56 protein-coding genes and 1 riboswitch (1 of these 57 running past the window's edge) are annotated in these 57,671 nt (G+C 39.7%); of the genes, 7 read left to right on the forward strand and 49 right to left on the reverse strand.

Annotated elements, in window-relative coordinates; all coding sequences use genetic code 11:
* The 16 genes from ald to ACGLXV_RS23545 all read right to left on the reverse strand — a co-directional run.
* Positions 1-845 (reverse strand): alanine dehydrogenase (gene ald / locus ACGLXV_RS23470; protein ID WP_391560520.1); only part of this gene is annotated, 845 nt, incomplete at its 3' end.
* Between the two features lie 48 nt (positions 846-893).
* Positions 894-2,252: an aspartate aminotransferase family protein gene (locus ACGLXV_RS23475; RefSeq protein ID WP_391560521.1), complete on the reverse strand. Its 1,359-nt coding sequence runs from the start codon at positions 2,250-2,252 to the stop codon at positions 894-896.
* A 31-nt stretch (positions 2,253-2,283) separates the two neighbouring features.
* The gene (locus ACGLXV_RS23480; protein ID WP_391560522.1) at positions 2,284-3,750 is read right to left on the reverse strand and encodes a CoA-acylating methylmalonate-semialdehyde dehydrogenase; all 1,467 of its coding nucleotides are present in this window, start codon (positions 3,748-3,750) and stop codon (positions 2,284-2,286) included.
* 106 nt (positions 3,751-3,856) lie between these two features.
* On the reverse strand, positions 3,857-5,506 hold the full coding sequence (locus tag ACGLXV_RS23485) for a PucR family transcriptional regulator (RefSeq protein WP_391560523.1): 1,650 nt from the start codon (positions 5,504-5,506) through the stop codon (positions 3,857-3,859).
* Positions 5,507-5,580: 74 nt separating this feature from the next.
* Positions 5,581-5,802 carry a hypothetical protein gene (locus ACGLXV_RS23490; RefSeq protein WP_119708452.1) on the reverse strand — a complete coding sequence of 74 codons (222 nt, stop codon included), beginning with the start codon at positions 5,800-5,802 and terminating at the stop codon, positions 5,581-5,583.
* Between the two features lie 14 nt (positions 5,803-5,816).
* Positions 5,817-7,289, reverse strand: a complete 1,473-nt coding sequence (locus tag ACGLXV_RS23495; protein ID WP_119708451.1) for an NCS1 family transporter — start codon at positions 7,287-7,289, stop codon at positions 5,817-5,819.
* A 91-nt stretch (positions 7,290-7,380) separates the two neighbouring features.
* Positions 7,381-8,796 carry a dihydropyrimidinase gene (hydA, locus tag ACGLXV_RS23500; RefSeq protein ID WP_391560524.1) on the reverse strand — a complete coding sequence of 472 codons (1,416 nt, stop codon included), beginning with the start codon at positions 8,794-8,796 and terminating at the stop codon, positions 7,381-7,383.
* A 22-nt stretch (positions 8,797-8,818) separates the two neighbouring features.
* Entirely contained in the window at positions 8,819-10,105 is a 1,287-nt protein-coding gene (gene preA / locus ACGLXV_RS23505) for an NAD-dependent dihydropyrimidine dehydrogenase subunit PreA (protein ID WP_391560525.1), read from the reverse strand.
* Positions 10,106-10,137: 32 nt separating this feature from the next.
* On the reverse strand, positions 10,138-11,511 hold the full coding sequence (locus ACGLXV_RS23510; protein ID WP_391560526.1) for an NAD(P)-dependent oxidoreductase: 1,374 nt from the start codon (positions 11,509-11,511) through the stop codon (positions 10,138-10,140).
* A 44-nt stretch (positions 11,512-11,555) separates the two neighbouring features.
* Positions 11,556-12,440: a nitrilase-related carbon-nitrogen hydrolase gene (locus tag ACGLXV_RS23515; RefSeq protein WP_391560527.1), complete on the reverse strand. Its 885-nt coding sequence runs from the start codon at positions 12,438-12,440 to the stop codon at positions 11,556-11,558.
* A gap of 588 nt (positions 12,441-13,028) precedes the next feature.
* Positions 13,029-13,859 (reverse strand): STAS domain-containing protein, encoded by an 831-nt coding sequence (locus ACGLXV_RS23520; RefSeq protein ID WP_391560528.1) that lies wholly within the window; start codon positions 13,857-13,859, stop codon positions 13,029-13,031.
* A 55-nt stretch (positions 13,860-13,914) separates the two neighbouring features.
* Complete coding sequence (selB, locus tag ACGLXV_RS23525; protein ID WP_391560529.1) at positions 13,915-15,795, reverse strand: selenocysteine-specific translation elongation factor; 1,881 nt, start codon at positions 15,793-15,795, stop codon at positions 13,915-13,917.
* Between the two features lie 170 nt (positions 15,796-15,965).
* Positions 15,966-19,103 carry an AAA family ATPase gene (locus ACGLXV_RS23530; protein WP_391560530.1) on the reverse strand — a complete coding sequence of 1,046 codons (3,138 nt, stop codon included), beginning with the start codon at positions 19,101-19,103 and terminating at the stop codon, positions 15,966-15,968.
* 1 nt (position 19,104) lies between these two features.
* Positions 19,105-20,244, reverse strand: coding sequence for an exonuclease SbcCD subunit D (locus tag ACGLXV_RS23535; protein WP_391560531.1), 1,140 nt, complete (start codon positions 20,242-20,244; stop codon positions 19,105-19,107).
* A 149-nt stretch (positions 20,245-20,393) separates the two neighbouring features.
* Complete coding sequence (locus ACGLXV_RS23540) at positions 20,394-20,594, reverse strand: cold-shock protein (RefSeq protein WP_119708443.1); 201 nt, start codon at positions 20,592-20,594, stop codon at positions 20,394-20,396.
* 219 nt (positions 20,595-20,813) lie between these two features.
* Positions 20,814-20,957 (reverse strand): YvrJ family protein, encoded by a 144-nt coding sequence (locus tag ACGLXV_RS23545; RefSeq protein WP_119708442.1) that lies wholly within the window; start codon positions 20,955-20,957, stop codon positions 20,814-20,816.
* A gap of 197 nt (positions 20,958-21,154) precedes the next feature.
* Between ACGLXV_RS23545 and ACGLXV_RS23550 the strand changes: the two genes are divergently transcribed.
* Positions 21,155-21,409: a phage holin family protein gene (locus tag ACGLXV_RS23550; protein ID WP_391560532.1), complete on the forward strand. Its 255-nt coding sequence runs from the start codon at positions 21,155-21,157 to the stop codon at positions 21,407-21,409.
* A 283-nt stretch (positions 21,410-21,692) separates the two neighbouring features.
* On the opposite strand, the gene ACGLXV_RS23555 is transcribed toward ACGLXV_RS23550, so the two are convergent.
* Entirely contained in the window at positions 21,693-22,352 is a 660-nt protein-coding gene (locus ACGLXV_RS23555; protein WP_391560533.1) for a hypothetical protein, read from the reverse strand.
* A gap of 165 nt (positions 22,353-22,517) precedes the next feature.
* Here ACGLXV_RS23555 and ACGLXV_RS23560 point away from each other — a divergent pair, with 165 nt between their 5' ends.
* The gene (locus ACGLXV_RS23560; RefSeq protein ID WP_391560534.1) at positions 22,518-24,182 is read left to right on the forward strand and encodes a hypothetical protein; all 1,665 of its coding nucleotides are present in this window, start codon (positions 22,518-22,520) and stop codon (positions 24,180-24,182) included.
* 70 nt (positions 24,183-24,252) lie between these two features.
* On the opposite strand, the gene pepF is transcribed toward ACGLXV_RS23560, so the two are convergent.
* The 11 genes from pepF to ACGLXV_RS23615 form a co-directional block, all read right to left on the reverse strand.
* Positions 24,253-26,040, reverse strand: coding sequence for an oligoendopeptidase F (pepF, locus tag ACGLXV_RS23565; protein WP_391560535.1), 1,788 nt, complete (start codon positions 26,038-26,040; stop codon positions 24,253-24,255).
* 120 nt (positions 26,041-26,160) lie between these two features.
* Positions 26,161-26,355, reverse strand: a complete 195-nt coding sequence (locus ACGLXV_RS23570) for an IDEAL domain-containing protein (RefSeq protein WP_119708437.1) — start codon at positions 26,353-26,355, stop codon at positions 26,161-26,163.
* A gap of 116 nt (positions 26,356-26,471) precedes the next feature.
* Complete coding sequence (locus ACGLXV_RS23575) at positions 26,472-27,122, reverse strand: PspA/IM30 family protein (RefSeq protein WP_391560536.1); 651 nt, start codon at positions 27,120-27,122, stop codon at positions 26,472-26,474.
* A 20-nt stretch (positions 27,123-27,142) separates the two neighbouring features.
* Positions 27,143-27,529: a hypothetical protein gene (locus ACGLXV_RS23580; protein WP_391560537.1), complete on the reverse strand. Its 387-nt coding sequence runs from the start codon at positions 27,527-27,529 to the stop codon at positions 27,143-27,145.
* A gap of 247 nt (positions 27,530-27,776) precedes the next feature.
* Positions 27,777-28,652 (reverse strand): GNAT family N-acetyltransferase, encoded by an 876-nt coding sequence (locus ACGLXV_RS23585; RefSeq protein WP_391560538.1) that lies wholly within the window; start codon positions 28,650-28,652, stop codon positions 27,777-27,779.
* Between the two features lie 72 nt (positions 28,653-28,724).
* Positions 28,725-30,239, reverse strand: a complete 1,515-nt coding sequence (locus ACGLXV_RS23590) for a carboxypeptidase M32 (RefSeq protein ID WP_391560539.1) — start codon at positions 30,237-30,239, stop codon at positions 28,725-28,727.
* A gap of 150 nt (positions 30,240-30,389) precedes the next feature.
* The gene (locus ACGLXV_RS23595) at positions 30,390-31,001 is read right to left on the reverse strand and encodes a TetR/AcrR family transcriptional regulator (RefSeq protein ID WP_119708432.1); all 612 of its coding nucleotides are present in this window, start codon (positions 30,999-31,001) and stop codon (positions 30,390-30,392) included.
* Between the two features lie 11 nt (positions 31,002-31,012).
* The gene (locus tag ACGLXV_RS23600; RefSeq protein ID WP_391560540.1) at positions 31,013-31,621 is read right to left on the reverse strand and encodes a TetR/AcrR family transcriptional regulator; all 609 of its coding nucleotides are present in this window, start codon (positions 31,619-31,621) and stop codon (positions 31,013-31,015) included.
* A gap of 279 nt (positions 31,622-31,900) precedes the next feature.
* Positions 31,901-32,707, reverse strand: coding sequence for a Cof-type HAD-IIB family hydrolase (locus tag ACGLXV_RS23605; RefSeq protein ID WP_391560541.1), 807 nt, complete (start codon positions 32,705-32,707; stop codon positions 31,901-31,903).
* A 101-nt stretch (positions 32,708-32,808) separates the two neighbouring features.
* Positions 32,809-33,939 (reverse strand): hypothetical protein, encoded by a 1,131-nt coding sequence (locus tag ACGLXV_RS23610; RefSeq protein WP_391560542.1) that lies wholly within the window; start codon positions 33,937-33,939, stop codon positions 32,809-32,811.
* Positions 33,932-34,495 carry a sigma-70 family RNA polymerase sigma factor gene (locus tag ACGLXV_RS23615; protein ID WP_391560543.1) on the reverse strand — a complete coding sequence of 188 codons (564 nt, stop codon included), beginning with the start codon at positions 34,493-34,495 and terminating at the stop codon, positions 33,932-33,934. The genes ACGLXV_RS23610 and ACGLXV_RS23615 overlap by 8 nt, the downstream gene beginning before the upstream one ends.
* Positions 34,496-34,734: 239 nt before the next feature.
* On the opposite strand from ACGLXV_RS23615, the gene ACGLXV_RS23620 reads away from it, so the two are divergent.
* A complete protein-coding gene (locus ACGLXV_RS23620) occupies positions 34,735-35,634 on the forward strand; it encodes a Gfo/Idh/MocA family protein (protein ID WP_391560596.1) in 900 nt (299 codons plus the stop codon).
* 23 nt (positions 35,635-35,657) lie between these two features.
* Here the strand turns inward: ACGLXV_RS23620 and ACGLXV_RS23625 are convergent, their stop codons facing one another.
* The 7 genes from ACGLXV_RS23625 to ACGLXV_RS23655 all read right to left on the reverse strand — a co-directional run bounded on the left by ACGLXV_RS23625 (position 35,658) and on the right by ACGLXV_RS23655 (position 40,276).
* Positions 35,658-36,059: a PepSY domain-containing protein gene (locus ACGLXV_RS23625; protein WP_391560544.1), complete on the reverse strand. Its 402-nt coding sequence runs from the start codon at positions 36,057-36,059 to the stop codon at positions 35,658-35,660.
* Positions 36,060-36,160: 101 nt separating this feature from the next.
* Entirely contained in the window at positions 36,161-36,721 is a 561-nt protein-coding gene (locus tag ACGLXV_RS23630) for a PepSY domain-containing protein (protein ID WP_391560545.1), read from the reverse strand.
* A gap of 53 nt (positions 36,722-36,774) precedes the next feature.
* Positions 36,775-38,139, reverse strand: a complete 1,365-nt coding sequence (locus tag ACGLXV_RS23635) for a sensor histidine kinase (protein WP_391560546.1) — start codon at positions 38,137-38,139, stop codon at positions 36,775-36,777.
* Positions 38,136-38,834 (reverse strand): response regulator transcription factor, encoded by a 699-nt coding sequence (locus ACGLXV_RS23640; RefSeq protein WP_391560547.1) that lies wholly within the window; start codon positions 38,832-38,834, stop codon positions 38,136-38,138. The genes ACGLXV_RS23635 and ACGLXV_RS23640 overlap by 4 nt, the downstream gene beginning before the upstream one ends.
* 162 nt (positions 38,835-38,996) lie before the next feature.
* On the reverse strand, positions 38,997-39,530 hold the full coding sequence (locus tag ACGLXV_RS23645) for a GrpB family protein (protein WP_391560548.1): 534 nt from the start codon (positions 39,528-39,530) through the stop codon (positions 38,997-38,999).
* A 19-nt stretch (positions 39,531-39,549) separates the two neighbouring features.
* A complete protein-coding gene (locus tag ACGLXV_RS23650; RefSeq protein WP_391560549.1) occupies positions 39,550-39,993 on the reverse strand; it encodes a hypothetical protein in 444 nt (147 codons plus the stop codon).
* Between the two features lie 61 nt (positions 39,994-40,054).
* The gene (locus tag ACGLXV_RS23655; protein ID WP_240390565.1) at positions 40,055-40,276 is read right to left on the reverse strand and encodes a hypothetical protein; all 222 of its coding nucleotides are present in this window, start codon (positions 40,274-40,276) and stop codon (positions 40,055-40,057) included.
* Positions 40,277-40,494: 218 nt separating this feature from the next.
* Between ACGLXV_RS23655 and ACGLXV_RS23660 the strand changes: the two genes are divergently transcribed.
* Both ACGLXV_RS23660 and ACGLXV_RS23665 read left to right on the forward strand, forming a co-directional pair.
* Positions 40,495-41,028 carry a helix-turn-helix domain-containing protein gene (locus tag ACGLXV_RS23660; protein ID WP_119708421.1) on the forward strand — a complete coding sequence of 178 codons (534 nt, stop codon included), beginning with the start codon at positions 40,495-40,497 and terminating at the stop codon, positions 41,026-41,028.
* Between the two features lie 12 nt (positions 41,029-41,040).
* On the forward strand, positions 41,041-42,012 hold the full coding sequence (locus tag ACGLXV_RS23665; protein WP_391560550.1) for an alpha/beta hydrolase: 972 nt from the start codon (positions 41,041-41,043) through the stop codon (positions 42,010-42,012).
* Positions 42,013-42,054: 42 nt separating this feature from the next.
* Here ACGLXV_RS23665 and ACGLXV_RS23670 read toward each other — a convergent pair whose 3' ends face one another.
* The 3 genes from ACGLXV_RS23670 to ACGLXV_RS23680 form a co-directional block, all read right to left on the reverse strand.
* Positions 42,055-43,032 carry a DUF3231 family protein gene (locus tag ACGLXV_RS23670; RefSeq protein WP_391560597.1) on the reverse strand — a complete coding sequence of 326 codons (978 nt, stop codon included), beginning with the start codon at positions 43,030-43,032 and terminating at the stop codon, positions 42,055-42,057.
* Positions 43,033-43,116: 84 nt separating this feature from the next.
* On the reverse strand, positions 43,117-44,583 hold the full coding sequence (locus ACGLXV_RS23675) for a phytoene desaturase family protein (RefSeq protein WP_391560551.1): 1,467 nt from the start codon (positions 44,581-44,583) through the stop codon (positions 43,117-43,119).
* Positions 44,584-44,704: 121 nt separating this feature from the next.
* A complete protein-coding gene (locus ACGLXV_RS23680; RefSeq protein ID WP_391560552.1) occupies positions 44,705-45,211 on the reverse strand; it encodes a GNAT family N-acetyltransferase in 507 nt (168 codons plus the stop codon).
* 127 nt (positions 45,212-45,338) lie between these two features.
* Here ACGLXV_RS23680 and ACGLXV_RS23685 point away from each other — a divergent pair, with 127 nt between their 5' ends.
* Positions 45,339-47,438, forward strand: coding sequence for a peptidoglycan-binding protein (locus tag ACGLXV_RS23685; RefSeq protein WP_391560553.1), 2,100 nt, complete (start codon positions 45,339-45,341; stop codon positions 47,436-47,438).
* A 12-nt stretch (positions 47,439-47,450) separates the two neighbouring features.
* The gene (locus tag ACGLXV_RS23690) at positions 47,451-47,906 is read left to right on the forward strand and encodes a hypothetical protein (RefSeq protein WP_391560554.1); all 456 of its coding nucleotides are present in this window, start codon (positions 47,451-47,453) and stop codon (positions 47,904-47,906) included.
* Between the two features lie 52 nt (positions 47,907-47,958).
* Here ACGLXV_RS23690 and ACGLXV_RS23695 read toward each other — a convergent pair whose 3' ends face one another.
* The 11 genes from ACGLXV_RS23695 to ACGLXV_RS23745 are packed head-to-tail and all read right to left on the reverse strand — an operon-like array spanning position 47,959 to position 57,518.
* The gene (locus tag ACGLXV_RS23695; protein WP_391560555.1) at positions 47,959-48,975 is read right to left on the reverse strand and encodes a thiazole biosynthesis adenylyltransferase ThiF; all 1,017 of its coding nucleotides are present in this window, start codon (positions 48,973-48,975) and stop codon (positions 47,959-47,961) included.
* A 4-nt stretch (positions 48,976-48,979) separates the two neighbouring features.
* Positions 48,980-49,183, reverse strand: coding sequence for a sulfur carrier protein ThiS (gene thiS / locus ACGLXV_RS23700; protein ID WP_391560556.1), 204 nt, complete (start codon positions 49,181-49,183; stop codon positions 48,980-48,982).
* Positions 49,180-49,794, reverse strand: a complete 615-nt coding sequence (locus tag ACGLXV_RS23705) for a thiamine phosphate synthase (protein ID WP_391560557.1) — start codon at positions 49,792-49,794, stop codon at positions 49,180-49,182. The genes thiS and ACGLXV_RS23705 overlap by 4 nt, the downstream gene beginning before the upstream one ends.
* 7 nt (positions 49,795-49,801) lie before the next feature.
* Positions 49,802-50,578: an SDR family oxidoreductase gene (locus ACGLXV_RS23710; protein WP_391560558.1), complete on the reverse strand. Its 777-nt coding sequence runs from the start codon at positions 50,576-50,578 to the stop codon at positions 49,802-49,804.
* An 11-nt stretch (positions 50,579-50,589) separates the two neighbouring features.
* Entirely contained in the window at positions 50,590-51,591 is a 1,002-nt protein-coding gene (locus tag ACGLXV_RS23715; protein WP_391560559.1) for an ABC transporter substrate-binding protein, read from the reverse strand.
* Positions 51,588-52,355: an ABC transporter permease gene (locus ACGLXV_RS23720; RefSeq protein WP_119708411.1), complete on the reverse strand. Its 768-nt coding sequence runs from the start codon at positions 52,353-52,355 to the stop codon at positions 51,588-51,590. Before ACGLXV_RS23720 ends, ACGLXV_RS23715 begins: the two co-directional genes overlap by 4 nt.
* Complete coding sequence (locus tag ACGLXV_RS23725; RefSeq protein ID WP_391560560.1) at positions 52,352-53,104, reverse strand: ABC transporter ATP-binding protein; 753 nt, start codon at positions 53,102-53,104, stop codon at positions 52,352-52,354. Before ACGLXV_RS23725 ends, ACGLXV_RS23720 begins: the two co-directional genes overlap by 4 nt.
* Positions 53,105-53,117: 13 nt before the next feature.
* Complete coding sequence (locus tag ACGLXV_RS23730) at positions 53,118-54,551, reverse strand: acyl-CoA reductase (RefSeq protein ID WP_391560561.1); 1,434 nt, start codon at positions 54,549-54,551, stop codon at positions 53,118-53,120.
* Positions 54,542-55,609, reverse strand: coding sequence for a LuxE/PaaK family acyltransferase (locus ACGLXV_RS23735; protein ID WP_391560562.1), 1,068 nt, complete (start codon positions 55,607-55,609; stop codon positions 54,542-54,544). The genes ACGLXV_RS23730 and ACGLXV_RS23735 overlap by 10 nt, the downstream gene beginning before the upstream one ends.
* Positions 55,610-55,622: 13 nt before the next feature.
* Positions 55,623-56,738, reverse strand: a complete 1,116-nt coding sequence (thiH, locus tag ACGLXV_RS23740; protein WP_391560563.1) for a 2-iminoacetate synthase ThiH — start codon at positions 56,736-56,738, stop codon at positions 55,623-55,625.
* Positions 56,739-56,747: 9 nt separating this feature from the next.
* Positions 56,748-57,518: a thiazole synthase gene (locus ACGLXV_RS23745; protein ID WP_391560564.1), complete on the reverse strand. Its 771-nt coding sequence runs from the start codon at positions 57,516-57,518 to the stop codon at positions 56,748-56,750.
* A gap of 101 nt (positions 57,519-57,619) precedes the next feature.
* A riboswitch (TPP riboswitch) is annotated at positions 57,620-57,671 on the reverse strand (it continues 45 nt past the right edge of the window).

The following is a 57,671-nucleotide window of genomic DNA, read 5'->3' on the forward strand; positions in this document are numbered from 1 at the left end:
GTGGTCACATGTGTAGCCGTTTCAAAGATTCCTCCTTGGTCAATGGCGACATCAACAATGACAGAGCCTTCTTCCATAAGTCGAACCATTTCTTCTGTTACTAGTTTAGGAGCTTTCATACCAGGAAGAAGAACGGCACCAATGACTAAGTCCGAATCCGCGGCCGCTTGGCCAATCGTATATGGATTCGACATAAGTGTCGTAATAGACGATCCAAAGATATCGTCTAATTCTCTTAATCTTGCTGCACTAACATCTAGGATCGATACCTTCGCACCTAGACCAATAGCAATTTTAGCTGCATTTGTTCCAACAACCCCTCCACCGATGATCGTGACTTTGCCACGATTTACACCAGGTACACCACCGAGCAGGATCCCTTTTCCACCTTTGCCTTTTTCTAAGTAGGAGGCCCCAATTTGAGCAGCCATTCTTCCTGCTACCTCGCTCATTGGTGTTAATAATGGCAAGCTGCGATCGGACAGTTGAACGGTTTCGTAGGAGATGGCTACTACCTTTTTCTGAATGAGAGCTTCTGTTAAAGTGAAATTGGCAGCTAAGTGCAAATAGGTGAAAAGAATTAATCCTTCATAAAAATAAGCATATTCACTTGGAATGGGTTCTTTTACTTTGATAACCATTTCGCATGCCCAAGCTTCAGCGGCTGTTTCAACGATACATGCTCCCGCTTCTATATACTCTTCATCAATGAACCCTGAAGCCAATCCGGCTCCCTTTTCTACGAAAACATGATGACCTTTTGTGCTTAATTGTAGGACGCCAGCAGGTGTAAGAGCAACGCGGTTCTCTTGGCTTTTGATCTCTTTTGGTACTCCGATTTTCATAGCATTCTTCCTTTCTGGTTACTTTGGAAAACGCACGATGCTCTAAGTTTATTTGACGAGCTCCTCTAGTTCAGTAGTGACAGTTGTAAACAAGAAGTCGAGATCTTCCTCTTTAATGGATAATGGGGGAGATATGGTAAGAACGTTATTAAATCCAGCTACGGTTGCCCCGTTCTTACCAATTATGAGTCCTTTTTTCTTACAGCCAGCAATCACTTGGTTTACTAAATCCACATCTAATGGTTCCTTAGTGGCTTTATCCTTTACGAGTTCAATTCCTATTAGTAAGCCTTTTCCACGAACATCCCCTACGAACGGATGGTTACGTAAGCTTATATTCAATCTCTCCTTTAGTTGATCACCTAAATTCTTGGAACGATCAAACAGTTTCTCCGTCTCCATGATCTCTAGGTTTTTTAATGCCAGAGCACAAGCAGCCGGATTGCCACCGAATGTATTGACATGGCGGAAGTAATCGTATTCTTCACTGCCTTTAAAAGCTTCATAGATTTCCTTTTTGACAGCTGTTGCCGATAATGGAAGATAGGCGCTTGTGATCCCTTTTGCCATCGTAACAATATCAGGCTTCACTCCGTAATTCATGAAGCCGAATGCTTTCCCTGTACGACCAAATCCGCAAATCACTTCATCAACAATTAATAGAGCGCCGTGTTTTTCACAAGCTTCCTTAACACCCTTCATATAGTTATCAGGCGGAATGAGGATGCCTCCACCGGTAATGATCGGTTCCATGATGACTCCAGCAATCGTTTCACTGAGCTCCCATGTCATCACTCGCTCGATATCTTTGACAGAGTCGAGCTCTGATGCTGGACTGCCCAATTGATCGTTTGAGCGATAAGAGTCAGGTGGCGCTACATGAACGAATCCTGGAGCTAGTGGTTCATATTTAAACTTTCGCTGTGCCTGCCCGGTTGCAGCAAGAGACCCCATCGTGTTACCATGGTAGGCTCGATAACGAGAGATGAATTTATATCGTGAGTGGTTCCCTTTTTGCTGATGATATTGTCTAGCGATTTTAAAGGCTGTTTCATTCGCTTCTGAACCGCTATTCGAAAAAAAGATCACGTATTCGTCGCCCAAAAGTTCATTAAGCTTTTCAGCTAATTGAATCGCAGGTGTATGGCTTTGGGTGAGTGGGAAATAAGCCATTTTCTTTAGCTGATCATATGCAGCATCGGCGAGCTCTGTCCGACCATATCCTACATTGACACACCAAAGACCAGCCATTCCATCCAAAAAGCGATTTCCATCATGATCTGTTACCCAAGAGCCTTCTGCTTTTTCAGCAATCATCGTACCGTTTGGATTGTACGGTTTCATGGAGTGCCATACAAAGTCTTTATCTTTTGTTAGAAAATCTTCTCCTTGCTTCATTTGAGCCATAGCAAATTCCCCTTTCTCACCCTGTTATGTTTTAATAGTCGAAACGGGATGTAATCATTTTCTTTCTTGTAAAGAAATTGACGCCATCCTTTCCATTTACATGTAGATCTCCATAAAAGGAGTCCTTCCAGCCGGAAAATGGGAAAAAGGCCATAGTTGCAGGTACACCAACATTGATCCCAAGCATGCCAGCATCTGCTTCTTCTCGGAATTGACGAATAGCAGCTGCGTCCTTTGTGTAAATGGTTGCTCCATTTCCATAACGGGACTTGCGAATAAATGATAAAGCTTCATTCAGGTCCTTTGCCCGTAATAGGCTTAAAACTGGGGCAAATATTTCATCCTTTGCTATTTTCATATCAGGAGTAACATGGTCGAAAATAGTTGGTCCAAGAAAACTGCCTTCCTTATGCTGTTCCATCTCTGGTCGACCGTCGCGAACGAGAGTGGCCCCTTCTTTTACGCCGATATCAATGTACTGTAAGACCTTCTCGCGGTGAGAATCACGGATAACAGGTGTTAGTAATACCTCTTCATCAAGACCATTTCCTATTAGTAATTCGTCTGCCTTTTCCCTAAGTGCAGCTACAAACTCTTCTCCATCACCAACAACAACGACTGCACTACATGCCATACATCTTTGGCCTGCACTTCCATAAGCAGAGCTAATAATATGAGAAACGGCTTTTTCAAGATTGGCATCAGGCATGACGACATGATGATTTTTAGCACCGGATAATGCCTGCACTCTTTTACCTTGTGCTGCTGAACGCTCGTATACATACTTTGCAACCGGCTGTGAACCAACGAAGGAAATAGCCTTTACATCTTCATGTTCGATCAGCCCATTCACTACATCATGTGCTCCATGAACAATATTAAGCACTCCTTTAGGAGCTCCGGCTTGAGTAAATAATTCAACTAGTTCACTTGCTAAAAGAGGTGTTCGTTCCGACGGTTTTAGTACAAAGGTATTTCCACAGGCAATCGCAAGTGGGAACATCCAAAGTGGAACCATCATTGGGAAATTAAATGGTGTAATTCCACCCACTACCCCTAACGGATAACGATACATTTCGGAATCAATATCTTCAGCAATATTGGATAACGTTTCACCCATCATTAATGTAGGAGCTCCCGCGGCAAACTCGACACATTCAATTCCTCGTTGTACCTCTCCATATGCTTCCTTATACGCTTTGCCATTTTCTTTTACGACTAACTGAGCTAGTTTTTCATGATTTTCTGTTAATAAATAATGATATTTATATAGAATCCTTGCTCTCTTTGGAACGGGAGTATTTTTCCACGTTTGAAAAGCAATGTTTGCTGCTTTTACTGCTTGGTCAACGTCCTCTTTAGAAGAAAGGGGAACGGTTGCGATCACCTCTGAGGTTGCAGGATTTAGCACTTCCAATGAATCTGAACTACAAGCCTCTACCCATTCCCCATTAATATAGTTTTTGAGTTTTACCGTATGCTTTTTGATTACTGTCATTCGTGCATCCCCCTTTTAAATGATTAGTTATCTTCTAGTATTATTATCAAGGATATGCTGCCTTTGTGGCATTAGACGTTTTGTCAAAAAATGCTTGTGTTAAACTTTACATTTTGCCTTCATTGGAGAATAACTGGGGCACTCCTTTCTCCTTCTTCAACTGGGAAGAAAGAAGGAATTCGTGAGACAGAATCATGAACTCAATCGCAAGCCTTTTTTCATGATGTAAAAAGTCCTCACCAAGTAGCTTTTCTAATTTTTCAATACGATGGTAGAGCGTTTGGCGAACGATAAATAATCGCTTAGCTGTTTCCTGCTTGGACCCGTTACAGGCTAGATACGTTTTTAACGTTTCTAATAACTTGCCATTGTACATATCGTCATAGGTTAGAACGGGCTCGAGATACTCCATGACAATTTCTTGTAGATTAATATGTTTATTTAATAAGGAAATAAGGCGGAAAATATGCAGATCATCGTAAAAATGACTTTGAGAAGGTACGGTTAAGCGGTCTTGGATGCGGATCGTTTCTAAGGAGGTTAAATAGCTTTCATGAACATGGGATAATTGTGTAACAAATTTTCCTACTCCGAGTACAAAGGGACTTGTTTGGTTGGCCATTTTTATATCCGATTTTTCTAAACGTTGAATCCCTTCCTTCATCCGGGCCTTCCATGTTGATGTGTTTCGTTCGTTAACGAAGATAAAAGTAATTGTATGCTTTTTTTCAATTGAAAAGAGTGTAAATCCTTGAGGTTCAAAAAAAGCACGAACGTATAAATTAAAATAGGTAATATCAAGCATGGAAAAGTCTGAGATTGCTTCTAACTTAAATTGACAAACAAATGCTCCTTTCGGTTTAATCTTTGGGAAATGATAGGCCAAATAGTCATGAATAGCATCTTCACTATGCTCCCCATCGAGCCAACCTGTGAGCCATTCAGATTCCTCAATCCTCTTTTTCTCTTCTACGTATAGTTGTCTTAAAAGGAGTTGCGCCAGTGCAGTTGCTGTTCGATCGAGTATTAAGTGATCAAATTCTGTAAGAGTGCGGTTTTCCGCAATTAGATATAATTCTGCATATGTATCTCCTAATATATTAATCGGAACTTTTGTCATTGTTTGAGGGGCGAGGTCGGTACCTTGATTTCGCTCACTATGAATCATGTGTATAAATTTCTTTTTTTCACTTGCTTTTACATCCGGTGGAAATTGTATTTCTTGATTGTTAAAGACGATCATCACTTGAATCTGTAAGTATTCCTTTGTAAACTGCAGGATTTCCTTTGTATGGCCAAACGTAAGTAGTTTTTTGTTTAGTTCCTGTGTGTAGCTTTCGAGCTCAGATATCATTTGATATTGTCGATTGATTAAGAGGGCATGAATATCTTGAGTGATTTCCACGAAGGGTACTTCATTGTGAAAAATGAGTAATGGAAATTGGTGCAGGTTGCAAAGCTCAATAACTTCATTAGGTATATGCGTGGTGTATGTACCAAGCTCAATGCATAATCCAGAAGCGTGTACTTCAATTAATTGCTCCACTACGGATAAGAATAACTCGTTATTGTCATGTAATAAGGCACAAGTGGATAAAATAAATTCCCCTCCACGCAAAAGGTTGCGAATATTGGTTACTTCTACAATATGTACCCACTTTACTGGACGAATAAGTCCCTCTTCCCCTGCAAGAATTTCAATATCTTCAAAATGATTTCTTTGTAACAAATCTCCTACAGTAATATACGATTTCAAGGAACAGCCCCCTTCCAATTCAACTGGTAAAAACGTGAGTCACGCAGACGGTGTCTGTGTGACTCGCGTTTGTGTTAAGCTCCTTTTTGCTGTTTTATGATCATCACTGAGAAATACTTACGCCCTTCGGCTGTAGCGACATGTAAGGTGACGGTTTCTTTTTCTTCAGATTGTTCGTTTACAAAGTCAACAAAGGATCCGCTTAATGTTTCGGTGACACTTTTTATCGTAAATCCTTTTTGAATGAAAAAATCAATCTTATCTCTTTCTTGAAGATATTGATGGTATTCAGACATGAGGTGTCCCCCTTTTATACTTGTGTGTTAATCGGCTCTGTTACAAGAACAGATTCTTCTCCTGTTTCTATATCCCAATCACGTCCAACGGTAATACCAAGGTATTTTTCGTCGCTAGGATCCACGAGTTCAGCTTGCTCATATTTATTAAACCACCAATACTTGGCTAAGAAATAGTAAATAATGGCCCCTACCAAGAATCCAACAATAAAGGAATAGGTTGATAAATAGTATGCGGCTGCGCCACCAATAATCCATGAAATCATTCCAGCAAGATTGACCCCATTCATGTATTTGAACTGACCATCTGCTTCGTACAGGTCTGCTACGTTAACTCGTCTTTTGCGAATCACATAATAATCGGTAAATAATATGCCAACGATGGCTGATAAAACCCCACCAATCACGAGTAGAGCAGGAACAATCACTCCAAATAAGCTCCATGGCTGAACGACAATCCCAATCACACCTGCGATAATTACTCCAACCCAGAACGGAACTTTTGGACCGCCAACATTCGAGAAAATCGTAGCTGCTGGAATAACATTTGCTGATGTATTGGTTGACCATTGTGCTAAAACGATCATAAGGAGAAGAATACCTAGAATAAAGCCAGTAGCTGCTTCTTGTAGAGCGACGACCGGGTCATAATTTAAAACGGCAATATAGGACACTGCGCCGATAATGACCATAAACGTGTTTGTAATCGGCATGGCTATGATATTTCCAAAAATTTGAGCTTTATTTCGTTTAAACCAATTTCTTTCGTTTTTAGGAGCTTTGATAAAACGGGATAAAGAAGGCATATCCGCGGCAAGAGTAGCCCAAAAGCCCATATTTGCCATAACAACAACCATAAATGCGGTTAATGCAGCACCACCTGTCACCGGACTTTCCACCCAAGTCCAAACGTCTCTACCTTGCTCAATAGCTTTGTCAGATAGGGATGAATACATCCATGCAGAGATAATAATGATGATCGGAGCGGCCAGATCGGCGAAGCGTTCAATCGCTTTAATCCCTAAGGCGGTGTTCACAAGTTGAACAGTAGCAAACAATACGAAGCAAATAAACCAATTATCAAATTGAAAAAGTGCATTTAGTATTCCATTCATTGCGGTTGCACCAAAGTACGTATTAATTCCAAACCAACAAGCAGCGGTTACTCCACGAACGATGGAAGGGATATGAGTACCGATGGTTCCAAACGGTGCTCTCATATAGACGGGGAAGGATAATCCATGTTCGATTCCAATGTCTCCAATAATTGTCATAAAGATTCCGATTGCGACTGAACCTATGATCGTTGCTACAATTACCCAGCCAAGAGGCAGACTCTGTACACCAGAGCCACCAATCGCAAATGCTGCTAAAACGACTGCCATCCCTACCCAAATAATTGAAAAGCCTAATGATCCAATTTTCTTATCGCTGTGGGAAATGGGAAGTAAATCTGGAGACTTTAAATAACCACTACTTTTTTTCATGAAACCACTCCTTTTCTAGTTTTAATATATAAAATTTTCTGGTAATGAAACTCACAGAAAATTTATATCCTTCCCATTTGCATTCTTTGTTTTAAATTGGTACGGATTTGTTTTCAGTTTCTAGCGTTTTTCCGTACCTTGCTCGTTTAATGTATTGTCCACCACCAATCTTTCCGACAAAGGTTTTGTCACGGATTACAAATTCTCCTCTTGAGAGAACTGACACGGGTTCACCAACTACCTCCATTCCTTCGAAGGCATTGTAATCAACCGCCATATGGTGCGATTTTGCTGAGATCGTCCGCTCAACATTCGGATCAAATATGACAATATCAGCATCTGTACCAATCGCTATGGTTCCCTTTTTCGGATAAAGACCAAAAAGCTTTGCAACCTTCGTTGAAGTGATATCTACAAACTGGTTTAAAGAGATTCTTCCTTTTTTCACACCTTCGGAAAACAAGATGGATAATCGGTCCTCGATGATAGGACCTCCATTTGGGATTTTTGAAAAGTCTCCCTTACCAAGACTTTTTTGGCCATCAAAATCAAAGGAGCATTGATCGGAACCTAGGGTTTGCAGCTCACCTGTTTTGAGAGCATTCCATAATACATCTTGGTTCCATTTTTCACGCAATGGCGGTGACCACACGTATTTGGCTCCCTCAAAATTTGGTTTTTCGAGATAGGACTGATCAAGAACTAAGTATTGTGGACAAGTTTCTCCCCAAATATCAATTCCTTTTGAGCGAGCTTCTGCTATTTTCTTAGCTGCCTCTGCACAAGAAACATGCACGACGTACAGTTGCGACTCAGCTAGCCCTGTTAAAGTCGCGGCTCTTCCAGTTGCTTCCCCCTCTACCTCCGGTGGTCGGGTTAAAGCATGGTAAATAGGGTCTGTCTGATTCAACTCAAGTGCTTTCTTTGTTAAGAAGTCAATTACATCCCCATTTTCGGCATGCACCATCACGAGCGCTCCATGCTCCTTTGCCGCTAACAAGGTACGGAATAAGGTCTCATCATCCGCTTGGAATACATTTTTGTATGCCATAAACACTTTAAAGGACGTGATCCCCTCCTCCGTCATGATTGTTGGTAGCTCTTCTAGTACTTGGTCATTAATTTCACCGATCATTAGATGGAAGCTGTAGTCAATAACCGCTTTTTCTTTCGATTTATCGTGCCACACTTTTATCGCATTTTTTAATGGTTCACCCTTATTAGTCAAACAAAAATCGATAACGGTAGTTGTTCCACCAAATGCTGCAGCGATTGTCCCTGTTTCGAAATCGTCCTTTGTTACCGTGCCGCCAAAGGGCATATCTAAATGGGTATGGGGGTCGATTCCACCAGGAAATACGAATTTCCCAATTGCATCAATCACCTCCGCATCGTTCGATGGGAGGTTCTCACCTATTTGACGAATTGTTCCATTTTCAATTAGAATGTCTGCTTGAAACGTATCTGTCGCCGTTACGATCGTTCCGTTTTTTATTACTTTCTTCAAGTCCGTTTCCCCCTTTAAAGAATTATCTTTTTATAATGTCAACATTGCATGCGATGGCACCTAGCGCGGCTTGCCTTTCGTTCCAAGTCATTGGCGGGAGTTCATTTGGTAGCTCAACCATGTCGATCGCACCGTCGACAGGACAAACTATCGAGCACAAATTACAGCCTACACAATCTTCTTCTCGTACGCGCAAAATACTCTCCCCGTTGGCTCCTTTTAACCTATCAATGCATTGGTGAGATGTGTCCTCACAGGCGATATGACATTTATTGCAATTGATACACACATCGTTATTAATTCTCGCAACGATTTTATAATTAAGGTCAAGATTTCCCCAATCAGAATATTTAGGTACAGATTTCCCCACGATATCCATGACCGAAGCGATTCCTTTGTCATCTAGATAATTGTTTAGGCCTTCAATCATATCCTCAACGATACGAAAGCCGTGATGCATCGCAGCTGTACACACTTGTACGCCTGTCGCTCCCATCAACAAAAATTCCACGGTATCTCTCCAATTTGAGATCCCGCCTATTCCAGATATCGGAACATTGATATGAGGATTTCTCGCACATTCGCCGACCATATTTAAGGCGATTGGTTTTACTGCGGGTCCGCAATATCCGCCGTGCGCCCCTCTACCTGCAACATGAGGAATGGTGTTCCAAGTATCAATATCGACACCAGCTAAGCTATTGATGGTATTAATCATGCTGATGGCATCTGCACCGCCCCTTGTTGCTGCCTCAGCTGTAACGGTGATATCGGTAATGTTCGGAGTGAGCTTAACAATGACGGGTGTTTGTGCAACTTCCTTCACCCAATACGTTTGTTTTTCGACTAGCTCAGGTACTTGGCCAGAGGCTGAACCCATTCCTCTTTCAGCCATTCCGTGTGGGCAACCAAAATTGAGTTCTAACCCATCTACCCCTATGGCTTCTACCTTCTTGACAATTTCATGCCATTTTTCTTGTTTTGGCTCCACCATGAGTGAAGCAATGATCGCATGATTAGGGAATTTTTTTTTCGTTTCCGCAATTTCCTTCAGATTCACTTCAAGAGGTCGATCGGTGATCAGTTCAATATTGTTAAATCCCGCCACCCTTTGTCCGTTAAAGCTAACCGCTGCAAAGCGAGATGAAACATTCAAAATCGGTTCTCCTAGCGTTTTCCAAACAGCACCACCCCATCCCGCCTCAAAAGCTCTCTGAACTTGATATCCAGAGTTTGTCGGGGGAGCTGAAGCGAGCCAGAAAGGATTCGGTGATTGAATTCCTGCCAAGTTGATACGTAAATCTGCCATCATCATACCTCCTTGAATTGATTAGCCCTTGATTAGGCGGTTTCAGATACGGTTTTGGTAATCATTTGGTGGATGGCGTGGGCAGTTTTCTTTCCTTGTTGTGCTGCGGAAACTACCATCGCTTCTCCTTGTCCTTTTCCGAAAATTACATCTCCACAAGCAAATACCTTTTTGTTGGAAGTTTGGTATGTGTTTTGGTTAATTGTAACGACGCCACCATCATGCTCGAGGTTCATCTCTTCGATGAGATTTACGTATCTAGACTGGCCAATCGCTTTTATAACAGCATCCACCTCTAATTGGAATTCAGAGCCTTTTATCGGAACAGGCTTCCTTCGACCATCCTCACCAGCTTCGGTTAGTTCCATTTTGATACATTCAATTGCTTTTACGTTCCCAAGTTCATCTCCAATAATTCTGACAGGGGCGGTTAACCATCTGAACTCGACTCCATCCTGCTTGGCAAATTCATATTCAAAGTCATACGCCGTCATTTCCTCTAGCGTTCTTCTGTATAAGATCTTTACATTTTCTGCTCCGAGGCGAACAGAGCAAGTAGCGCCGTCAATTGCTGTATTACCGGCACCGATAACAACAACTTTTTTACCGAGGAACTCATCTGTAATAGGACTTGTTTTCGTTTGTTTTACAAACTCAATCGCATCATATACCCCTTGTAAATCTTCTCCCCCAATCCCTATATTAGGTACACTGGACATGCCAATGGCTAATATAACAACATCATAGTTTTCGAGAATTTCTTGGACAGAGATGTCAACGCCAACCTTTGTGTTTGTCTGAATTTTTACATCGACACTTTCCACTTGTTTGACTTCCCAAAACGATACTTCCTTTGGCAGTCGGAACGAAACGATTCCGTACGTATTCAGACCGCCAGCATGTTCAGCTGCTTCAAAAATCGTTACGTCATAGCCGAGGATACCGAGCTCTCTCGCCGCTGATAATCCGGCAGGTCCACCACCGATTATGGCAACCGAAGTATCGTTTTTCTTACCAGCTTTAAAAAGGATTTGGTTATTTTTCATTGCCCAATCTGTTGCATATCGTTGTAGGTTTCCAATCATAATTGGTTTAGTAGAATGGTTGAGTACACATGCCCCTTCACATAATTCTTCTGTTGGGCAGACACGGGAGCAGCTTGCACCAATTGGATTGGCTGACATGATGGTGGTTGCGGAACCTTTTATATTTCCTGAGGCTATTTTCTTAATGAAGGTTGGGATATCAATCCCTGTTGGACAGGCTGTAATACAAGGTGCATCATAGCAATAAAGGCAGCGATTTGCTTCCTCTACCGCCTCTCGATTGGAAAGGCCAGGATGAACCTCCTGAAAGTTAGCAGCTATATGATCGTAGGAAATTCTCGATTGTTTTACCGTACTCAAATGTAAATACCCCCTCTAAGCTTTTCATTTTTACACTATGCTTTCTAAATTGAGGTCATTTTCTCATACGTTTCCGGACGTCTATCACGGTAAAACTGCCAAACATCTCTTACTTCACGAATCATTTTTTTATCCATTACTCCAATGATTACTTCATCTTTGTCTCGGCTACCCATGGACACAAAGCTTCCTCTTGGATCAACGAGGTAAGATTGGCCATAAAATTCGCCCATATTCCACGGACCTTCGTAGCCAACACGATTGATTGCGGCCACGTAATAACCGTTGGCAACTGCATGTGCAGGCTGTTCAAGCTTCCACAAGTATTCGGAGGTACCAGAAACTGTGGCGGAAGGGTTAAACACTATTTCGGCTCCATTAAGACCTAGTACTCGAGCACCTTCTGGAAAATGTCGGTCATAACAAATGTACACTCCGACTTTTGCAAATGCGGTATCAAATACGGGGTATCCTAGATTTCCAGGCTTGAAATAGTATTTCTCCCAAAAGCCATACCCCTGATCACCTACAGCTACATGCGGGATATGGTGTTTGCGATATTTTCCTAAATAAGAGCCGTCCGCATCAATAACCGCTGCTGTATTATAATAGGTGGCAATCCCCTCACGCTCATAGATTGGCAGAATAATTACGACTCCAAGTTCCTTAGCAAGCTCCTGAAATAGCTTTGTTGTGGGGCCATTAGGGATTTCTTCTGCCGCATCATACCATTTTGTATTTTGCTCAGAACAAAAGTAGGGACCGTAAAAGATTTCTTGCAAGCAAACAATTTGTGCTCCTTTTACCTTTGCTTCACGAACGAGATTAATATGTTTTTCAATTGCTTTTTGTTTATGAACTTCAACGGGTTCTTTTCCATCTACATCGTTGCTAGCTTGAATTAATCCGATGGTTACTTGATCTGCCATTCTCTTATTTCCCCCTAATCCGAAATAATTCTGTTCTATTTTTTTGAAAATAAAAAAACCAATGAATCATAGCAGCCTTTTATTTTCATGCACATCTTGTACATTATATTTCTTGTAAATGGACAGTATCCCTCCTGTTTTTATATTAAATGCAGAAAAATCTAAACTTTTAATTAATTTTACATTTGCTTGTTTTCCATCGCATGATACATTATGTAAAATCCTTTTAGCCAATGGCTAGTCATTTTGTCAATTATGACTGGTAGGTTGTGAGATATTCTGACGAGAAGTTCTAGGGAGTTACTAGAGTAAGTTTTTTGCAAGAAGATCATTTGGCATTGTGGAGTATAGAAAGAAAAAAATCATACATATCGTTCTGCAGAGTGTGTAAAATTATGTAACAAAAATGGAATTAAGCCCATTATAATACTTACAACCTAGTGACCGAGAACTGTTTTGTTAGATATCATAACGTGCTTTTTGTTATCAAATAAAAAAACCACTTCCTTATGAGAAGCGGTTTTGTAACTGTCCATCTCAGGCGGACAAATCCCTATGTTTTGTCCACGAAGGGTGCCTGTCACCAGCTTAGCGGTTGGCGAGTGCTTTGGCGAGGGTGGATACGATTTTGACTTTATTGAAATTGAGACCGAGTTGGACCGAAGTTTGGGCGATTTCTGGGCGCAAGCCAGAAAGAACGGTTTTCACACCGATTAAATCGAGTGCTTCGATTAGCTGAAATAACTTGTGGGCAACCATGGTGTCAATCATTACGACCCCAGAAAGGTCAATAAACAACACGGTTATTCCCTTTGAGGAACATTGCAACAAAGTATTCTCGATAATAAACCTCGATCGATTTGTATCTATTTCTCCTATTAATGGTAACAGTGCTGCGTTATTATCGATAGCAATAACGGGAGAGGCTAATTCATTAATTAATTCCTGCTGTGCACGTAGGCGGGTCTCAGTATATTCATTTAATTCCTCAACAAATCGTAACATTACCAGCTTAAAGGCTTTAATGATCATACGATTCCATACATCTATAGAATGTCTGTCATATGTCCCCTCATGGATGGTGGAAAACTCTTGAAGAAAATCAAGATACTGATCTTGTACTCTAAAAAATTCTCGCAATGTAAAATGGTAGGGTGTTTGAAAATGTGGTTCATCCTTAACAATTTCTAGTATCCATGTTTGAATATCCTGTGTGAATTGCTCTTCATCTTTAATAAATATTTCGCAAAGCTGCAAGTGAAAACGATAGTTTTGCTGTTTTAAGTTTTCAATGACTACTGGATCATTGGAAGAATACACGCCGGCAGGATCGCTCTTATCCAACGAAGCATACCAGTCCTCTGTTAGCTGCCAAGATTTATCAAGTAAAAACTGATGGAGCTCTTTATTCCTATGCATTCATTTTCCCCCTATGTAATCGTGAAAGTAGCATCATACGAAAAGATGCTACTTCTTATAACCACACTCGCTTGTTTTCAACTCGTCTTGTGATTCCGTTCTCATCTAATCGCTCTAGAAAAGGAATCATGTATTTCCTAGACAATCCGAGTACTTCCTTTGCTTTGCCTACATCAAACTCATTTTCTGTTTCAGTTTGAAGCCTTTTCACAGCTTCTGTAAAAACCTCTCCATGATAGTAATAGAATTCGTCAAGAGGAATAATCATTTTTCGATCGATCCAATATCTCTTAACGTCCTCGACTAAGGCTTCTGGAATTCCTGCCTCTTTTATGTAGTCATGTAAATATTTTACTTGAAGACCATCTCTTTTTAAATCATTTAATAGGTTGTCTGTACGTTTTTTCCAACTTGACGGAACATGTGGTGTAAAGGTGCTTAAGGAAACAAATTGTCCCTTTCGTTGAAACAGTTTCGTAGCAGACCCCTGTTCTATTACATACTCTACTAACGACTTCGGATACCATTTTATTAAACCTTGTAACAGCTCAGCTTTATTTACCCCATTGCGTAGCGGGAAATGGTTATGGTAATCATTTAATCGGTCGAATAATTCTTCCTCAACATCTTTTATGATTTCTTGTAAGGTGTATTCCTTGCTACTGTAAGGGATAAATTCTTCCCCAACAAGGGCAAGAGAAACTTCCTCCTTATCGAGAGAGGTCCGCTTAATGAGTTCATCGATTGACAAACTTTTTGCCTCCATTAACGCGGCAGTTAAGCGTTCGGTTGGTGATCCTTCTTTCTTTTTCGCGAGCTCTTCAATCGTTTGATGCCCGAAACGGTACTTCTCACCTTTAGGATCGATGACCCATCCCCCGCCGATCGTTTCCTGTGGGCTAGGTCTGCGTAAAATAAAACGATCTCCTCGCTTTGTGACGATTTCCTCCTCAAGTCTTAATTGACAAAGAATTTCTCCACTGTCTTCTTTCAGTTCATTACGATCAAAAAACACGATTCTACCCATCACTTCGGCCGTTCCTATATGACATTTAATCGGCATTCTCTGTTTTACCAGATGCTCAAGATTTTCTACCATTTGAATGGAAACGTCAATTGTACGAGTGATATTAAAATGCTCGGATGATACAAGTACATTGCCCCGTTCAATTTCCTCCTTGGTAACGTTTGATATATTTATCGCCGCTCTTTGACCGGCGAACGCTTGTTTAGCTGGTTGGTGGTGTACTTGAAGCTGCCTTGCTCTTACCTCAATTCCTTGAGGCATAATTGTAAGAAGTTGACCTTCCTCTACAGCTCCTTCATACACGGTTCCTCTAACAACGGTTCCCTGCCCTTTTACGGTAAATACTTGGTCGATTGGTAAGCGAAAGGGTCCTTTCATATCACGAACGTCTTGTTGTTCTAATGTTTGTATAATTCGTGATTTAAGCTCATCAATTCCTTTATGTGAAAGGCTATCAACAAGGACGTAAGGTGAGTTTTCAAAGACCGTTCCACTTAATTCTTCATAAATATCATCTTTCACTAGTTCTGAAAATTCCTCGTCCACCTTGTCCATTTTGGTAATTGCAACAATACCTGACTTAATTCCCAAAAATCCAAGTATGTCTAAATGCTCCTTTGTTTGTGGCATAACCCCTTCATCTGCTGCGACAACAAGGACGACCAAATCGATACCTGCCACTCCAGCAATCATTTGCCTAATAAATCGCTCATGTCCTGGAACATCTATCACTGATATTTGTATATTTTCATCTTCATATAAGGGGGCAAACCCTAGTTCTATGGAAATTTGCCGTTCCTTTTCTTCTTTTAAACGATCGGTATCAACATTGGTCAGTGCCTTCGTGAGTGTTGTTTTTCCGTGGTCAATATGACCAGCCATGCCTATTGTAAAATATCGTTTTTCCATGTTTGCACCTACTTTAATGTTCTCAACTCTTTTACTTTATCTTTAAAATGTTAATTGCTCAACCTTTTTGGTGTACAGGATAGCCCTTGACGAATAAAATTACAAAGCAACCATATTCCTCCTATAAACCAAATAACCAGGAGTAAAGGTAACTTTACTCCTGGTTATGGTTAATTAATAAATTGAAAATAAGTGGTACTTCCGCTTTGGCTAGCAACTACCTCTAATCGAGCATCAATTCGTTCCTTTAGCTCAGGTACGTGCGAAATGATCCCAACTAGACGTCCGCTACTTTGAATGTCAATCAGTGCCTCAATCGCTTGGTCAAGAGATTCAGGGTCTAACGTACCGAATCCTTCATCAATAAACATCGTTTCTAGGGAAACCCCACCCGCATAATTCTGGACAACATCAGCTAGTCCAAGTGCTAAAGAGAGGGAAGCTTTAAAGCTCTCTCCACCAGATAATGTTTTTACGTGACGTTCTTGCCCTGTATACGAATCAACGACGAGGAGCTCAAGTCCGCTCTGCGTGTTCCCTTTTGATTTATCCATTTTTCGAAGAAGTTGGAATCTTCCGCTCGTCATTTTGAGCAATCGTCCATTCGCTTCTCTTAAAATGTCATCTAAAAAAGAACCGAGGACGTATCTCTCAAATGTAATTCGTAGATTATTGTTCCCTTTTGAAATATCCGCAAGATTACCAATCATTTTGTATTGTTCTTCAAATTGCTTCATTTCTTTGTTCAAGGAATGAATTCTTTCTAATATTTGTTCGTTTTCTCGCTTTTTAAAGCTTAAGTCACTCTTTTGACCATCAATATCCTTAATTTCCTGTGTCATTACTTCAATGAGGTCAGTTAATTCCTGAATATTAGGGATCGGTACATCCTTTAACAGTGCTTCTAACTCTGTGTAGCGATCGGTTACCGAGCGAAGTGACTCACGATAGTTTGAAATCTCTGCTTCCATTTGTTGAAGTTCCACTTCGGACCGCTTCGCTGTTTCATATTGCTTATAGTTTTGAAAGCCCTGTTGTTCCAGTTTTTCCTTAAACACTTCTCGCTCCACTTGAAGCTCGGCTTGCTTCGTCTCTTTTGACTGATGGACCGACTGAAGCTGTCCTTCGATTGTGGAAAGGGAAACTTTAGAATTTTGTAGTGCTAACTGAGCCTGTTCGAGCTTGGTGTTGAGTTCGAGTAACTTGCTTTGCTGACGATTAACTTCTTTCTCGAACCGATCTACTGAACGAAGTGCTTCAGGAATCGTTTCTTGTAGTCTAGTAAAATGACTGTTTTTTTCAACGAACGAGAGTCTAGCTTCCTGGTAGGATTCGTCTAGCTGTTTGGCCTTTAGAGTCCATTCCGTCTTTGACGTTTCTAGTTTCTTTAGGCCCTCCACGATAGCTTCTAGCTGTTCAAGACCTGATTGTAATTTAAGTTGCTCTGCCTCGACATCTCTTTTCTTACTTATGATGGTCTCTTTAAAAGTAGAAAGTTCCTCAATCAAAAAGTCAGGCTTACTTGCTTTTAAAGACTCTAGTGTTTGAGAGACTAAGAGTGTGGAGGCTTCCACACTCGATTGTAACTTGTAACTTTGAGACTGTCCTTCGTTTCTCTCTTTCTCTAGTACTTCGAGCTGTTGTTTAGCAGCCTTCAAATCGGCTTCATTTGGAATCGCTTTATCCTCCTGATGGGTCGGTTTTGGATGATGTTCTGACCCACAGACAGGACAAGGAGCACCGTCTTGAAGCTTGCTGGCTAGTATGGAAGCTTGTCCATGCATCCAGCTGTTTTCTAGTTCTTCAACGAGAGATTTGGAATCCAAGTAGCGAGCAGTTGTCCGCTCAAACTCCGCTTTTTTTCGATTGAATTTCTCTTCTAGAATCAACAAGCTTTCCCTCTGTTTTTCTAGAGTAGAAATTAAATCTGCTTCACGCTTTAACTCGTCAAGTAGGTTTTTGTTTTCTAGAAAAACAAGTTTGCTTGCATCTATTTCTTCTTTTTTCTCTGTGAATAATCGAAGACGATGGTCAATTTCTGTTCCCTTTTTTTCGGCTGCTACCTTGTCCTCTTCAAGCTTTTTCCATTGTAGTTGAAGGTCGCGAATTTCAGCTTCCAGCCTTGCATAAGAGTGTACATCTTCCTTTAATGACCTTAGTTTGTGAATACCTTCCTCTAATGCTTTTCTTTCCGGTTCTTTCTCTTTTTCTGCTTGCCATGCTTCTTCTAGTTTTTGCACTTGATCCAACAACATCTTTTGCTTTAATTGCAGGTCGTTCGCTTGAGCTTCATAAGTGGTCAGTTCTTTTTTTAACCTAGCACATAATTGCTCTTGCTGTAGCAACAATATCGCTTTTTTTCCTAATTCTACGTCATCCCTTTTTTTCTCAAACAATTCCTTTTGGTTTTCAAGGTGGAGCTTTTTCTGAAGTGCTGTCTCCTTTGCTTCGAACTGTTTAATAAGTGCTTCTGCATCATATAGCTTTTTTTGTTCTACTTGACGCAGCTGATCTCTTTCCATAATTTCCTTTTCAAATAAAGAGATTTGCTCTGCCATTGCTTGAATTTCTTCTATTAATGCCGGAACAATGACAAGATCATTTGTGCTGCCCGCTTCCATATACTCTTTCAAATTCTCTGTAAACAAGGCGTGAATTTTTCGAATCGCAAGGTTACGGTCAGCAAGCTGTTGTTCTACTGCTGCTTTTAAAGAAGCTGCTTCTTCTTTTAACTTTTCCTCAATTCTCTTATACAGCTGCGTATGGAATAAGCGTTGTAGGATCGCTTCTTTTTCCTTGCTGTCCGAGGTTAATAGCTTTCTAAATTCGCCTTGAGGAATCATAATGATTTGGCGGAACTGATTGCTGTCAATCAGCATGATTTGTTTGATTTTTTCATCCACATCACGAACATTCGATGCAATGATTTGCTTCGTTCCATCCTCATCGTATACATACAACTCTGCTTTTGCGCCGATAGAGGTAACCCCATCACCACGCGACTTTTTCTTTTCCTGTTGAGGAGAACGACTAATCTCATACGTTTTGCCACGAAGACGAAATTCTAATGATACCTCTGTTAGTGTATCGTTATCGGCAAATTGGCTACGAAGCTCTGGTCCATTCCGATCTTCACCACTCGCTTTTCCATAGATCGCATAGCTAATTCCGTCAAAAATGGTTGTTTTCCCTGATCCGGTTTTTCCGGAGATAACAAACATTGTTCGGTTTCCAAGCTCGGAAAAGTCAATCACCTCTGTGCGAGAGTAAGGTCCAAATGCCTGCATCGTAAGCTTCAAAGGTCTCATGTTATTGTTCCTCCTTTAAGACACTCTCGATGACCCCTGCCATAATTCTTTTCTTTTCAGGCGAGAATTCTTCTGAAGTCATTTCTTTATAAAACTGTTCAAACAGATCGAGTTCCGATTTTCTTTCCTGTCCGATCACAGTGAGTAATTTCTTTTCTTTCATATCCTTTAGCACGGTCTGTCTTTCTAAGTGAAGAACATTTGGATAGACATGGCGAAGCTTTCCGATTGGATCAAGTAATGCCCCTTCGTCTAGTAACGTAATACTTAAATAATCATCGACCTTTTGTTTTTCGTAAAAGCTCGTATCCAATAGTTCATCTAAGTATCCAACGAGTTCACGCATGTCCTGTTTTGGTGTTAACGAACGGTAACGAAGTGTAAAATCACCTTTTTCATCCATTTCTACGATCTGAATGGATTTCTTTTGCTTTGCTTCTGAGAAGGAATATTTTAATAGAGAACCAGAATAGAAGATTCTATCATGCTTAATTGCATCAGGACTGTGCAAATGACCTAACGCTGTATAATGAAATGGAGAAAATAAATCCTGAGTGACACACCCGGATCCTCCAACAGATAAGGAACGTTCTGAATCCGTCGACTCTCCCCCTAATACGAAGGCATGGCCGACGAATACATTTGGTGTGTTCGGGTCTAACTGCTCCTCTATTTTTCCAATGATTCTCTTCATTGCTTCCTGATGGCTATGAATGCTGTCCTCATTTAATAATTGTCGAATAATGCCAGGCTCTGCATAGGGGACACAGTAAAAGTTCACCCCATTAATTTGAACAGGTTGAAAATTCGCTTCTGGCTTACCTGTTAAGTATAATTGGCTATTTCGATACCAGGAGGTTCCAAAGGATAAACGTTCGGCACTATCATGATTCCCAGCTATGGCTACGACAGGTATGTTTAGTCCTACATTGATTTCGAACAATACTTGGTCGAGCAGCTCAACCGCTTCTGTTGGTGGAACAGAGCGATCGTAAAGGTCTCCTGCAATCACAACCGCATCCGGCTGTTCCTCAGCAACCACTTGAATAAATTGATTTAATACTTCTTTCTGGTCGTCCGTCATATATATACCGTGGACAAGCTTTCCTAAATGCCAGTCCGCTGTATGAATAAATTTCAAACCTTCCACCTCGTTTGTTTAGTATATTTCCCTATTATAACAGAACGTGCATTCGTTTTTCTTTACATATTTTTGTAAGTTCATCTTTTCAGTAAAATAAAAAAGCAGCTTAACCGCAAGTGGTTAAACTGCTTGAAAGGTTATAGGATTTATTTTTTTGTTACGTTAGCAGCTTGAGGTCCACGTGCACCTTCTACTACTTCAAAAGTTACTTCTTGACCTTCTTCTAATGTTTTGAAGCCTTCAGCTTGGATGGCAGAGTAATGAACGAATACGTCGTTACCGTCTTCAGCTTCGATAAAACCGAAACCTTTTTCAGCATTGAACCATTTTACTTTTCCGTTTTTCATCTCAAAATCCCCCTAATGGCTGTTAAAGCCATGCCTTAAATTTACCATTTACAACGTATAGCATTTGCAAACATTACGCATCCAAACGTGGAACAAAGAAGTACAAAAACTCTAACACGGTGCAGAACGGTTACCCTAAATTTAGCATCATCGCCTATTTCTGTCAATAAAATCTGACCTGTATTGTCTATAAAATTTAGAAAGTTAAGAAAATTAACGCTAAGTGAATTCACGAATTCGGTCAGGTAGACTTTGGATGGATTGAACGACTGCATCTAACTTTGCTTCTACTCGATGAAGCAAATATAAAGTCACTACAATCGGAAATCCAACATCACTAATGAACGCGATAAGCTGTTCCACTAGCCTCAGCTCCTTTCTTTTTGAATATGAAGGTGTAGTTGTTCTTTATCCCTTGTAACCTTCTACCTTCTATATATTATCGATCTACTGATTTGGACAGGCATAGAAATAATAATTTTTCATTTAGAGGACATGAATGCAAACCAACACCGACAAGCCTTCATATCATGTTAGTAGCATAATTAGGAGGTGAGAAAATGGATTTAGCATCCTTTTTAAATGAAAATTACTATATGCTTGTCCCAGCTCTCTGGGTACTTGGATTTGCACTTAAACGTACACCTAGCGTACCGAACTGGTCGATCATTTGGGTCTTATTAGGATTCTCCCTTGTATTTGGAGTAATTGCTTGGGGTTTTTCCTACACAGGGGTAATTAACGCGATCATCGCAGCGGGAATAGCCGTACTGGGCCACCAAATGGTCAAACAAACGATCAAAAAGGGTGACTGACACCCTTCGTGGACAAATGTGGGGGAAGTGTTTTTTTAGGGTGTCTGACACCGCTCGTGGACAGAAATGCTGTTTTTGTCCGTCTGAGGTGGACAGTTGCGTGATGGATTTTTTCATTATGGGTTTTATTTAAATTTGTTAGGGTATATAAGGAATGGAATAACAAGATTTTATTCCCATCCACTCCCCCCAGGATGAGATATGGATAGGCTGCTTGACATGCGGAGGCAAAAATCCTTTTTCAATGAAAAAAGCCACCCATTTAGGCGGCCCTTTTATTTGATTAGAACGATACGAGAATCCATTCGTCCTGAATAAATACGCTATATCCGGTGTAGTTCTCACCTTCTACACTAATCGTTTCCCCTGTCGATGCGACTTTTCGTATATCGTCCACGATAGGACCTACTAAGTTAAACTCTCCGGTTTTTTCAAAAATGCGAACCAATAATTCTACTTTTGTCATTGGAACAGCTTTAATTCCGGTAGACATCTGAAATAGAACTTCCCCATTCTTTACCATCGCAAAAACATCGCTATTTGGAATGGCATAAAAACCTGCCCCTAATTCACTCGCTACATTTATATAAACAGAAAATTTTTCATCTGTAACTTTCTCATATGTTGATCCAAACAACTCGATTGAATCCGGAACAAGAGCTTCTTCCCCTTTGCTCACGACCTCCGTGGTTTCTTCAGCTGGTTCTGAAACAACCGCTACCACTTCCATTACCTCTACCTCTTCGGAAGCAACTAAAAAAGCCGACTCATGATCAATTGTTTTTCCTAGGGAGACATCTGCTCTTTTTGGAACATCATGGCTTACACTTGGTGATGATCCCTGATTGGCTGTAACATTTGCATCAACATCTAAAAAACGTGAAAAACTAACAACAATAATAACGAAGAGCAGTGATAAAACGGTAAAAACTCTCTTTTTCAAATGACTCCCCCCTAAAAATAACTCCATACCTATTAGACGATTTCGAAGATAAAAAGTTTCAGATTTTGGTAAAAATATTACAAGCCTATTACAATTTTTAAAAACATGAAACAAATGCCCTATCACACCCGTAAAACATACAAAATCGACGAAAGGAGCTTACTAATGGGAAACATTTTTATCTTTTCACTTCTTGCAGGGATTATTTCGAGCATTCTACTTATCCCTTTATCTAAAATGACAAAAGAAACGAAGGTAACGGGTATAGCGGTGGCGTTTACAACGATTCTTGTTTTGATTGTGTTCGGCTTCTTTTATCTCACAAAAATTGATCAAAACATCAGCACTCTTTGGGCTTTAATACTATTGGTGTCAGTTGGAGGAACAATCGTTTCAAAAGGAATGGAGCGAAAGTTGAAAGGAATCATCTCCCTCGGAGCACTTGGCATTGGAATTTATTTTTTATCTGCCTTTGTGTTCAATGCCGATGAGAAGTATGAGCTTTCCAAAATGGACGAAAAGGTGGAGATCCCGGCCTTTGATGAAAGTGTGACTCCAGCGAGTGTTCCTCCCCAATTTGCTAGAAATAAAATGAGAAAGGCTTTTGGACAGGTTCCCAATACGAGTTACTATGAACTCGGAAATTTACAAATACAGAAAGTAAATGGACAATTTGTCTATATTGCTCCTGTTGAGTTCTCAGGCTTTTTCAAGTGGTTTAAGGGCGAGGAAACACCGGGTTATTTTACCTTAAGTGCAACAGATTCCTCAGCGAATCCTAAATTTGTTCAATCAAGTATGAAGTACACTCCATCTTCGTATTTTCAAAAGAACCTAGAACGTCATATTCGTCTTAACTATCCAAAGAACATATTCTACGGTGATGTGCAGCTTGAAATAGATGATGATGGAAAACCTTATTTTATTCGAACGTATGGAAGTTTTGTCACGGCGCGAAACGGTTTTAAAGCGGAAGGAATCGTTCTTGTCGATCCCTCCACTGGAAAAACAGAAGCGTTTGATCTAGAGTCAGCACCAGCGTTTCTTGATGGGTCTGTCTCACCTGAAGCTGTGAGTTTACAAAATAGTTATTATGGCAATTTTGTACATGGTTTTTGGAATAGCTTATTTGGAAAATCAGATGTGAAGTTGCCTTCCGATGAAGGTACGGAGGCCAATGTAAGCCCAATTTTTGATGAGAATGGTGTGATGTACTACTTTACTGATTTTACGAGTCCGAAAGAAGGAGTAGATTCCATGCTTGGGTACTCGTTAACAAATGCTCGGACCGGAAAAGCCACCTTTTACACTGGAAATTTAGAGGAATCGTATATGGATTCTCGAGGTGCTCTTGAAATTATCGATAAGAAATTTATCGAGAAAAAATGGGATGGAGAAATGCCTGTTCTCTACAATTTCTATGGAGAAGCAAGCTGGCTCACTCCTGTTCTTGATTCCAATGGTTTTCTTCAAAATTATTTTATCGTTTCAGCAGCAAATCCTGAAATATCATCGTATGCAGAAACTCCTAATGATGCGCTAAAAAAATACAAGGTAGCTCTACAACGAGAAGGTAGCACATTAAATGGAACCTCAAAGGCAGAAGAAATGAAAACGAGTGGTGAAGTGCTTCGAGTTTATAAGGAGCGAATTGGAGATTATACGGTTGTATCCTTCCTGCTTAACAATCAACAGAATTATACTGTATCGTCAGAAAATAACCCTCTAGCGATCTACTTAGAGCGTGGAGACAAAGTATCTATCACGTATTTGGATTCTGGTGAGGACTTTCTACCAGTGAAAAAGCTATCAATTGATAATATTGAATAAAAATCGAGGACGAACCGACTTGGTTCGTCCTTTTGATGTCCAATATTAACAAGGTAGTCTAAAACGAGATCTATAAGCTAGCAAATTCGTCCACAAGCTCTGAAAACTTTTTCATTGCTGATTCGATTGGTTCACTATTCGTAAGATCCACACCGGTTTTCTTTAAAAGCTCTAGAGGATAATCAGAACTACCGCTTTGTAAAAACTTCAAATACGACTCAAGGATCTTTTCATCACCAGACAATAGATTCGAGGCAATATGGATGGCAGATGCGTAGCCAGTCGCATATTTATACACGTAAAACGGTCGATAAAAATGAGGAATTCGGGACCAACCGTACTTTACTTCCTCGTCAAAAATAAGCTCATCTCCATTGTATTCCCGGAATAGCTGTTCATACGTTGAGTTAAAAACATCAACGGTTAAAGGAATCCCCTGTTCCGCCATTTCATGTGTCTTTTTCTCAAATTCTGCAAACATGACCTGAGTAAAAAAGGTTCCTTTAAATTGATCAATAAAATGATTTAAAAGATGCTTTCGAATATCAGGATTCGTTTCGTGTTGCAGTAAATAATTGATTAAAAGTACTTCGTTTACGGTGGAAGCTACTTCGGCTACGAAAATACTGTATCTTGCTGAAATTTGCGGTTGATGCTCCGCACTCAATTTACTATGAACACCATGCCCGCATTCATGGACGAGCGTGAACATGCTATCCAAATCATCTTGATGGTTTAATAATATATATGGGTGAACTCCATAAATTCCTAGATTATATGCACCAGACCGCTTCCCTTTTGTCTCACGAACGTCAATGTAGCGAGAATCCTTAAATGTTTTTAATGTTTCAATATAATCACTTCCAAGTGGAGCTAGTGCTTTTAGCATCGTTTCATATGCCTCTTCGTACGAAATGTCCATTTTCACACCACTTACGATCGGAACGCTTAAGTCATAAGCTCGAAGTTCATCGAGGTTTAACTTTTCCCTCCGAATGGAATTGTAACGATGCATTGGTGCAATATGTTGTTTTGTTGACATAATTAAATTATCGTATACTTCTTTCGGAACATTATCTCCAAACAATGATTTATCAAGTGCAGATGGATAATTACGAAGCTTCGACATCGTCACGTTGTTTTTTATAGAATTGGATAGTGTAGAAGCTATTGTATTTTTTAGCTGAATGTAAGGTTCGTAGTATGCTTTATACGCTTCTTTTCTCGTCTGACGGTTCTCATCTTCAATCAATTTTGAATATAAGCCACGTGTAAGCTCGACCTTTGACCCGTCCTCCTGTGTCACTTCTCCAAACTTTATATCCGCATTGTTGATCATTCCAAAGATGGTACTTGGTGCAGAAAAAGCCTCTCCAAGCTGGGAAACAAGCTCTTCTTTTTCCTTAGATAAAACATGCGGCTTGTAACGAAATGATTCTAGTAAATCCTCTTCAAAGTAACTTAAGCCCTTTTCTTCCTCAATAAAGGCCTTTAAGTCCTTCTCTTCTAAACTCAAGAGATAAGGCATAAAAAATGACGTAGAGGAACTTACTTTAATACCTAAGCTCTTCATTCGTTCAAGATAGCTTTGAGACTCTGTCACACGAGTGTCTTCATCCACCTTCAGCATGCTGTAAGCGTATAAATGATTGAATTTGTAGGAAAGCTCTTCTTTTTTCTGTAAAAATTGAAAGAGGCTAGCACCATTCTGAATCTTGCCATCAAAAGTTTTTAATTCACTCGTCATTTCTTCGACTTGCTTAAAATCGTTCTCCCATGATGCTAAATCGGGATAAATATCGTCTAAATTCCACTTTTCTTTAGTGGGGACTTGCTCTCGAGACGTATAGGTAGTCATAGGCGAAGACAACTCCTTATGTATGTAATATTTTCTATTTATATCCATTATACGCCAATGCAAATCGAATATCGTATAAAAAACAAAAACCACACAAATGTGTGGTCGATTAATTTTTACTTACATTAAATTTTTTAATTCGTCTGTTAATCGGAAAAACTCATCTTTATTTCTCGTGGCTAAGGAATCATCAATTTCCTTTCTTAACTTATCTTTTCGATAATCAAGTAGTGCTTGTCGGATGACCATATCTGCGGCTGACGATAATTGTTCTTCAGTTGGTTGTTGTGGTGAATTTAGCAAATACTTTTCCATTGGAAATCACTCCTTAACCTTTTTTCTATAATAACATTTGTTTTCTGAAAATTCAATAATTAAATAAATTATTTTTTCGGAATACTTTTTGTTAAGGAGTGATCAAAGTGTTCGTATTAGTTGTTCTTAATCTTTTCTAATTCTTTTTGGACCTTTTCTTCGAGCTCGTAGTCATATACTTTATTTAAGTCAACGGACGGATGAAACAGTTCTCTTGCCTTTGATTTTGCTTCAAGAGCAAGAATCTTCTCCTCAGCACGTTCAAATCCCTTCACGGCACTGCCAGGAGTAAAAGTCGCAAATGATTGTTCAATGGATTCAGTCACTTTTGCCACATGAGCTCTTGAAATAAGAAGCTGCTGCTTATTTTTTAATTCCTTATATTTATGCTTATAATCTTCAATTTGCTGAACTAGTTTCTTTGTTTGTTGAGAGAGAGCTTCAAGCTGTGAAGCATAAACCTGTTCCTTCTTTTCTAGTTCAATTTTATCTAAGATTAATTGTTTCGCTGTTTCGTCGTCACCTTTTTTAACCGCTATTTCAGCTTGTCCCACTCTTTTTTCAATTAATGCTTTAGTTTCATTTAATTGAGCTTCTTGTTTCTTCTCGAAAAACAATTGTTTAGCCAAAGCTTCTTCACCTTTGGCAATATCCTGTTCCATTTCACGAAGATGCTGCTTGAGCATCACAATTGGATCTTCCATTCGGTCTAGTACATCATGTAAGTCTGCTGTTGCGATCGTTTTTAAACGTTTAAATAATCCCATTTCGTAGTTCCTCCTCGAATTCATTCCATAATGGTTCTTTTTCTACTTTTTGTTACTAAAAATAAAGCTAATCCAATCATGCCTACTGCAAATAACATGGGTAATAAGGAAATGACAGAAAAAGCGAACAATAGTAAACCTGAGATCTTAACTAAATTCAGCTTTTTCGTTTTACTCCAAAGGAGCCATCCGATGAACGCAGTAACAATTTTAATGATTGTAAGTATCGTTGACATACTAAGTGCCATTAAAAACGGTAGTGGATTATAATTTACATTCCAGTTACTTACATTTGGCAAGGTTTGAACCCATTGTGTTGTTCCGTTTAGATAGGGAGCTGTATAGACTCCTAAACTAAAAGCAACTGCAAGTAAAAGGAAGAAAAGCAGCCACTTTAACTTTTTCAATCAACTACACCTCCTCTCCCTATTAACCGGATTCGCAGCCTCTTTTAATGAGTTATTCATTGGAGGGGGGAATTCCAAGGATTCTCTTTCGGCTGAGGCTGCTATATCCTGGGCTTGTTATTATCATATCGAGGAGATATGTCAAAACTATTAACGATCCTTTACGAAATGTAGGAAAAGAGAGGAACAATTCATTAATGATCATAAAAAAACCTTACTCATCTTGCAGAGTAAGGTCGAGGATTAGTTAGTTTAAGATTTGTTTCATGTAAACAAGATGAACAATGGGTTCAAATCCCATATCTTTTAATACCCTATGAGTAATGGAACTACTTAATGTTGGCAGGTTAGGTACATAGAGACGAATGTGGTCAGTGGAAGTATGAAAAGCTTCTGCTAATAGAAACTGAATGACTTCTTTTTGATCCCTTCTGCTTCGATCTGCTTCACATTGATATAAGGTAGTACCCGTATGAATTCCTTTCTCTGAAAAAATCTTACGGAAGTAAGCATATCCAATGGCATTTCCAAAGTTATCTTCAGCAATCAACGCTTCCCCATCCATGACGCTTTGCCAGTGGGTTTGCCAAGGATTTTTTCCTTGATAGAACGATAGATTACCGATTTCTTCAGGTGAAACTCTCTTCATTTGAAAAACGTTTGACGCGACAGCTGGTATTTGACCTTCCTTTTTTTCTAAGCATTCGAGGTGGTCAATAATGTCGTACCCAAGAGATTGATAGAGAGCAATGGCTCCTTTATTTTCGCTTATAGCCTCTAGCGTCGACACTTTCACGTTATTTTCTTCAAGAATATCTAAAGTGGCTTCGAGCATTCTTCTACCGATTCCTTTGCTTCGGTAGTCCTTGTTGACTGCGGTTCCTCCATTCCAGCCAATTAATTCTCCTTGAAACTCTCGGATTCCATTTACAATTAATCCGACTGGTTTATCATTCCAAAAGGCAACAACGGACAACTCATCAGATAGTCCCTCGGAAGCCATTCTAGCCATAAATTTTTCGGTAGTCATCGTTAAATCAAAAAAATATCCCTCAAAGCCAATATTCCATGCTTCTACTGCTTCTGAAATCTCACAATCTTTTAATCTTTTGATCTTAAGCATTGGTATCTCTCCTTAAAAGAGGGTGTGCCTGAAAGTGGTAAACACTCTTGATTTGGCACACCCTTCTATCATCTACAGCTGATATACTCGACTATATTTTTCTTCAAGATATTCGACTAAATGAGCGGCATTTAGTTGCTCGCCTGTCACAGAAACAATTAACTCATTAGGAGTATACAAGCTTCCATGCTGATGAATCTTTTCCTTTAACCAACTCATGAGTGGCTGTAAATTACCAGCTTCTAAGTATTGGTCAAATTCCGGAAGTTCTTTTTTCATCGTTTTTAATAGTTGTGCCGCATACAGATTTCCTAACGAATACGACGGGAAGTAACCAAAGCCACCGAATGACCAGTGAACATCCTGAAGAACACCTAATGTATCTGTTGGAGGGACAATTCCTAAAAACTCTTCCATTTTCTTATTCCAAACAGTTGGGAGTTCACTTACCTCTAGTTTGCCTTCAAACAATTCCTTCTCAATTTCATACCGAAGCATAATGTGAAGATTATACGTAAGTTCATCTGCTTCCACACGAATAAAAGACGGATGAACCGTATTAATTGCCTCGTAAAATTCTTGTAATTCAACGTTATGAAGCTGAGTTGGGAAAAATTCCTTTAACTTTGGCAAAAAGTACTGCCAAAAGGCTTCACTTCGTCCCACCATATTTTCTAAAAAGCGAGACTGTGATTCATGAATCCCAAATGAAGTACCCGCGCATAAGACGGTTCCCTCTAACTTTGAGTTAATTTGCTGTTCGTAGATACCATGACCCGCCTCATGGATCGTACCGAACAAGGCAGAAAGTACATTGTTTTCTAGATAACGAGTTGTAATACGAACATCCCCTGTGTTTACCGTCTGTGCGAATGGATGCACCGTTTCATCGAGTCTTCCAGCGTCCAGATCAAATCCTAATTGTGGAAGCATGTAGCGGTTAAACTCTTTTTGCTTTTCTATGGAAAATGGTTGTTTCACGATTTCAACTGGTGTTTTATGTGTGGCAGCTTTAATTTTATTTAAAAGTGCTATGCTCTTTTCTCTTAAGCTAGCAAAAAGTGGATCAAGTACTTCTACCGTTAAGCCTGGCTCAAATTCATCAAGTAATGCGTCATACGGATGCTTCTCGTACCCGTAATATTCAACGAATTTCTTTTTAATTTCTACGATTTTTTCTAAATAAGGTCGAAAAAGACCGTAGTCATTTTTTTCTCGTGCCTCTTCCCATGCATCATTGGCATCACTGCACAAGACGGAATATTCCTTATATAAATCAGAAGGAATACTCTTTGAACGGTTATAAAAGTGTTTTCGTAAACGGATTTTCGCTTTTGTTACTGTATCAAAATTCTCATTGCTTTCTGACAACTGATCTAAAAGCTCTCCCATTTCCTGAGAGATCATAAGATCGAATATTTCCGTTTGCAATGCCCCGTATGCTTTTGAAAACTGGGCTCTTCCCTTTTTTGGTGCGATCACCTTTTGATCCCATGAAAGGAGACCAGAGATACTTTCTAAGTGTGAAATTTTTTCGTCCAATGCTTGGAATCTTTCAAGAGCCGTATGTAGAACCGATTGAGTCATAGCCGAACACCCCTTTAATGATTTTTAACCGACTAATCGGTTTATTTTCATTATATGGAACATTCAGAATATTATCAAGTGAAAATAATCGGTCAATTTTCGCGAAAAAGCGCGTAATCTTACAGAAGGGTCTTTAACATACCAACAAGTCTATTTAGTGATCTTATTTAGGAAGGATTGTTTCTGGTCCATTAGGATTGATTGGTACGGAAGTTCAGGAAAAAGAATTCGTTGCATATTTGCCGCATCAATGAACGACCAAAACATATGAGTATAAATATCAACATGGATATTTGATTTCAGCTCTCCCGCCTCTTTTCCTTCTTGTAAAATCGATTTCATTAATTCGAACTTCATATTTTTATGTAATTCATCTAGAATGGCCATCATGTCAGGGTTTCTAGAAGCTGATAATTGAAAATCAAGCTGTACGAAAAATGCTTCCTTTTGCTCTTCACACATTGGTTCAAGCTGATAATAATGATCAAACAGATAGGCTATTTTTTCAAGATTTGTAGGAAGGGTCTTAATATACGACTCGATTGGCTCTATTTCTCTAGTGACAATCCCTTTCATAAGCTCTAGATATATTTCTTCTTTGCTTTTAAAATAGTTGTAAATTGCTCCTCTTGAAAGGCCTGAATGTTGAACAAGCTGATCCATTGACGTGATATGATAGCCCTTTTCTGCAAAACAATGCTGTGCACTCAATAAAATATGATTTCTTCTTTGTCTCTTATGTTCTTCAGATACGATTGGCATAGTACCCTCCCTTATTCCGACTTTAATTCTTCTAAATACATATCTTTTAATTCCCTCAACACATCGTAATAAGGAAAATCATCGTATACCGCATGAAGATTGACTCCATCGATTATCGTCCAAAATCTTTCAGCGTAAAGTTGAGATGGAATATCTTGTTTGAATTCACCCTGCTGTTGTCCTTCTTGAATGATGTCATTCACTAAGGTCACCAATTTTCTTTTTCTTTCATGAAGCTGTTGAAGAAGGTCAGGATCCCTTGTGCTATGAAGATTAAATTCGTAGAAAACAACGATATATTCTAATCGATTGCGGTCAATGGGATTTGCAGACAAATAAGCGTTAAACAGATAATCTATTTTGCTGCTAGCTGTTCGATGTTTGGCAAAGTGTTTATGGTATTGAACAAAGTTTTTGTCTGTTGCACGTGTAAGGAGGTCTAAATAGATTTCTTCCTTACTTGAAAAATAATTGTAGATCGCTCCTTTGCTCATACCACAATGGGCAACGATATCATCCATTGTTGCAGTTTGGAAGCCTTTTTTAGCAAAGCATTCAAACGCACTGTCTAAAATCTGCTCTTTTTTCTCTTCTTTGTACTCCTCGGAAACAATTGGCATAAGCTCCTCCTTTATATTAATGGTTAATACATGGTGTGGATCGCAAATAAATGTAGTATTAACGCAAATATTTTTCAATAATCGCAAGTAAATTCTGAAAATAGCAATTAAAAATTTTTAATCGCAAATAAATTTCTCGAATCGCAAATATATCCCCGATAGTCGCAAATAAATTCTGATTATCGCAAAAAAATTAGAAAACAACAAGAGATTTTCAAGAATTTTTTAAAAAATCGCCCCCTCCTGCTCAAAAACAAGAGGGTAACGACAAAAATGAGCTTATAAAAGCTTTAAAATATGGTAAATGGCGTGAGATACTCCATCTTCATCATTTGATTTTGTTACATACGTAGCTTTTTCCTTTACTTCATCCGGTGCATTCTCCATGGCGACAGATGCTGTTGCAATGGAGAACATCGGTAAGTCATTGCCCCCATCACCAAATGCGTAAATCTCAGAAAACACATGATTATGCATCAAAGCATAGCGCTGAATCGCTTTTCCTTTATGGGCTTCTTTTGACATGATTTCAACGTTATTTGGAAAGGATGAAGCCAAAGTTAATTCTTCAAAACCGGATAATTGCTCCTTAACGGTTTGTATTCTCTCAAGCTCTTCATAAGAAACCACCGCAATACACTTGAAAATCTTCAAATCCTCGATTTGTAAAATCTGGTCATAATCGTATGTAAGGAATAGTTCTTTTAGTTCCTCGTCACTTTTGCCTCTTAACCCAGGAAGTGTACAAGGAAATCCTCCATGATTTGTATATACCAATATCCCGACAGAAAGCTTTTTTAATTCAGTCAGCATTTGCTTATAGACAGGAACAGGTATCGTCGTTTCGTATAATAAGGAACCGTCCTTCCCATAAAGCGCAGATCCATTTAGAGTTAATATTGGACAGTTTAGCTCGCGAATCGCATTTACTTTCACAACATCAGCATAAGCTCGTCCCGTATTTAAGATCACCTCTACCCCTTCTTCTTGAAGCTTTCGGATCGTCTTTTCGTTTTCTGCAGATACCTCATGCTCTGAATTGAGCAAAGTACCATCTAAATCAAGGGCAACACACTTCACAGACATTCACACCTAACTAGAATTGAATTTTTGTAATATTTTTTAACATATCTTATTTTTACATAAAAACGACCACCTATCAATTCGATTAGGTGGCATTTTTTTAATTATTGGATGGGAAGCCAGTTTACGCACCAAATTCCATGTTTATTTTTAGAGAAACCGAACGATAAGCCTGTTGTTTCTGCTTCTATACTAACTGAAGCCGAAGTTTCATCGATTACATGCTCGAACAAGGTTCCTGCTTTTACTTGTTCTAACAAGCCTGTGCTAGGGTTTTGTTGTTTGGCAGTAAGATAATCCTCATACGTTTCGAACACTCTTAAGTATTCTTCATCGTCAATAAAAAGTGAATATTGAGTTTCGTAATCCTGCAGCTCCTCTGCATAGAAGTAAAGCTGGAAAACCTCTGAAGGGGATAATCCACTTAAAGCCTGTTTATCTTTGGTGACCTTGAATTGTTCATAGCGATCAAGAAGAACGGCTGATAGTTCCAGTTTCTGACCTTGATTCACTTGAATATGAAAAGGTGTGGATTGGACTTCGGGTTCTTCCGGTAGGACAATTTCCTTTAAACCTACAGTATCTGGTAGAGTTTTTCCTTTTATATACCTTGCAGTATAGTTGTCAACAACGAGTGTGACTTCCCCTATATCCATGCGATTGGTACCAAGCCCGAACACGGCTTTTAGTTTACGTTGCTCATTTGATGCGAAAGTAAGGTCTGGATGTCTACCCTCTTCTACAGGCAATGATTGTAAGGAAAGCTTATCCGGGGTAAACAAAATTTGATCCGGGCGCTCTGAATCATCTATATCATAATATTTTAAAGTACCAGTAATTTGTGCTTCACCTTGAAAAACAGCATGCAATAATCCGCTTGGTTCACTTTTTGCGCCTTCGTATGGACCTTTATTAAGGAGACTCCAGCCATTTAACACCTCACCATATTGGAGGTTAGGGTAAAATTTTTCTGCAACCGCCTTAGTGTCACTTTGTGATGCTATGTTCCTGCTTTGGAGATTTGATCCAATGATTCCTCCGATAAATAATAAAAATCCCGCAACAGCAATAGTAGTGACCATCCTTGGAACAAATTGATTAGACTTTTTTGCGCTTTGTGTATCTCCAGATCGTATTTTTCGGAGAACGCGTTGCTTTTCTAGTTCTGTGAAAACCGATTTTTCAGAAGCTGTCGTATGAACGGCCTCTTTCACCTGTGTATGAATGTCAGCCATGTTGTTCTCCCCTTTCATTAGTTAAGAATTGCTTGCATCTTTCTTTTCCTCGAAATAGTCTTGTTTTTACCGTTGCTAAAGGTATATGGAGGGCGTCACTAATTTCACTGTAAGTAAAATCTTGATAATAATGGAGCAGAAAAACTTCTCTGTATTTTACAGGCATGGCCATAATGGCTTTTGCGAGTTCTGAGCGTACATCTTGTTGCAAGAGCAGGTCCTCTGGTGATTTCTCCCCACTCTGTTTAAAAAAGAATAACTTTTCATTGATCACAAGATTTCGATAATGCCAGCTTTTTAGGTAGTCTTTGCTTTTATTGATCGCGATGGTGTAAATCCATGTTTTGAAAGATGAACGCTGTTTAAACGATAATAGTTTCTCATAAACTGTGATAAATACTTCTTGAGTAAGATCACTGGCAACCTCCCAGTCTTTTACGTAGGAGTAAATCATTCGTTTTAACTTGGTTCCGTACGCATCCATCACCATTTCGATAATTTTTTCTCGTTCATATATTCCTACTAGGGCTTGTTCTATTTCTTTTTCTAAGCTCAAAATATAAGCCCCTCCTTTTTTAATAAACTACTACCTTATTTGATTTCCATGCGTTAGACGAGGCAGCAAACGAAACGGTTTCACTTTTTTTACTATAGCATGTAAAAAAATAGGAGGACATTTTTTCCTTAGGTAAAATATTGAAAACCACAATGGTTGACGGACGTTCCACACTCTCTATATGATGAAAGAAGTACATAAATGGTAAAGGGTGGTATAACTTGAAGTTAAAAATTGGAATGGTTGGGCTTGGCAATATAGCACATAAGGCATATTTGCCTATTCTATCTAGAGAGACAGATTGGGAGTTTGTTGGTGCTTTTACCCCGAACAAAGAAAAGAGAAGTTTGATTTGTAAGCAATATCGGATTGAGGATTTTTCAAGTGTTACTTCTGTTGCTGATGCGTGTGATGCGGTGTTTGTTCATAGTTCAACAGCTACACATTTTGACATTATCACTACTCTGCTTTCAAAAGGCAAGCATGTATACGTGGATAAGCCGTTAGCGGCTACTCTCGATCAAGCGGAGAAATTGGTGGAGTTACAGCATTCATCAGGCTGCAAATTAATGGTGGGCTTTAATCGTCGTTTTGCTCCTATGTATGTGAAAGCGAAGGAACAATCGAAAGATCTTGCATGGGCGAGATTTGAGAAGCATCGTGCAAATAGCGTTGGACCACATGATTTAGAGTTTACGATGTTAGATGATTACTTGCACCTTGTTGATACAGTCCGTTGGTTGGCTGATGGTGATCTTATTCTTCAGCATGGAACCTTACATAAAAATGAAAAAAACGAGATGGTTTTTGGCCAGCATACATTCTCCAAAAAAGATGGGATCCAAATGACGACGGCTATGCATCGAAATGCTGGTACGGGATTGGAGCAATTGGAGCTAGTGACGAACGGGGCGATCATACGTGTAAAGAATATGAATACGACTGAGAGGGAAGCTAGTGATACCATCTCTACTTCTTACCCAGGCTCTTGGGATTCCACACTGAAACAACGCGGATTTGAAGATGCTATCCATCATTTTATTCATTGCGTTGAAAATGATATGACGCCGTCAGTTGATGGTGAAGAAGCGTTAAAATCACAACAATTAGTCATGAAATTAGTATACCCCCACTTGTGAAAATGTGGGGGTATTTCATTGAATTAATCATCATCTCTGTCATCGAAAAAGTCAGTATCCATCTCTCTAATTTCTCCTGTCATGGCGTCAATTTCAAAGTCAATCTCCTTGTCACCATCTCGGATTTCAATTTCGTATTCGTTCTCATCGTCAAGTTCGACTTTTGTTACTGTTCCTGGTGATTCTTTTAATGCTATGGCGATGGCCTCATCCTGGGTAATTTTCACTTCTTGAGATAATACAGTTGAGCTATCGTCTGTTTGTACATTTGTTTGTGTAGTTTCTGGAGTATGGCTAGTTGTTCCCATATCCGTGACACTCTTTATCGAATCGTCATCCATTTTATCGATCGCTCCTACCCCGAGTGCTCCACCTAGTACCACGAAGCTTGCAATACCAATTAATAATGCGTTTCTCTTTTTCATTTTGTTTCCTCCTTACTGTTGATACTCTTATCATAGCCAGCAAAAATGAGGAAACTCAGATAAGAAAATGAGAAATTGATGAGAAAACGAAAAGAAAGGTACTAATCATCCCATGTGACACTTATGATTTCACCTGTAATGGAGTGAACTTGTATGGTGGCCTCCTGCTGGTCATTTGCTTCAATCTCAACTAAATAATATGAGATGCCGTTTGATTCCTCGAGATCAACTTCCTCCACTGTTCCAGCCATTTTTTCTAATGCAATCCCTATGGCTTCTTGTTCCGTAATCTGACTTGGAGGCTCCTCCTTCGATGGGGTTGGTTCCACGGGTTCTTCCTCTGCCACCTGATTGCCTTGATCAGTTGAGGTGTCAGAGTTATTATTTGGAGAATTTTTTGTTTTTGTCATTCTTAAAATGTCCCCTGACTCTCGATCAAGGACAAGTTCATACTCCCCACCTGATAATGACAGAGTAATATGAAAACGACCGTCCTTTTCAAGTGTTGATATCACTTCGCCTGTATACAATTGTTTTACTTTTTCTTCGGCCTCAGTAGCGCTCATTTGACCGGCAAATGAAGAGGTTTGTAGAAAGACTGCAGCAATGATTGTGATTACACCTAGAAAAATAATGATGATGACCCATTTATTTAGCCTCATTTTTCTCCCTCCGTTTGTATAGTGACACTAGTATACATGTGAAAAATGAGAATTTACTGAGAGATAGTGGTGTTGAAAAGAATACGAGCTGTTGTACCGTATCCTTCCCTACTTTCTACTTGAAGCTTTATATTCATTGCCTCTGCTAACTCTTTGGCTAGGGAAAGGCCCAATCCAAAGCCGCCCGTCTTTCTCTCCCTTGCTTTGTCTACCCGGTAAAAACGATCGAATATCTTTTCTAAATCAGGAGCAGGAATCCCAATTCCAAAATCCTGTATTTCCAATAAAGCAAGATTCTCTTTAGTATATAACCGTAATTCTATGATTTCATCACTGTATTTCCGCGCATTATCCATGAAAATATAGATAAGCTGTTTGAGCCTTTGGTAATCAGCTTCGACAACGGGAAGTCCTTCAATATTGATATGTATTTGTCGATGGTACGCATGTTGAAAGGAGTGAGCAATTTCTTGAACCAACGATGATAGTTTTATTTTCTCTTTGTTCACTTGCCATTGCTCGTCATGCTTGGCTAATAAAAGAAGATTATTGGTTAAATCCCTCATCCGTTCTGTTTCAGAAAGAATGGCATGAACGGATTCATCGAACACTTCCGGCCTCTCCTTCCCCCTTCTACGCAATAAAGTGGCATAAGATTCAATCACCGTTAAAGGTGTTTTAAGTTCGTGAGAAGCATTGCTAATGAACTCTCCTTGTTTTTGATAATTCACCTCTAATAATTCGATCATTTTATTAAATGCATCTCCCATTTGGTAAAGTTCATCATTTGTTTTCTTCGGTAATGGAAGTCTTTTAAAATGACCACTATTTTGTATTTCCTTCATGGTGTGAATCATGGATGTTATCGGTCTAGTGATGACATTTCCTAATAGCCTCGACGAAATCACGGCAGGAATGGTTGCTAAAAAAGTGACAGCAATGAGAAGAAGTTTTAATATGTGAAGCATTTCATCGGTGGAGTGTAAACTTACCATTACCTGTAGATCAACAATTTCACCATCCAACCAAACGATCGGGAGTGATACAAAGGCAAAGGAACTTCCGTTGTTGTTAATAATTTTCTTCTCTTCTTTGCCGTAGTAGGTTACGGGTAAATTTCGTAATTCCGATAGTTGTGCTGAATCGGCTGCTGACCCTGCCCCTGGGCTTCCATCTGGTTTTACAATTTGTAGAAGTCCATCTACGGGTACATACGCTCGGAGAAGCTCTTGGACGGGAACAGACGCATCCGACTGGTGAATACCGGTAGTTGCCTGTTTCGCCTCTTCATATACTCTGTCTATTTCACGGTTCTTCGCCATTGCGCTAAAAGAGAGATAAATCGTTAATACAATAATGATTAACAGAACAATGAACATGACTGCTGTAGATAAATTGATTTTATTTTTAAGTTTCATTCTGTTTCCCTAAGAACATAACCAACGCCACGAATCGTATGAATTAAATTCGTAGAATAAGGCTTATCGATTTTATTTCTTAAATAGCGTATGTAAACATCAACAACGTTGGTGTCACCGTAATAATCATAACCCCACACACCGTTTAAAAGCTGTTCTCGGCTTAGCACCTGGCGTGGGTGTTTGATGAGGTGTGAAAGTAACGTAAATTCTCTTGGAGTCAATTCGATCCGATCTTCCCCTCTCATCACTTCGTGTGTCGTCTCGCTTAGTTTTAAATCAGAGAAAATAAGCCAGTTGGATTCAGACCCCTTATCGAGAATCGGCTGTTTATTGCGCAGACACACACGAATTCTTGCTAGCAGTTCTTCAATTTGAAAAGGTTTTGTCATATAGTCGTTTGCCCCAAGATCAAGTCCAGACACCTTATCCTCAACAGAATCCTTTGCGGTTAACATGATAACCGATACGGTTGTCTGTGCGGATCGAATCCTCCGTAAAAGTTCAATACCACTAATACCAGGAAGCATCACATCTAATAGAATGACGTCCCAAGTTTCTGATTGAAACAACTGATAACCTTCTAAACCATTTAAAGCTGTTTTCACTTCATATCCTTCATAAGATAGTTCAAGCTCAAGAACACGGGCAATCTTTTCTTCATCCTCAATAATTAACACCTTTGGCTTATCCATTAAAACCTCCAAAAGATGGAATTTACCGTCATTTTATCATAAATGGAGGATGTTTACTTAATTTGTGTATCGGAGTAAAGATTTAAGGGGAAAAGTGCATAAGATAAACCCTCCAAAATCAAATGGAGGGCTAAGACGTCTGGAAATTCATTAGGAAGACTATTAATCTCTCAATGTTCGAATTTCTTCTCCCCATTGTTTGGCGAGCTCTGCCAGCTCTGAAACAAGGTCTTGTTTTCCTTCTTGATATCGATGATGTTCATTGGGGTATTTGGTGGCTAGGTCTAGCTTTTTTTGTTTGTATCTGGCAGCTTGATCAGGGTGTTGTAGTAAAAACTTCTTAAAGTCTAGGTGAAAATTAATTTGTTTATCTCCTTCTTGAAAAACATGGACATGATGGGTACGATGGTCACCACCCTTTTGAAAGAATCGTCTTCCAGGTATCCCGTTTTCTCCTTTTGCTTCATAGCCAAGTTCGAGCATGGAAGGGTTTAAATGGTCAACACTTGATATGTCATGTACGACCATCAATATGTCGATAATAGGCTTGGCGTAACCAATTGTTTTAATGGAGGTACTTCCTATGTGATGAATGTCGATCACATTATCTTGAAAGATGTTATTAAGAACCTCAGCTTCTTTTTCAAAAACTCTAGCCCACTCTTCCGACCATGGTACGATATTTGTTTTACGCATAAAATGATTCCGTCCTTTTTTACGAGCTTGCAGTCATGATCCCTACAATTGAAACGATTGGGATGGCAGAAAGCAATGCTGCTCCGATAAAGAATAATGTATTTACCATTCCTACTGATTCTTGATTCATCTTTGGAGCTCCCATCATATCCCTTCTGATACGAAGAAGAGAAACAAATGCAACAACAAGGATTCCAATAATGACTACGAGTGGAACAACAACATTTGTCTCAACTACCTGACCAATTAATGTAAATGCATAAACAATGATTAAAATAGGGATCGCTTCAGCCATTGCTACTTGAATAAAAAACTTCGTTTGCGCTGCTTGCATCGTATTCAGGTCTAGTTGTTCTCCTTTTTCCACTTTTTCTTGGACCTGATGCATCATTTTGTTAAAGGCAAAAGAAATGCCCACTACCGCTATTGCGGATGCAAGAACAAATAACCATGAAGCACTCATCCTCATCTCTCCTCTATGTCGAAATAAAAGGGTGCAATGAACTCGTGCACCCTTTACCATTTTATAACTTTTCAAGCTCATACTCAATTTGATTAACTCTTTTTGCGTTTCCTTCTGCCATATTATGTAGTCGTGTTTTAAGCTCATGGTCTTCATGAATCGCTTCTGCGGTAATGGCATATGTGCGTAAAAGCTGATTTTCAAGTTCAAGTGTTTCTTCTAAAGTTTGCTTTAGTGTTTTTCGAGTCATGGAATCTTCTCCATGGTCATGGTCGTGCTTCACACAACATCCCTCCTCATTATAAACTGATATTAGTATGGACATCCCTCGATTGCTTATACAGGTTTCACCATAGGAAGCACACGGATAGAATCTTGCTAGCACTATGATAGCATCACGTAGCACGTCTCTATTCTTGAATTGTTCTTTACTTTCATCAAAAAAACGTTTATATTATCATTATCGATATTGATAATATATTTTAGTAAGGAGTAGCTTTTATGAGTGAATCAAAAGCAGATGTGATCCTACACCCTGTTCGCATGAGAATTATCCAGTCGCTTGTTAGCGAGCCCTTAACTGTTCAACAAATGAAGGAACGTATGCCAGACATTCCTCAAGCGACCCTTTATCGTCATTTAAAAAAACTATTTGAATCAAAAGTTGTGTTTGTAGTAGATGAGCAACAAATACGGGGAACGGTAGAAAAATGGTACGCTCTTCAACCAAAGGAAGTTAACTTGGGGACAGACGATCTAGCTAACTATAGTAAAGAACAATACATGGCCCTTTTCATGAAGTATATCGCTAATATCATGGCTGAATATGAAAGGTACGTATCACAGGAGAAGGTGGACTTTGTAAAGGACGGAGTTTCATTACGGCAGGCCCCCCTTTATTTATCTGACGAAGAGTTCACTTCCCTTCTACAAGAGCTCGGGAAAGTGTATTCAAAGGTCCTGACGAATAAGCAAGCACCAAATAGAAAGAAACGAACATTTGCCAATATCATCATACCAGAACCAAATGAATAGGGAGAGATGTTCATGAGAGAAACAGAGGTTGTTATTCAAAGCAAAGTTAATTTAAGTGGTAGCCTTACCCTTCCTGACCGTGATCAGGAAAAGTCTCCAGCCATATTGATTATTCCTGGAACTGGAAAGCTGAATCGTGATGGAAAAGTAAATAAAAAGCTAGATCTTAAATTATACAAACAGCTCGCACAGTTTTTTACAGAGCTTGGATTTATTACTTTACGTTACGATAAACGCGGAGTTGGTAAAAGCGAAGGTGATTATTACCGAACAGGTCTTTGGGATCTTGTGGACGATTCGCAAGCAGCCGTCCAGTTTTTAAAAATGCAGGATGGTGTTGATGCAGACCAAGTCATCGTTGTTGGTCATAGTGAGGGTTCTATGATTGGCACAGCACTTGCAGCCAGAGAACCAATGGCAGGTTTAATTTTACTTGCAGGTGCTGTGGAGCGATTAGAAGAGGCATTGAAAAGACAAAGAGACATTGCGGCTGTTGATATGAGGAGTGCCAAAGGGTTTATTGGGTTCGTTTTGCGCTTATTTAAAATAGATAAAAAAGTGGAACCACAGGCTCAGGCTTTCATGCAAAAAGTGTTAGGATCAAAAGAGGACACTATGAAGGTTCAATTTCAGACCATTAATGCAAAATGGATGCGTGAACATTTTGCCTACAATGTACGGGAGGATCTAGCGAAGGTTTCTTGTCCCGTCCTAGCGATTACGGGCGCTAGAGATATTCAAGCAAACCCTGCGGTTTTAGAGGATTTAGCTAGCTTTGTAAAAGGTGATTCTGAATATTATATCGTGGAGAATATGGGTCATTCACTGAAGTTTCAAGCTCAGACCTCTCATATGCTAACCGTTAAGAAAGATATAATCGCTGAGTCTACCCTACCCCTCCATCCGGAATTAGAGAAGCTATTACGAAATTGGGTAGAGAAACAATTTTTAGATGCGAAAAATCTAAGCCACTTTATCTCATAAATATAAGAAACGACCATCCTTTTGTAGGTGGTCGTTTCTTATTTACGTTAATTTTGGTGCTTGTGGTGGAGATTCAAACCATCCATGTTCAATCAATATATTCGCTCCATCTTCGGCATACCTGGCAACATCTGCCAGTAGGCTAGTAAAGGTTCTGAAAATATCACTTCTCATTGAACTTGTTAAAGCCACACCATAGTTGGCGATTCCTTGAGAGTTTAAGAAACTGATAAGAGAAATCATTAGCTTTGTTGAAAAAGGAGCTGTTTTGGAAGATGTGTTACTCACGCTCCATGCACCCGGAGTAGAAATTTCTTCCTTCTGAAATATCTCACTTAACGCGTTCTTATGCTTTGTAGCTATTTCTTTGCCTTTTATCATATAGGATTTGAAAGGCTCGTCATCTGTGACTGAAATAAAACCCTTCATTACCGTGAGTCCTAATTCATTCGTTAAGATATTATAAAATATCATTGAAATTTCTTGTCCTGTCAACGGACGATGCTCCCCAAGCCACTTCGTTAAGTAGCTTTGTTTTTGAACGAATTGAACCTCACTTGGTATCGGGATATATGGTGGTCGAATCCATAATCCTTTTTCGAGTAAAAAACTTCTTGCCTTATCCAATAATTCTAAAGATTCAGTATTGAATCGCTTAAATAAAGTGAATATGTCATCCCGAGCAATGGTATTCAAAGCAATGGATGAATAATTTAAGTTTCCTTTTGAAACAAACCAGTGATAATAAAGGATAAGTGGCTCTGTAAATAGTTTGTCTGCTTGTAAGTTTACATCTTGATCCGTAAAGGCAACAGGAATCGGAAATTCTTCATTATTCATAATCGTGGTTATTTCACCTTGTGCAGTCAGACAACATGCTAAAATTTCCTTATTTAACCCCTTAATCTCTTCATCTTCTACAATTTGGTCAAAATACTTTAGAATGCACATATTCATGGATAGGGACTGGTACATCGACCAAAGATAGCCTAGTTCACTTGCGGTCAAATCCATTTGCATTTTCAACTATGATCGCCCTCTCATTAAAATCTTTATTTCTTATTGTTTGCGAAACAAATTATTTTAATGAGTTTTATATCCTTTTTATGAATATTCTTTTATGATTGCTCTAGACGCATAATATCCGCTTAGTGCAGCAGATAACGTTCCTGGTCCTGGAAAGGCTTGTTCCCCGACGATATACCAATTGGGAAGTTTTGTACGGAAGCTTCTTGGTCTCCATATAGCATTCTTTACGGTTAAAGGAAAACCTCCAACCTTTGATTTTCCGACGAATCTTTTGTACGTAATTGGTGTTCCGGCTTCAGCAAATAAAAGATGCTTTTTGTATGGAAAAACCTTTTCTACTTCTTGCATTAATAGGTCCATCAGAAAGTTCTTTTCTTTCTTATAAGACTCCTTTGACAACTGAATCCATCTTTTATCTTCTGTGTGAACAGAAATGCTCATCAACACTTCAGCCAAGTGATCCTCCCCTCCACTTTGGAATTCATGGAACGTAGCATAAATAGGATTGTGACAATATTTTTCCAACTGAGGATTGTCGGAGACAATTTGGAATGCAAACGGAAGTGCGTTTCCCTGTAATAGATGAGCCACCTCTATCCTTAAAATGGCATCAATTCGAAAAGCACCCCATGAGATATCACTACCTTCATAGGAAGTGTAATCACCAAAAGAGATTCCGGAGTTATTGATGATGGTGGAGAATGATTCGTTGCATTTTTTACTTTCCACTTGCCAAAACTTAGTAGTTTGATCATATTGTACTTTTGTCAAGGGAGAAGAAAGATACACATGACCACCTAATTGGATTATATAGTCCTTCAGTAGTTCGCAAAGTTGGCCAATTCCATTTTCAATGGTGAAACTTCCTTTCCTATAGATGGTTAATGCTACACTGGAAGGCAACAGTGCGGCCTCTGATACTTCAGTTTGAACAGCATCAATCAACTGCGCATCAAGAAACTGTCTTAACGGGAGATAAGTATGCAGATTATATGTTTTTAATAGCTTCTCAACAGTCCATGACGCATACTTGGCAAGCCTTGTTACTGATAAAGGATTTTTTAAGGCAAATGAGGGGAAACTTCCTACATCATACATTCGTTGTATGGGCAAAGAAACTTCACTTTTTGTGACTGATAAAACGTCTTCACCGATCTGTTCAAGCTTTTTCCAAAATAATAGAACGTCCTTTTCTCTTTCTGAGAACCTTATTTGTAATTCTCTTTCCCATCGCATTTTATCTTTGTAAATCGAAACCTTTCGATCTGGTAAAATAACATCCATCGGGTGAAGAAGCTCCATTGTTGGTGGATGAATATTGAGCTCATTCAGTAATTTGTTAAGCACACCATCTTCCTCCAGTCCAAATGCAACGGTAGCTCCAGTTGGAAATCGTCTATCTTTTCTCGTATAAAATCCCGCAGAACCCCCTACGCTTGTTGCTTTTTCAAGTATGGTAACGTCAAATCCATTTTTGGCTAGAAAGGCACCGGCGGTTAACCCACCCATTCCTGCGCCAATAATACAAACTGATGGTTTCATATCATTATTCTCCTCTATGGGATATTGTTGTATTTATTTTCAACGGAATGGGTTTAGATTACAATTTTAAATATGCAACCTTAAAAAAAGGATGTGTATGGTTAGTAGCCACACACATCCTTTATACGATTGATAAGTCCTTCCATCCATATACAAGTTCAATTACTTCTTTCCCAGCTAATGTATCTTGAAGTCGGTCAATTTCTATCGCTCCGAGTGATTGATAAAAATGCTTTGAAGGATTCTCCTCCAATACAAATACCGTCATTGAATCAATTCCATCATTAGTAAATTGTTTAATTAAAGGCTTCACTAATTGGCGTCCAATCCCTTTCCCTTGGTACTCTTGAAGAATGTAAATGGCATATAATTCTCCCTCATACCCTGGGTAGTCTCCTGTTCTTTCTTTCCCACCTGAAGAAAAGCCAACGATCTCCCCTTGATGATTTTCAGCGACATATACATATCCGTTAGGGATTACACCATTCCATAATTCTTCTCGACTTTCATACGTTAGTGATTGTAGGTAATCTTCAGGAAAAATATGCTTATATGTGGTTCGCCAGCTATCAACATGAACTCTGGCGATGCCCTTTGCATCTGTTGGTAAGGCTTTACGAATCATCATTTTGTCCTCTCCCCTAATAAGCTTCTTTATATCCTTATTATACCAAGGAACCTTTCGTTCTCGCTTATGTATTTTTAATGATTAAATAGCAGATAGAACATACTAACACCAGGTGGTGATGAAGATAATGTATGAATTTTCAGAGATTGAACTAAAAGAACACGCTGGTCAGATTATAGTTATTGTACATATGAAATTAGATAAACAAAATTTACTAACTGAGTTTAGTTCGGAAATTGGTGAGGAAAACGTTGAAACTTTGCAAGAATCGGCAAACGTCTTTGTAAAGAAGCAATTCCCTGGATTAAAGTTTGCAAGGGTTCTAGTTGTTTCTGGTGTTATGATTCTTGCTAACTTCCCTTCATTAAGAACTTCCGCTCACGAAATTACTTTTAACATGAGTTATTTGTATTTTGGAAATACGAGCTCTTATATCTCTCAAGTTGATAAAACACAAGGAAACTTAAGTCAAGTGTCCCCAAGCTATTTTGATTTAAATGCGGACGGATCGCTCAAAATAACTTCTCAATTTGATGCGGCTTTTGTTACTCAAATGCACGCCCGCGGCATAAAAGTCGTTCCCTTTTTAAGTAATCATTGGGACCGAACCTTAGGGCGGCAGGCGCTTAACAACCGTGAAAAATTATCTTCTCAAATCGCCGAGTTTATTGTGAAAAATAATCTTGATGGAGTTCAGGTGGATATTGAAAATGTGACAGATATCGATCGTGAAGCCTACACAGACTTGGTACGCTTGTTGCGTGAAAAACTTCCTGCAAACAAGGAGATTTCGGTAGCGGTTGCCGCTAACCCGAACGGATGGACAAAAGGTTGGCACGGTTCTTATGACTACAAAGAGCTTGCGAAATATGCCAGTTATTTAATGATTATGGCGTATGATGAAAGCTATGCCGGTGGCCCTCAAGGACCTGTCGCAAGTTACGGCTGGGTGGAACGCTCCATTCAATTTTCTTTGAATCAAGGAGTTGCTGCCGACAAAATCGTACTAGGTATTCCGTTCTATGGCCGATACTGGAAAGAAGGTGAAGCGACAGGTGGAGCGGGTATTTCAAATAACCGTGTTGACGAAATGCTCGCCAAATATGGCGGTACGGTAACCTATGATGAGAAAGCACAATCACCTAAAGCAACGATTACGATTAAACCAGGAGACCCAAGTATGACCATTGCTGGTAATACTCTTACTGCTGGTACGTATCATATTTGGTATGAAAATCATGAGTCGATTAAAGCAAAATTACAGTTGATCCATAAATATAATCTTAAGGGTTCGGGAAGCTGGAGCTTAGGACAAGAAAGCTCATCCATTTGGCAATCGTATCGCACATGGTTAGCACATGATGGACAGGTGGAAGTTTCTCCCGTAAGTGAAACTCAGCCAAAAGAGCAAACAGGCAGTTCGGCTCCTTCTTCTGCCGTTACACATATTGTTCAATCTGGGGACACGCTCTGGAAAATTGCAACTACTTACAAAATGACCATTGACGAGCTGAAAGCATGGAATCAATTAACAGCAGATGCCATTTTTATAGGACAAGCATTGAAAGTAAAAAGCTTGCAATCCGAACCTACCACTCAACAACCAATAACAAGTGAACCAGCTGCAAATACACCTGGTGCAGTCTCTGCTCCAGTGCCAACAACACCGGCACCGGCACCTGCTCCAGCACCAAAACCAGCCGTAACGCCCCCAAGAGCACCGGCACCTGTCGTAGCAGCACCAATAAAGAAATATCCAACCCTTCGTGTGGGATCAAGTGGATCAGCCGTTACGGATATGCAAAATAAACTAAAGAAAGCGGGAATTTATAAAGGAAGTGTGCATGGTAAATACGATACAAGTACGCGAAATGCGGTCATTGCCTTTCAGAAAAAATACAAGCTAAAAGCGGACGGTATCGCAGGACCTGCTACTTTGTCAAAGCTTGATGCCGTTATTGCCCCAACCAAAGTTGCTACCGTTCCAAAACCTGCTGCAGTCCCTGTTAAAAAGTACCCAACCTTGCGTTCTGGTTCCAAAGGTTCGGCTGTAACGGATATGCAAAACAAGTTAAAGAAAAATGGTGTATACAGAGGGAATGCCCATGGCACGTACGATGCAGCAACAAGAAATGCGGTCATTGCGTTTCAAAAGAAATATAAATTAAAAGCTGATGGTATTGCAGGGCCAGCTACTCTCAGTAAATTAGATGCAGTAAATAAATAGGAGGATGAAGATATGAAAAAAACGATGCATGTGTTTCTGGTAGTCTTGCTCGCTTTTGTGGTAAATAGCCAAAGTATTTATGCAAAGGAAATGGAGAGTATTCCGTTACTTGGTGTAGGAGCTGTGGTTCAAGAGAGTCAAAACGGAGAATTTCTCGTTAAAACAGAAGGTTTGAAGGCTGGGGAAGGTTTTGTTTCAACACCTAAAGATTTTGAATCAAAAAACATCTTGTTTCAAATGGAGGCCAAAGGGTCAGATCCTGTCATTTTAAAAATCGAAGAAACAGATGCTAGAGGAAAATTTTTAAAAGAAAAGGAACTGGAAGTCCCATTAACAAGAAACTGGAGCCCAAAACAACTAGACTTTATGCTTGAAAGTGAAACATCACAAATAGATGTATTTGTATTAACAAAAGAGAAAAAGAAAACGGAATTTTCGGTAAGAAATGTGACTGTGACTGGACAGTGATGGAATCTAATTCTATTGAAGGGGCCTGTTCTAATAACCAGGCCCCCTCCTTTTATCCTACAAACTGATAGTACAGCTTTTTTGCTTCTGCAATATCCTTTGTTCCATGAATAAGTACACGTCCATCTGTAAAGAAAACAAGTCGGTGTTCTCCCTTAATCAGTGACAGTAAATAATGGTTTTTACTCACTTGGCCATAAGGTTTTAATCGATCAGCTAGTGTTTCAAGATTTAACGTTGTGTTGGCCGCTGGTCGAATTTGTACGGTATTTCTTCCGCATAGCACCGCTGTTTTTGTTGAGTTGGTTTTATCTAAATACGGATAGCTTGGAGTCTTTCCACAAGACGGACAATCATCTTTTTTTATTTTTTCTACTGAAATCGATGACGATGAATTCAGCCACAAATCAAACGAATAAAGGGAACCTCTAAGTGCTGCTAAATTTCCGGTAAGAAGTTTAAGTGCTTCTGTTACTTGGTGTGCAACAACGATTTGAACTGCGGGTGAAATGATACCTGCTGTGTCACAGGTCATCCCACCTAGAGGAATACTATCTAACAAGCATTGCAAGCATGGTGTTTTTCCAGGGATAATGGTAAGAGATAACCCATAGCTCCCCACACATGCTCCATAAATCCATGGAATGTTCGCTTTTTGTGACATATCATTGATGAGCAGTCGTGTGTCAAAATTATCGGTTGCATCTAAAATAAGATCAACTCCTGCGATTAACTGCTCCATCTCTTCAATGCTTACATCCATAACATGTGAAGCCACTTCAACATCAGAATTGATATTCTGCAGCCGTTTTTTTGCTGCCACAGCCTTTGGGATCCGATCACGAGCGTCGGCTTCGCTATATAGCTGTTGGCGTTGAAGATTGCTCCATTCGACGTAATCGCGATCGACAATGGTCAGCTTTCCTATCCCTGCTCTTGTGAGAGATTCAGCAAGTGCTGTTCCTAATGCGCCTGCGCCGATAATTAATGCGTGTGATTGCTGTATTTGTTTTTGACCTTCTTTCCCTATTGGTGAAAAAAGCTCCTGTCTCGAGTAGCGGTCGTTCAAAGAATCAACCTCCCCCAACAAAATGTACGAGTTCAATGTGATCACCATGTTCAAGTATGGTAGAGTCATAGCTATCTTTTGCAACGATGCCTTTGTTTCGTTCAACAATGACAACCATTGGATTCAGCTCGTAAGATTCAATTAGTGTCATGATTGTATTTGTTCCAGTTCCTAACAATGTTTCTTTTCCATTAACGTAAATAGTCAACTTCCAATCACCTCAAGTTCCTTATGATAATTGATGGCAGCTCTTACTGGATCATCCGCTCTAAAAATACCCGATAATACAGCCACTCCACTAGCACCTGCCGTAAGTACGTCCTTTACATTCGAAGGGGTCATCCCGCCGATTGCAATGACAGGAATAGCTACATAGGCAGTGATTTCTTGTAAAGCATACAAACCACGAGGACGGAGTCCAGGCTTAGAAGTACTTTCGTACACATGACCAAATAGTAAGAAATCGGCACCCCTTTGTTCTTTTTCCAATGCTTCACTAAGCGAATGTACGGAGCATCCGACTCGTAACATCGGATAATGCTTTTTTACCATTAATACATCTTCGCCTCTATGGGAAAGCTGAATCCCACCTACTCCTCCAGCTAACGCTATACTTGACGATCCATTTAGTATCACTTTTGAAAGGGGGATATCAGCTTCTTTCATGCCTTGAATGAAGTGAAGAATTTCTTCTGATGACCGATGATTCTCTCGTAAATGAATCCAATCCACATACGAGTGAATGTTTCGGGCAATTTTGATCATATCTGCTTTTTCTTGCTGTCCTGTTGAAATGACATGCAATTCTTTTTTCATCATACGCTCCTTATTTCATCGTATATCCACCGTCAACGGTGATGGTTTGACCGGTAACAAATCGTGCCCAATTGCTAGCTAAATAAAGTGCCGTTCCAGTAATATCTTCAGGTCGGGCAATTCTCCCTAGGGGTGTCTCAGCAAGAATGACTGATTTCACTTCTTCCTTTGTTCGTTTACTTGCTTCTGTAGGGTATACTAGCCCTGGAGCAATACAATTAACGGTAATACCAAACCTTCCTATATCAGCTGCTAAGTTTTGCGAATAGGTCATGACTGCTCCCTTGGCTGTGTTATAGTCATGGTAAGGTACTATCGGGCGATACAATAAATTGGTTGTCATATTAATGATTCGACCGAAGTTCATATCTTTCATATGCGGTATCGCATATTTACTCAGGAGATAGGTCCCCTTTAAAGAACCATCGATTTGTTTTTGATAATCATCCCACTCTACTTCCCATGCCCATTTTCTCTCTGTAGGATCAAAGAGGTATCCATGGAGGGCATTATTAACTACAATGTCGATCCGATCAAACTCTTCAATTACCAAGCTAATCAATCTTTTTACATCGTTTTCATTCGTAACATCCGCTTGAATCGCTAGACAGTCCACTCCATATTCTTTTTGTAATTTTTCCGCAAGTATTTCTGCCTTTTCTGCATTTTTTAAATAATTGATAACTACATGACACCCTTCGGAGGCGAAGCTTTCAGCAAATGCAGCTCCAATGCCTCGGCTTGAGCCCGTGATAATACATACCCTTCCTGCTAATGAGAGATTCACATCAACACCCCTTACTTCAGCTGCTCAACAAGTTCATTCGTTGTAAGGTCTTCAATATGGACCGTTTTTTGTAATAATCCCATTTCTACGTAAGACGCTTCAACCTCTTTTAAAACAGTAAAGTCGAACATACCGAGACCTTTGTTGTTCTTACTTGTTTGGTTTCTAATCGCAATAATCTCTTTGTTTCGTGTGACATCGGTACCGTCCACTGCATGCTTCGTTGCAATATCAGCGGCCTCATCCGGGTTCTCCATCGTATACTCTATGCTATCTTTATAGACCTGAAGAAAGCGGATAAGCAGATCTTTCTTTTCGTTAAATACCTTTTCAGTAACAACAAACACATCAGAGGGAGTATTTAGGACATCCTTCACTTCAATGATATTAACCTCACCTAATCCCTTTTGCTTGGCGTCATACAAACCGGTATCTGTAGCAGCGGTAGCAGCCACTTGCCCTTCCATTAAAGGGGCGAAATTAAGAACACCGGTTGCCGTTACCGTAATTTCCTCTTCCTTCACCCCTGCGTCATGCAATAGCACTTGTAAATTTTGATACGTACCACTTGCTAGGCTATAAACACCGACGTTTTTTCCTTTTAAATCTTCTATCGATTGGATATTGCTTTCCTTTAAGGAAACCAAGTTAAATACGTTTTCAGGATAAATATTATAAATGATCTTCAATTTTTCACCTTTTTCGGCTGCTAACAGAACAGCTTCTAGGTTTGCGAAAGCAATATCAGCATTTCCAGCCAGGATATTCTTAACCGCATCTCCTCCACCAGCTCCCGGTATGTATTCAAATGTGAGATTTTCTTCTTCAAAAAACCCTTTTTCTTCAGCCACGTATAAGTTGCTTTGTTCGACAATTGGCTTGCTCCATGAGGCCATCCGAATCGTTTCCCTTTGTTTTTCTGTTTCCGTAGGTTGGCTACTTTCCTTTGAACAGCCTGCTACTATGACTGTTAAAACTAGTAAAATAGGTAGAAGTAATTTAGTGATTTTCACGAGATTTTCCTCCGATAAGTTGTATATTTTCTTAAAAATAGATGTTCGATCGTATATATCGAAGCGTACAAAAGAATCCCAATAGCAGTTAAAAGGATAAAGGCTGAAAATAATAATGGCGTATCCATCATTCCTTGTGCCACGATAATTAACGCTCCCAATCCCTTATTCGCACCGATAAACTCACTAACAACCGCTCCAACCACACTAAGGACAAGTGCCACCCTCATACCTGAAAGTAAGTAAGGAATGGCGGTCGGCAGCTGCAGTCTCCATAAGGTTTGCCATTTGCTAGCTTTAAATAGCTGAAAAAGGGCTAAACGGTCCTTGTCGACTACTAATAAACCCGTTATCGTACTCTCAAATAAAGGAAAGAAACTGATTAATGCCACAATCAAAATCTTTGGCGTATATCCGTACCCAAACCATAGAATGAGAAGTGGAGCTAGAGCGACCTTTGGCATCGCTTGTGTTGCAATAATATAAGGCTTCAGAATAAGTCGAAGGGTGTTCGACTGTGCAACCAAAAGGCCCAGTCCGATTCCAACAAGAGCACCCACAAAAAATCCACTAATAATTTCAACTAGGGTTGTGAAAATATGTGGCGTAAAATACCCACTCAGTAACAGGGTGAAAAGATTTTCTGCAATCGTTGTTGGTGTGGGTAAAATTAACGGTGATATTTTCTTTACTTTAACAATCATCTCCCACAAAATAAGCAGGGATATAAATAGTAGAGTCGAATATAGATAGATTTTCTTCATGATTGAAGCCTCTCATTCATATCTTGCTGAAAGTTGAAAAAAGACGGATCAAATAAAATAGACTTCTGTCGTGGTCGAGTAAACGGTACCTGGTACTCTTGAAGAATTCCTCCAGGTTCCCCACCTAAAAGAATGATTCGGTCAGATAGGAAAAATGCTTCCTGGAGATCATGAGTGACAAATAATACGGTTGGTTTGTACGTTTCGATTAATTCATTAAGTTGAACATGCAATTGATCTCTTGTAAAAGAATCTAGTGCAGAAAATGGTTCGTCCATCAAAAGAAATCGTGGCTTATCAAGTAAAGCACGTACGATTGCCACTCTTGACTGCATTCCTCCCGAGCACTCATATGGAAATTTATGAATCGCATCTGTAAGACCGACACGATCTAGCATTTCCTTTGCCTTATTCATATCCTTTTCTGTTAATTTTCTCTTTAACTGAAGTGGAAGTAAGACATTCTCCAAGATTGTCTTCCATTCTAGCAAAATGGGTTTTTGAAAAACGTATGAAAGCTCATCAACCGGTTCTTTCACCTCATGCCCACCTATAGTAATCATTCCAGTGGTAGGCTTTTGCATTCCTGCAATCATTTGGAGCAGACTCGTTTTTCCGCAGCCACTTTTTCCAACGATGCTGATAAATTCCCCTTCCTTAATATCAAGGGAAAATTGCCGGATGGTATCTCTTTGATCTTTGTCATAAGTAAGACCGATCTCTTTTAATTGTATATATGGTGCCTGCATTTCCCTTCTCTCCTTATATTCGGTTCGGATCATACGCATCCATTTCGATTTCTACGCTAGCCTCCACGTCGACCCAACGAACCAAATCGGCTAAATGAGGTCTGCCATCATGATGCCAACCAGGTTCTGGTTCTCCCATTTTGCCTAAAAAGGTAAGTCGATTGACTCCACATTGGCCGAGCACTTCTATGATGGAACGAAAGTTGTTTGGAGTGCAGGCGACCCCAACGGTCTGTAATAATCCTCGTACTTCATGTAGATAGGAAGGTACATCCTCAACGGACTGAACGGGAATCACATACACAAAGCGGTTTAGTGGCGATATCGGAAACGAAGTCGCTTTCTTATCGTAAACAACCGTCCAGGAAGTACTATTCTCGCTTTCGAAAAGGGCTATTTCTTTCGTTTGAAAAGCTTGAAATTGAAAGGTTGAGCGAGCCTGAATGATCGCTTGATTTTCCTGTTCGCTTAATCTAGCCCTTGGCATTTTCAGTTCATAATTATTCATTTCTTGCGCTAGCAAACTAGCAAATTCATGTACTGAAACATTCCCCTTTTCCTCGACAAAAAAGACATGAGGAGAAAGACAGGCTTGTTGATCAAATTGAGAAGCATCCTTCGCGGCCTTCCTAGCAGTTTCGTTTACGAGAACGCGCTGTAAGCCGTCTTTTGCAATAAAACCAGCACTCAATTTATGACCGTGTGCATGTAGGTTAACGTGAGGTGGAACTTTTTTCCTAATAGAATCAATGGACTTCTCGCTTCCGTATGCGATCACTGCTTCTGACGAAGAGAATGCTATACGCTCTAATTCTTCTTCTCCACCTTTCCACCAAATGATGCTGATGGATTCCGCCAAGTTTTTATCAATCTCTCTTAATGTTTCAACAAACAGTGAGGGAAACAAAGGCTCGGAGGAAGACAGCTTCCCAAGTGTACTAGACTTAACTAATAGACCACTCACTAAACTCCATAACGGCAAGGCAGGAACATTTCCGGAAAACACATGCGTAATGAGCTCGGGTCCATAGGCTCTTGTTAAGCCTCCTGATAACCGTGGACGAAAGTCGTCAAGGACAAGAGGATTGGGGAAATCCACCTCGACCATTCTTTGCAGTTTTTCTTTACGAAAGGATCGTAAATACGAATGTAAAAACACACGTATCATTTCCGAGTCATATCCCGTTACAATTGGAAGAAGCTCTTCCGCTAGTTTTCGATAGTGATAGTTCGGGTCAAGCCAGAGTTGAATGGCCTGATCAAGGATGTCAATAATGTCACTCGTTTTTCGAGCTTGTAGTTTTATTTGCTGCTGTCTTAGATGTAAAACGACTTGTTTTAGTTCCTCACTCGTAAGTTTTGGTACAAGAAGTGTTAGAGAATCAAACGTTCGTTCTTCATAAAATGGTGCGATTATGCTTGGGACAAAACCAATTTTTAGTTCCATTTGCTAACTCCGTTACGAAACTGCTCTACAGCGAGGGAACAGCCCTTTGCTTCTGCCCCCTCGCTTCTTCCTAACAAGTAAAATCCATCATTTTCTGTAATCCCCAAGTCCTCCGTCATAACCCCAAGGACCGAATGGAAGTTGGCTAGATCATAATGAACGAGAATTCCCCGCTCACCATCTTGTACACACAAACCATTTTCCGGATTGATGACAACTGTTCTTACCCAATGAGGGGCTTTTTGTCGACCAGATTCGTTTTGATCGTAAAACTGAGAGCTTAGCTCAGTCATTCCATACATGTTCACGCAATCCTCAACGGGTAAGTTAAACGCTTCTGCTACCATTTGTTTAAATTGATCTGAACTCATTTCGATGGATCGACCCTTAGAACCACCTGTATCCATTAAACGGCTCCCTTTTGGTAATTGAAATTGAAGGTTTTTGTCTTTCGTGTACTCAACAAAATGGATAAAGGAAAACGTAGCCCCCAACAAATATACAGGGGTGTTCGTGCGTTCAGATTCTTCAATGAACGAGACAAGCTTTTCGAAATCATACGTCCCATTGCTGGCGATATATACACTCTCCTCTGTTCCGTAGTCGCGAATGGCTGTATACAAATACTGTGCCAGAGAGGAATTGGGTATTTCCGTTGGATGAGGAAATAGTATAGCCATTTTCACACGGCAATTGTCTTTCATGATATTTTCTTCAAAATGAGTTTTCATCGAGGAAGTCCACACCTCTAAATCACGGTGGAAATTTCTCCCTTGCTTTCCACTTGTCGTTCCGCTTGTTTGAAAATACGTCTCCGCCTCTTCAATCGGTGTACAAGCAATGTCCGCCTCCTTAAAAGCACCTACTGGTACAGGAGGAATTTGCTGATACGATTCAACCATCGATGGGTGAACCTTTCTTGATCGACAAAATTTCCGGTAAATACGATTATTTTCGTACTGGTAGGCGAAGACCTGTAAAGCTAATGAATCAAATGAATCTTTTTCTTCATCTTCAATAAAAGTGAGAATTCTTTGCTTGATATCTTCATAGTGCATGATGTGGCTCTCCTTATGATGAATGTGTCAGTATTTCCCAATCTTTTACGACAGGTTGGTAGCCAAGTTCTCTTAGTGATTCCTTTACCTCAGCCACACTTCTTTTGTCCGATATTTCAAATTGACTATGTGTGTGTTCTTTATTAGCGTATCCCCCAACAACGGTTGATGAGGCAGCAGACATTTTAGTCACTCCCAATGGAAGTAAGTGACGTCTTAGTTCCGCACTTTCTCTCGTTGACAGAGTCATGCCTGCACGTGGTAAAAATAAACGGGACGCGAGCATTGCTTGAACCAAATTTTTATCTGTTACATCGACCTTTGGTTGAAAGCCACCAAGGTTTGGCCGAATTCGAGGAAATGATAGAGCAATATCCGTTTCAAGATAATTTTTTTGTAAGTACTGAGCATGAAGTCCAGTGAAAAAGACTTCCTTTCTCCACTCATCCATTCCTAGTAGTGCTCCTATATTGACGGATCTCATGCCAGCTTTGGCACCTCTTTCTGGTGCATCTAGTCGATAGCGATAATTGCGTTTCGGTCCCTTTAAGTGATGCTCTTTATAGATTTCTTCGTTGTACACCTCTTGATAAACGGTTAATCCATCAATGCCACGAGCAACTAGCGTTCGGTACTCTTCCGTGTCTAATGGCTGTATCTCAATGGATAAAGAAGAAAAATACTTTTTCATCACATCAATCGTTTCACACAAATAATCGACTGAGGAATGTAGGCGAGATTCTCCCGTTAGCAGGATAATATGGCGTAAGCCCATTTTGACAAGCGCCTTCGATTCTTCTTCAATTTCAGACAATGTCAGTTTTCTACGTGGAAAGTCGTTATCAATACTAAAGCTGCAGTACGTACATTTGTTCACACAATAATCGGTTAAATATAGTGGTGCGTATAATTGAATTGTACGGCCAAAATGCTGTACGGTACGGTTATGAGCGATTTGTGCCATTTCTTCTAAACAATGTTCAGCTGCTGGAGATAAAAGAATTAAGAAGTCTTCTGTATGAAGTCTCTCTTTTTGTAAAACCTTTTTTACGTCTTGAGTGGTGATGGTGGAAAAAAAGTGGTCAAATGGATAATTTTTCACTTTAACATATTCATCATAAAATGACATTTCACTCACCTACCCTAAAAATCCTGTTAATGGAGATGACGCTTGTGCTGTCGTTGTCGTCGGTCCTACTCCACTTAGGTAGGCTTTCCTTCCAGCCTTGACTGCTAGATCAAAGGCAATGGCCATTTCAATGGGATCCTTAGCTGTAGCAATGGCTGTATTTACCAGTACAGCGGCTGCCCCCATTTCCATCGCTTCGGCTGCTTCAGATGGCTTTCCGATTCCTGCATCAACAATGATTGGAAGCTCCATTTCTTCTATTAAAATTTGGATCAGTTCCTTCGTCCGAATTCCACGATTTGAACCGATCGGAGATCCAAGTGGCATGATGGCTGCTGCTCCAGCATTTTGCATCGCTTTTGCTGCCATTAAGTCAGGACTCATATAAGGTAGAACGACAAACCCTTCATTTGCTAGGATGTCAGTTGCCTTAGCCGTTTCGTAATTGTCAGGAAGCAAGTACTTTTGGTCGGAAATGACTTCGATTTTAATCCAATTGCCCATACCGGCTGCTCTTGCAAGTCGGGCAATTCGAACCGCTTCGTCTGCGGTTCTCGCTCCCGACGTATTCGGAAGCAAAATCATATTTTGCGGAATGTCTTCTAGAATGTTCTCTTCTCCAGTAGCATTCAGGTCGACTCTTCTTAAAGCGACAGTAACAACTTGTGAACCGGATTGGGTTAGTGCTTCTTTCATAAGTTTGTGATTATAAAATTTGCCTGTTCCTGTTAGTAGTCGGTTATGTAGCTGCGTGTTTCCAATCGTTAATAAGTCGGTCATTGTAGTTCCTCCTATTGGTTTGTTTTGGATAAATAAAAAAGACTTCCCAATCTTGGCAAGTCTTCACATTCTTACATAGAGCTTTTCCTCGTATTACAGCTCATGCAAAATGATTGCTTCCCTACGTTGGTTCTAACCAAATCAGGTTCAAGG

Origin of the sequence: Robertmurraya sp. (genome assembly GCF_036676585.1) — a bacterium.
GTDB lineage: Bacteria > Bacillota > Bacilli > Bacillales > Cytobacillaceae > Robertmurraya_A.

Bases quoted from the DNA above. Each gene is read 5' to 3' on its own strand.
- ACGLXV_RS23495 (WP_119708451.1), bottom strand. From the start codon at position 7,289: ATGAAAAAAAGTAGTGGTTATTTAAAGTCTCCAGATTTACTTCCCATT.
- selB (WP_391560529.1), bottom strand. From the start codon at position 15,795: ATGGAAAAACGATATTTTACAATAGGCATGGCTGGTCATATTGACCAC.
- ACGLXV_RS23575 (WP_391560536.1), bottom strand. From the start codon at position 27,122: ATGGGATTATTTAAACGTTTAAAAACGATCGCAACAGCAGACTTACAT.
- ACGLXV_RS23590 (WP_391560539.1), bottom strand. From the start codon at position 30,239: ATGACTCAATCGGTTCTACATACGGCTCTTGAAAGATTCCAAGCATTG.
- ACGLXV_RS23620 (WP_391560596.1), top strand. From the start codon at position 34,735: ATGGTTGGGCTTGGCAATATAGCACATAAGGCATATTTGCCTATTCTA.
- ACGLXV_RS23725 (WP_391560560.1), bottom strand. From the start codon at position 53,104: ATGCAGGCACCATATATACAATTAAAAGAGATCGGTCTTACTTATGAC.
- preA (WP_391560525.1), bottom strand. From the start codon at position 10,105: ATGGCAGATTTACGTATCAACTTGGCAGGAATTCAATCACCGAATCCT.
- ACGLXV_RS23520 (WP_391560528.1), bottom strand. From the start codon at position 13,859: ATGCATAGGAATAAAGAGCTCCATCAGTTTTTACTTGATAAATCTTGG.
- ACGLXV_RS23625 (WP_391560544.1), bottom strand. From the start codon at position 36,059: ATGAAAAAGAGAAACGCATTATTAATTGGTATTGCAAGCTTCGTGGTA.
- ACGLXV_RS23720 (WP_119708411.1), bottom strand. From the start codon at position 52,355: ATGAAGAAAATCTATCTATATTCGACTCTACTATTTATATCCCTGCTT.
- ACGLXV_RS23610 (WP_391560542.1), bottom strand. From the start codon at position 33,939: ATGGCTGACATTCATACACAGGTGAAAGAGGCCGTTCATACGACAGCT.
- ACGLXV_RS23480 (WP_391560522.1), bottom strand. From the start codon at position 3,750: ATGACAGTAATCAAAAAGCATACGGTAAAACTCAAAAACTATATTAAT.
- ACGLXV_RS23630 (WP_391560545.1), bottom strand. From the start codon at position 36,721: ATGAGGCTAAATAAATGGGTCATCATCATTATTTTTCTAGGTGTAATC.
- ACGLXV_RS23745 (WP_391560564.1), bottom strand. From the start codon at position 57,518: ATGACCGACTTATTAACGATTGGAAACACGCAGCTACATAACCGACTA.
- ACGLXV_RS23635 (WP_391560546.1), bottom strand. From the start codon at position 38,139: ATGAAACTTAAAAATAAAATCAATTTATCTACAGCAGTCATGTTCATT.
- ACGLXV_RS23560 (WP_391560534.1), top strand. From the start codon at position 22,518: ATGGGAAACATTTTTATCTTTTCACTTCTTGCAGGGATTATTTCGAGC.
- ACGLXV_RS23730 (WP_391560561.1), bottom strand. From the start codon at position 54,551: ATGGAACTAAAAATTGGTTTTGTCCCAAGCATAATCGCACCATTTTAT.
- ACGLXV_RS23735 (WP_391560562.1), bottom strand. From the start codon at position 55,609: ATGCACTATGAAGATATCAAGCAAAGAATTCTCACTTTTATTGAAGAT.
- ACGLXV_RS23665 (WP_391560550.1), top strand. From the start codon at position 41,041: ATGAGAGAAACAGAGGTTGTTATTCAAAGCAAAGTTAATTTAAGTGGT.
- ACGLXV_RS23570 (WP_119708437.1), bottom strand. From the start codon at position 26,355: ATGGAAAAGTATTTGCTAAATTCACCACAACAACCAACTGAAGAACAA.
- ACGLXV_RS23675 (WP_391560551.1), bottom strand. From the start codon at position 44,583: ATGAAACCATCAGTTTGTATTATTGGCGCAGGAATGGGTGGGTTAACC.
- ACGLXV_RS23530 (WP_391560530.1), bottom strand. From the start codon at position 19,103: ATGAGACCTTTGAAGCTTACGATGCAGGCATTTGGACCTTACTCTCGC.
- ACGLXV_RS23680 (WP_391560552.1), bottom strand. From the start codon at position 45,211: ATGATGATTCGTAAAGCCTTACCAACAGATGCAAAGGGCATCGCCAGA.
- ACGLXV_RS23585 (WP_391560538.1), bottom strand. From the start codon at position 28,652: ATGCTTAAGATCAAAAGATTAAAAGATTGTGAGATTTCAGAAGCAGTA.
- ACGLXV_RS23645 (WP_391560548.1), bottom strand. From the start codon at position 39,530: ATGCGTAAAACAAATATCGTACCATGGTCGGAAGAGTGGGCTAGAGTT.
- ACGLXV_RS23685 (WP_391560553.1), top strand. From the start codon at position 45,339: ATGTATGAATTTTCAGAGATTGAACTAAAAGAACACGCTGGTCAGATT.
- ACGLXV_RS23540 (WP_119708443.1), bottom strand. From the start codon at position 20,594: ATGAAAAACGGAAAAGTAAAATGGTTCAATGCTGAAAAAGGTTTCGGT.
- ACGLXV_RS23670 (WP_391560597.1), bottom strand. From the start codon at position 43,032: ATGCAAATGGATTTGACCGCAAGTGAACTAGGCTATCTTTGGTCGATG.
- ACGLXV_RS23515 (WP_391560527.1), bottom strand. From the start codon at position 12,440: ATGGCAGATCAAGTAACCATCGGATTAATTCAAGCTAGCAACGATGTA.
- ACGLXV_RS23600 (WP_391560540.1), bottom strand. From the start codon at position 31,621: ATGCCAATTGTTTCCGAGGAGTACAAAGAAGAGAAAAAAGAGCAGATT.
- ACGLXV_RS23475 (WP_391560521.1), bottom strand. From the start codon at position 2,252: ATGGCTCAAATGAAGCAAGGAGAAGATTTTCTAACAAAAGATAAAGAC.
- ACGLXV_RS23605 (WP_391560541.1), bottom strand. From the start codon at position 32,707: ATGTCTGTGAAGTGTGTTGCCCTTGATTTAGATGGTACTTTGCTCAAT.
- ACGLXV_RS23660 (WP_119708421.1), top strand. From the start codon at position 40,495: ATGAGTGAATCAAAAGCAGATGTGATCCTACACCCTGTTCGCATGAGA.
- ACGLXV_RS23705 (WP_391560557.1), bottom strand. From the start codon at position 49,794: ATGATGAAAAAAGAATTGCATGTCATTTCAACAGGACAGCAAGAAAAA.
- ACGLXV_RS23595 (WP_119708432.1), bottom strand. From the start codon at position 31,001: ATGCCAATCGTATCTGAAGAACATAAGAGACAAAGAAGAAATCATATT.
- pepF (WP_391560535.1), bottom strand. From the start codon at position 26,040: ATGACTACCTATACGTCTCGAGAGCAAGTCCCCACTAAAGAAAAGTGG.
- ACGLXV_RS23550 (WP_391560532.1), top strand. From the start codon at position 21,155: ATGGATTTAGCATCCTTTTTAAATGAAAATTACTATATGCTTGTCCCA.
- ACGLXV_RS23650 (WP_391560549.1), bottom strand. From the start codon at position 39,993: ATGAGTGCTTCATGGTTATTTGTTCTTGCATCCGCAATAGCGGTAGTG.
- ACGLXV_RS23690 (WP_391560554.1), top strand. From the start codon at position 47,451: ATGAAAAAAACGATGCATGTGTTTCTGGTAGTCTTGCTCGCTTTTGTG.
- ACGLXV_RS23640 (WP_391560547.1), bottom strand. From the start codon at position 38,834: ATGGATAAGCCAAAGGTGTTAATTATTGAGGATGAAGAAAAGATTGCC.
- thiH (WP_391560563.1), bottom strand. From the start codon at position 56,738: ATGTCATTTTATGATGAATATGTTAAAGTGAAAAATTATCCATTTGAC.
- ACGLXV_RS23490 (WP_119708452.1), bottom strand. From the start codon at position 5,802: ATGTCTGAATACCATCAATATCTTCAAGAAAGAGATAAGATTGATTTT.